This is a genomic window from Roseofilum sp. KMC-1, assembly GCF_057802075.1.
The window spans coordinates 2,932,535-2,990,205 of sequence record NZ_CM173605.1 but is presented as its reverse complement, the minus strand read 5'-3'; the positions used below and the strand labels follow the sequence as shown (position 1 = coordinate 2,990,205).

Sequence of the window (57,671 nt, the reverse complement as noted above, 5' to 3'; positions counted from 1 at the left end):
GCCTCTACGATCCGACGGCTGGTGCAATTCGCTTAGATGGGATCGATCTGCGAGATTTATCTCCCAGTGAAATCAGAAAAAATATTAGTATTGTCTTTCAAGATTATGCCCATTATCATTTAACGGCGCAAGAGAATATTGGTGTCGGAGATATTCAGCACTGGGATAATTTGGCCCCAATTCAGCAAGCGGCTCAATGGGCAAAAATTGAGCCGACAATTTTGAAACTTCCCCAAGGATATGATACCATTTTAGGGAAACAATTTATTAATGGAGAAGAACTAAGTATTGGGGAATGGCAAAAAGTGGCGATCGCCCGATCTTTTCTGCGCCAAAATCACCCCATTTTAATCTTAGATGAACCCACCAGTGCCTTAGATCCGCAAGCAGAAGCAGAAATCTTAGAACAGTTGAATCAACTGACGCAAAAGCGAACGTCTATCATCATTAGTCATCGTCTGTCAACGGTGAAATTTGCTGACCGAATTTTAGTTTTAAAAGAGGGTAAAATTGTAGAAACAGGAAATCACAGACAGTTAATGGAAAGATCGGGGATCTATGCTACACTCTTTAATACTCAAGCTCACTATTATCGATAAATATTATAACTCTTTTTCTCCTTACAGAGGTAGAGTGGGCAGTGCCTACCCTACTAGAATCACAAGCTTAAAAATAGGGAGAGGATATTAACAATGCGTCTTGAAAATGAACTGATTTTGAACTGCGCTCGCACGTACCATTCGGGTGAAAATAAAGACAAAATTCTAGAATTACTTTCCAGGGATATCGATTGGAATTATATCTTCGATTGGATTAACTATCATGGATTAATCCCCCTATTTTACTGGACAATCAAAGAATTTAAGGATTTCGTCGATCCCAATTTTTTTCAAGTCATCCATACCCAATTTAAACAAAATGCCTATCACAACTTATCCCTAACCCAAGAACTGATTAAAATCATTCAACTTTTTGAGGCAGAAACAATTCCAGTGTTGGCGTTTAAGGGGCCAGTTTTAGCTCAAGTGGCTTATCAAAATCTGGGATTGAGGCAGTTTATTGATTTAGATATTTTAATCCCTCAAAAGTCTGTGAGTCAAGCCTCAAAAATTTTAACTCAACAGGGTTATCTGCCTCAGTTTCAGTTTAAGGGATGGCAAGAAAATCGCTATACTCAAATTCGCCCGGAGCATAACTTTTATTCATCAGAAAAAGATCTCAGTATTGATTTGCATTGGTCATTAATTTCTTCGGCGCTCTCGTTTCACGAAAATCCCCAATTGATTTGGGAAGATGAAACCTATCAAGATCGAGTAAAATTAGCTAATCAAACGATTCTTACGTTATCGCCAGAAGCTTTGTTATTATTTTTATGTGTTCATGGAGCAAAACATGATTGGTCTCATTTATCTTGGGTGTGTGATATTGGGGAACTGTTGAATCGACATCAAGATTTAGATTGGCTATGGATTGAGGGGCAAGTGGGTCATTTAGGCACGCAAACCATGTTAGAATTGGGTTTAGGGTTAGCTCACACTTATTTAGATGCGCCGATTCCTGAAGATTGGCTGAAAAGATTAGAGCGTAATTCTAAAATTCAGGAGTTAGGAGAATTAATAGAAGCACAATGGTTTAACGGTCAATCTGATGAGAGTAGACTGAGATTAATGGGACAAATTTATGTACAAACGATGGATTCAGGGCGCGATCGCCTCTGGTACTGGTTAGACTATGTAGTAACACCAACACCTCTAGAGTGGGAAATACTGGACTTACCCTCCGGTTTATTCTTCCTCTATTATCCCTTACGACTGCTACGGTTACTCTGGAAGTATTGCCCCCCCTGGCTGAAACCTCAATCATTACTCGGTTCTACCGGTAATAATAACTGAAACATCACTTGCTCGTTCTCCAAAGAGTAAGTATTAAAATATCCCCCCAAACTCCGAATCAGGGATTGGCAAATGAGCAAATATAAGCCGGGGGGTTGATCCAGTAAAGAGGGACTCAATAAATCAGCAGATCGCCCCTGTTGCAACTCTGCAATTAACTCTGGTTCTAATACCGTAGGACAAACAATCGAGACATCAAATAATAAAACCGGTTTCAGTTGACTCGTGGAGTCTTGCCGCAAATGCTTCGCTATTCTCCCCTGAGCAGGGGGAAGTTCAGTCTGAGAAATGCCATTACACCAAATATCCACCTGTTCTTTAACCTTGGCCATTTTACAGGTAATCCCTAAGATTTCGTGAAAAATCAACTCAATTTTCATCACATCGCCGATTAAATTAAATGCTCCTGTTTGTCCCTGCACGCGAATAAATAGCTCTCGCTTTTTCACCAAAACATCTACCCGTTCGATCGCCCGTTTAATTAAACTCACTAAAGGCATGGCCATCTGATACCAATGCAATTCCCATTGCTCATCTTTGAGCATTTGCGCCAAATTCCCCAATGTGGCATTAATCGATCGCAATCCTTGCTGATAACGAGTAAGAGTCAGAGCATCCTTGGGAGTCCCCAAACTCGCCAGCTTTTTTAATTCCGTACTCAATTTACGATAGGTCAGCTCACTTCGCCGTTGCTTATACCAATTCAATTTTTGCGTTCGATCTTGCTGAACTTCAAAGTAAGTTTGTAGTTCTATGATCCGCCCAGACCAAGCCAATTGGTGTACCATAATTTCCAATGCCGTCAGATAGCGCTCTGACCACAAGCGACCGGGAGCATCTGCCAGTATAATAATCCCCGTAGGAGTAGCCTGTTTATCAGCTCGAAAGGCGATCGCCGCAATCTCCCCAATTCCCGATCCCGTCAACCACTGGTGAGTCACAGGAGAAAGAGCATCCGCAGAAACCTGATAAACCTCTGGACTGGCTAAAACCGCTCGCAACAAGGGATCGTGAGCCACATCGATCTTCCCTTTCGTCTGTATACTAAACTCGCTGCTCGTGACTTGAACGCTGGTAATACGGCCCAGATGAGGACTCTGCAAAGACCAACTGATTTTTAGCGCCAGGGGAACTTTAAACGCCTGGGCAATTTGCCGGATTGCCTCCCCCTCCAGGGTTTCCGAGCCATTGCCCCTAGACCCAATTGCCGTTTGTCCCCATTGAATCAAAGATTGTAGCTTTTCCTGTTGTTGTTGAAGACTATTTAATTGCCATTGATGGAGAATCAATCCCAACTGTTGGGCCACTACCCGCACCAATTCTAATTCTGCACTATCCCAAGTGCGAGCCACATCATGGGCCACCATCAATACCCCTTCCATCTCATGGCCGATCGCCGTATTACAGAGTAAAACACTCTTAATCCCCACCTGGGTAAACAGGGGTTGCCAAGTCATCAATTGCCCATCTTCCTCCCAATTCTCAATCGGGATCGCCGATCTCGACTTTTCGAGCTGCTCCCAGTCCTGGGGATCGGGAACTGCCAAAGGAGAAGGAACCGGGCGACGGTTAGCCGGTTGACTTTGACAAACAATATCAAAATAATTCTTATCGCGATCGTAGAGCAGCACTAAAAACCGCTCTACCCCCAGGCGATCGCACAATAAATGGGCACAATGATCCAGAGTCTGTCGCCAATCCTCCTCAGAAGAAATCGAACGCACCAATTCTGCTGTCAGTGCCTGGTCTTGTTTCGTGCGCTCCACTGCTGCTTCCATCGCCTCTAGGGGAGCCATCAGAGCGATCAACTGGGCTACCCCACGCACATAACTGCGTTCCGCCTCCTCCCAGATCCGAGGTTCATTGCCCTCGATCGCCAAAAATCCCAGTAACTCATTTTGATAGATAATGGGAGCTGCTAACAGGGAGCGAGCCTTAATTTGCTGCATTAACCGACTGGTCGTGTCTGCCTTTAGAGAACTCCTTGCTTCCCCCACAGAAACCACCTGATCGGCTACCAGAGCCTTATAAAACCCGATGACTTCTTGTACCGTAATCCCAGAAGCCACCTGATTTCCCACCCCTTGGCTGGGGGTTTTCTGAAGATTGGTCGTTCTGCGCCAAAAATAACGCCGTTCCCGCTCAAACCAATAAATATTGGTGCGATCCGGGGATAAAAACTCATGGGTTTTAGCCACCACCACATCTAACCGTTGACGAAAATCGGAGAGCGATCGCAACTGATCCAATAATTCTAATAAGGGTTTATCCGGCCGTTTCGCCAACTGCCTGCGCCAATTGGCTTCCATTTCATTTAACGTAGCTGCCAACTCCCCAAAAATCATGGATAAACGGGCCTTTTCATCGGAGCGCGGCGAAGTTCCCCACAGAGTCGATCCCAAAATCACCACCCCAAAACACAGGGCCCGATAGCGCAGGGGAAACACAATCGTCCCTTGAATATTCAATTTTTCCGCTAACTTCCGCCATTCTCCAGCCCGTCGTTCTTCCCGCAAATCCGGCACTCCGGCGGGTTTTTGCTGAATCACCACTTGCTCGAACAAGTCTCCAGGACTGAGGGCAAAGGTCTGTTTGAGAATAGCGCGATCGCCTCCTGATGGCAGAGTTCCCCCCTTACCAAACAAGCGATGCTCTCGCCGGTCATACAAACCAATCCAAATCAAATCATATTCAAATTCCGTTTCAATATAGTTGAGCGTCGTGTCAATCAAAACATCCAGATTTTCCTCTTCCCGTAAGGTTTGGAGAGTTCGACCTAGGGTAACGAGTTGTTTTTCGCTTTGTTTCGGTATGGACTGCTGAGGCATAGACCGAGGTTTCTAGGGATAGTGAATAAGGGCGAATGACAAATCAATAATGGACAAGGGATAGTCAATAGGGAACAATGGATAGGAAATAATGTGAATCCATCCTCAACAATGGCTTGCTTTGAATCAGTTGTACAAGCGAGTCACGCTACCCTCCTCTCCTCCATTATCCACACTTTAAATTGGCAGTGTTCACCATGCTTGAGCAATTTATCTTTGCAGGACTTAAAGTCGATCCCGAAGATCTTCATCACTTAGTTATCCATGCCTTAAGCTGGCTCAGTCACCGAAAAACGATCCATTATGCCAGCTTTATCGATCGAACATTGGGATTAACGGACGATCGCCTTGGGCAGACCCTCTGGGGATTAACTTTTCCTAACCCGGTCGGATTAGCCGCCGGTTATGATAAAGACGGCCTAGCGGTAGGCATTTGGGATCGTTTAGGTTTTGGATCGATGGAACTCGGCACAGTCACCTTCTATCCTCAACCCGGTAATCCCCGTCCCCGTTTGTTTCGCTTAACTCAAGACCGAGCCGTTTTAAACCGTATGGGATTTAATAACCAGGGCGCTGAGGCGATGGCAGAACGATTGAAAGATAGCCAGCATTGCCCTACCCCCCATCCTATTCCCATTGGAATTAATTTGGGTAAGTCTAAGATAACACCCCTAGAAAACGCGGCAGCCGATTATGGCCAGAGCTTTCGTTTACTCAAGGATTGGGGAGATTATTTTGTGGTCAATGTCTCATCTCCCAATACCCCTGGCTTGCGATCGCTCCAAGATGCCAGCCAACTGAGTCCTATTTTAGAGGTTATTCAATCCGAAAACCAAGAGGGTAAGCCTTTATTGGTGAAAATTGCCCCAGATCTTGAGGATGGGGCGATCGCCGAAATCGTCCACTTAGCCCAAACTTACCAGTTATCCGGCATCATTGCCACCAACACCACCATTGACAAGCGCCACCTGAAAACCCAGCTCAACCCCAAAACCGGTACTCCCATTCAGGAAGAGCAAGGAGGAATTAGCGGCCTGCCCTTGGGCGATCGCTCCACAGAAGTGATCCGTCTGATTTGGCAACAAACCCAAGGTCAGTTACCCATCATTGGCGTAGGGGGCATTTTTACCCCAGAAGACGCTTGGCAGAAAATTACTGCCGGAGCCAGCCTAATTCAAGTCTATACCGGTTGGGTCTATCAAGGCCCCTGGATGGTGAAGAGAATTTTACAGGGTTTGTTAGATCGGTTAGATCTCCAAGGCTTAGACACCCTAGCTGATGCAGTCGGAATCATGAATGAATGATGAATTAACGATCGCTAATCCTGGGCATACTCCCTACTCGGATTGTCCTATTCTTTAATCCAATGCTGAACCAGATGACCCCCTTCTTTAACCCAAACTGCCTTCAGGGTCTTTTTCTCCCTATTTTCTCTGGTGTTTACCCCACAGAGATGGGGACGAGCAGAAATGACTTCAGGTTTGTATACCAGCATAGAACGACCTCCAGAGGCAAAAATAGTTGCCGATCGCAGTATAGTTTAACGATTTCTTAAACGAATTCTTAACTGTACCTTAATCTTAGCTGTAGGCGAAGACAACTGCTGTGATCCCGATCAATCCTAGGATTGATATTACAGCGCTTCGCTTCTACCCATCCAAGCCATAAAAAAAAACCCTCTCCCATGGGAGAGGGGGGCGACTAACCCTTACAACGAAACGGGAATAAAGCGATTATTTAACGCTCCTGGAGTCGTGCGTTCCACCACACCCAGATATAAACCATTAAACAGAATCGCCGTATCCGAGCCAGTTTGGATCAACTGGAGATTCCCTTGAGTCAGACCATCTGTTAAACCAATCAAGTCAAACCCATTACCAAAATCCTTAATCCGGTCAGCTTGGAACACCGTAGTTACCGCGCCACTACTAGACAAAACAAATACATCATTGCCAGCACCACCATTGAGGGCATCTGTACCTGTACCGCCTTCCAGGTAATCGTTTCCGAAATCTCCATTCAGGTTGTCATTGCCACTACTGCCGCGCAGGGTGTCATTATCTTGACCGCCATAGAGGAAATCATTACCCGCCGCACCAAAGAGGGAATCATTACCCGCATTACCATTAATGAAATCATTAGCCGGGCTACCCGTAACCACATCATTGCCTTGCAGGGCAGAAATATTACTGAGATTAAGCGCCCCCATATCGATAATATCATTACCAGGAGTTGCGCGTCCGGTTCCCGTTCCCGATCCGGGGGCAGGGCTAGGACTGGGAGTCGGAGCTGGAGTCGGAGCTGGCGAAGGTGTACCCATTCCTGGGAACGTCGGGAAACTGGGGAAGGTGGGGAAGGTGGGGAAATTGGGAGACGGAGAAGGAGCCGGAGTTGGTGAAGGTGTGATACCGGGGCGACTGGTATCATTATCCAGAACCGTCAGCGTCACCGGGCTAATTGTTAAATTACCATAATCGGCATCTCCAGACGCAACCGAGAAATTAATCGTGCTGCTGTGGTTTCCTTCCACAATGCGGTCATCAAAGCCCGTAATCTTAACGGTTTGCACCTTATTGTAGTTCTCTGATGTAAACGTCAGCACTGGGGGAGTCACCAAGCTTTGTACATCTGGTCGAATAGTAATCACCACATCAGAACTGGGGCTACTTTGCAGAGAAACCGAATATTCCACCGATGCCCCATCCTCACTCACCGTCGTTGAGCCACTGCTAGGCGTAAAGTTCAAGCCAATCTTATCGACATCCTCATTAATCACCGCCACACTCTGCACCGGCACATTATTAAACCGCGTATCCGTGCTAGTCGTGGGGGTACTGAGAATTGTATAAGCTTGGTTGCCATCGACCACACCATCGGAAACCCCCTTAATCGTGATCGTCTGGCGAACATTAAAGTTTTGGGCATTGAAGACTAGGGACACATCCTCGGCAAAGTTTTGGCCATCAGTAGAAATTAAGCCTTCTTCTGCATTGGAGGTACTAAAGTCAATCTGGACATCGGATCGGGGCGCTTCACTACTCGACAATACCACATCAAACGTCTGAGTTGTGCCACTTTCAGAGGTTCGCAGACCCGTAACTGGAGTCACATTCACCCCAAACGTATCAATATCCAAGTTAAGGACATTAAATTCATTAGTTGCTGCTTGCCGTCCGCTATAGTTGGGGTCAGCACTTTGGGCTGGAGCAACAGTCACCACATAAGGTTGGTCTCCATCGATGATGTCATCGGGAACCCCCAGAATTTGCACCGTTTGCAGTTGAGTGGCATTTTGGGGAGTAAACGTCAGACTCGCAGGAACGGCATTTCCTTCTGTGGGGTCGCTGATGACAATGGGGATAACCACATTACTCGTCGGAATACTGCCCAATCTGGCCGATAGATTAAACCCGGTGCGGTCTTCACTGGTGATTAATTCCTCCGTGGGAACCGTTAAAAAGATGGCTGGTTGATCGTTATCTAGGATATTCGCTGTAAGGGTGCTGCGCTGATTCTCCTGTTGGGTGAGCGGCGTATCATTCACCAGAATGGCGTTGGTATTGTTAAACCTTGCATCTTGGCTAATCACCGAGAGTTGCAATTGTCCCGTATGGTTGCCTTCTTGCACCAGGTCATCCACCGCGCCTACAGTGACGGTTTGGGGCCGACTCCAGAGGGTACGAGGGTCACTGGGACTAAAGGTGAGGGTAAAGGGAGTATTGGCTAAAGAGTTAGCATTTGCACCCGCAGTCAGTTGGGCATTGGGAGAGGATACCACTTGCACCGTGGTGTTGAGAGCAGGTGGTTGGGCAAGTCGGATAGTGTAGGTATTGGTGTCTCCATTTTCAGACACCAGTAAACCCCTCGTGCCACCGGGCTGCTCGTTTTCGTCTACAAATACTCTGGTATCGTCATCGGTGACATTGGCGACAACTGGGGGAACAAAAATCTGGTTATAGCTGGAGTCAGCGCTAAAGGTTTGGAAACTGATGTTACTCTGGTGCGCTCCTTCCACATCTGCATCATTAACCGCAATGACTTGTACCACCTGGGGGCGATTCCAGTTAGCAGAGGTGAAGGTGACGGTATTGGGGGCAATGGTGGATTCGTTATCGGGGGCGAGGACAATGGTAACCGGGGCAGTTGGTGGCGTGGTGAGTTCTAAGGCAATAAAGTCAGTGACTCCCCCTTCGGTGATGTCTAACGTGCCGCCAAAGGGTGTGACAATTACCCCTTCAAAGGAGAGTTTGCTGACGAATGAATCTTTGAAGTTGGGCACAGATACAACATCAACTGTTGTTATAACATCAACAAAGGGGTGTTCTTCAATAGTATAGGGCCCCCATGCCGGACTTGGATCGGTGAACTCGTATCCTAATACAGTTGAAAAATCTATTCCTGCTCTCCTTCCAGGTAGAGGTGTACGGTTCTGATTCAGGTTACTCGAACCTGTTTGACCTGTGGTATAGGCAGCACCAAACTGGTTGACTGCTACGCCATAGCCATAATCATCGCCATTGCCACCATAAAAGGAGGAGTAAATTGCATCAGAACCATCTGCTTTCAGCTTAGTTAAGAAAGCGTCTGTTAGTCCGCCTCCAAAATTAGGCTGTTCTGCATTGGATGTAATCGGGAAGCTTGTGCTGGACGTGGTTGTACCAACAACATAAGCCTGTCCTGCTTGGTCTAAACCAATAGTGGAGGCCGTTAGGGGTAAGAATGCTACTCCTTCATCACCCGTACCCCCTAAAAATGTAGAATAGGCTAAGGATTGACCATTGGGATTAAACTTCGTGACAAAGGCATCAAAGGCTCCCCCTTGATACTCGGGTCGGAATGTGGGTTGGCTAAAATTGCGAATTTGTCCCGATGCTAGATTGCGCCCTGTGGGGAAGTCAGCCGAGGGCGTAATCCCAGTCACATAAGCGGCTCCGGTAGAGTCTACCGCAATACCCGCAGCTACATCACCCCCACCCCCACCGAGGTAGGAGAAATACAGTTGTTGGCTGGCATCGGCGTTAATTTTGGAGACAAATACATCACTAGGGCCAACTAAGTTCCTTTGATAGGTTCCAGAGGTGGCTAAACCGGAGGATTGGGTAGTACCAGAAATATAGGCGTTACCCGTTCCATCAATGTCAATACCAATCCCTTCTTCAAATCCAGGCCCCCCGATATAGGTGAAGTAAACCAACTGGTTGCCGGTGGCGTTGACTTTGGCAATAAAAGCATCACTGCCATTGGTGGGGTTAGTATTTTGTTGGAATACTCCAGCCGTTCCTAACCCGGTTGATGTAGTTTGTCCGGTAATATAGGCGGAACCATTACTATCTAGGACAATACCAGAGCCGCGCTCATACCCAGCACCACCGAGGTAAGAAGCATAGTCAATCTGGGTTCCCGTGGGGTTGAGCTTGAGAATAAAAGCATCCTGGGAACCGCCAGCAAACTCTTGGAAGGGAGGAGCTTGTGGAATTCCAGATGCTCCAGGGAAGTCTGTCGATTCGGTTTCCCCAACAATATAAGCATTCCCCGCACTGTCTACGGCAATATCATTGGCCCGGTCTTTATCTAATCCACCTATATAGGTAGAGTAGACCAGTTGTCCATTATTATCAATTTTGGTGATAAACGCTTCGCGAACATCATTTCCTGCTCCGGGGTCAGGTAAAGGCCGAGCAAAAGGATCTTCTGTATCTTCTTCTGGGCGTGTGGGAAATGTAACTGATCTAGTTTCCCCAGTAACGTAGGCGGCTCCAAATTTATCTACGGTAATCGCATAACCAGCATCTTCTGAAGGGACAGGAGCAGCTAAGTATTCGGCACTAGCAATATAATCACGCTCCTTATAGGTTTGTGTTACTGGTCGTTGAATGATAACAATTTGTGGTAGTCCTGTTATCGGATTAGTTACTACTTGTTGTTCTTCCACAAAAACGACCGTAGTCTTGATAAACGGTTGTAGATCAACTTCAACCAGCCCACCTCCATCTATAGGGCTTTCTCGAACGCTGCCGCCCAAGTAGTTGGAGTATTCCAGAATGGGGTCAATGACTAATTCATGATTGAAGTCATAGCTGCCAACTTCAAACCCAATCTGGTTCCCTTCTAAAATCTTGTAAGCAACTTCGACATCAACTTGCTGACCGTCAATAATTTGATAGGCAATGGGGGCTTTCTCCGTCAGCTCTCCTGTATCGGTAATTAGAGCTAAGGAACCATCTTCCCGAATTTGAATATCTTTGACATTTTCGTAGGCAATCTTAATCTTGTCAACACTTGCACCGGGAGCCACGTAGATATCCCGTTTAACTTGTCCGCTTTGCCCGGAGTATTTAACGTCAATGCCATCATAGACTTCTTCGTACCATACGCCCTCGAAGGTGGCAATGTTGGTGCGCCATTTAGAGGGGTCATTACCGATGAAGAAGTTGGCAATACCGGGGAGTTGCTCCCATCCTCTGACTTCGGCATTGGGGTTAGAACCAACAAAGTTCGCCCGAACGACATCATCACCATTAGCAACGACGATTTCTCGTTGAGTAAAGAAAACTTCGCCTACGTCTCCATCACGGACATGGAAGGATACGGAGTCATCGACTTGCCCGTTATTCTGAATGAAGCTGAGGGGCCGTTGGCCGGTGAATTGTGCCCTTGCTTCTGGAGAAACAGACGTAGATGTGGGCGCGTTGAACGCTTGTGATGCTAGAAGTACGTCGTCTTGTGGTGTTTGTGCGGTGCTTGATGGCAGTTGACTATTAATTCCCATGTTGTCCTCACCCCATACCTTTTGTACAGAACCAACTATAACAAAGCTTACCCATTGTTTTGACCTTTTTTGTCAATCCCGTGAGTTCGTTTCCATCATAGCCTGTGGGGGGTGGGAGGTGGGGAGATGGGAGGATGGGGGAATGGGGGGATGATAGGGACGCGGGGATAAGTCATTATTACTTATTTTTTCTTTTTTCTTTTTTCTTCTTTATTGTTCTAATGGACAGGAAACGGTAGATAATAAAATATTGATGGTTTAAAAGAATAGGGTATTATTGAGTTTAATTAAGTAAGTTTGAGTTGTTTTTGGGTGAGTTCTTGACTTTAGTTTTTCTTAAGATTTGGGCTTAAGAAGAGTCTGGAGTGAGTAATGGTTATTGAGTAGGGGAATTATGGGTTACAGTCCTTTCCGTAAGCGAATTCAGGTAAAATTTTGGGGTTTTCGAGGGTTTTGGCTTCTGTAGTCTAAGTTACAGAAAATTAAAAATTAGCCATTAGTGGGAAATTTTTGTTAGGCTTTTATGACTTGAAAGGGAATTTGCTTAGTATTAATTCAAGAAACTATAGAAACAGTAATTTTTCGACATAACTTTTATTAAAGACTGATGTAACATTCCTGGTGATTAACGGTAAAGTGTAAGTCAAATCTTCTAAATCGAATGAATTCAAGTGAGGGTTCATAAAGATTTACAAAGAACTAACGTTACATGAATCTAAGGAGATGAGATTATGGTTCAAACTCCAGTTAAGGCGATCGCCACCAACCTAGAAAGCAATAGCAAAGCGCCCCATCTATGTCCTCCCTACTACGGACTCGGCGAACTCGGTTTTCTCAATCTGCAAAAGGTCTATCGCAACCTAGCAGTTCCCAAACTGCTGGAACATGCCCTAGCCAGAAAAGAAGGGATTTTGGCCTCTAATGGGGCGCTGTGTGTAGAAACGGGCAAGTATACGGGGCGATCGCCCAACGATCGCTTTATCGTCGATGAACCCTTCATCCATGATGAAGTCCACTGGAACAAAGTCAACGTCGGCTTATCCCCGGAAAAATTCGACATCCTCCACAAACGAGTTCTTGCTTATATCCAAGGCAAAGACCTCTACATCTTCGATGGCTATATCGGCTCCGATCCCAACTACCGGATGAGCGTAAGAATCATCAACGAACTAGCCTATCAAAATCTGTTCGTGCATCAGATGTTCATTCGCCCCACCGCAGAAGAATTAGCCACCCATTATGCTGACTTCACGATCATTGCCGTCCCTGGCTTAAAAGGCGATCCCGGTATTGACGGTATTAACAGCGAAGCCTTCATCGTCGTTAGTTTCTCTAAAAAACTGATCCTTGTCGGCGGTTCCTTCTACGCAGGGGAAATCAAAAAATCCGCCTTCTCCTACATGAACTACTGCATGACCAAGCGGGATGTGCTACCCATGCACTGTAGTGCCAACATGGATGACGAAGGTAACACTGCCCTATTCTTCGGACTCTCCGGAACCGGAAAAACCACCCTCTCCGCCGACACCAGCCGTCGCCTCATTGGAGATGATGAACATGGATGGTCTTCTGATGGCATCTTCAACTTTGAGGGGGGATGCTACGCCAAAACCATTCGCCTCTCGAAAGAAAAAGAACCGGAAATTTGGGATGCTATCCGCTATGGCGCAATCTTAGAAAACGTCGTCCTTGATGAAGAAACCCGGACTCCAGACTATGACGATGGCCGGTTAACGGAAAACACCCGCGCTGCTTACCCCATCAACTATATTCCCAACTGTGTAATTCCGGGTATTGGCGGCCATCCTACGGCCGTCATCTTTTTGACTGCGGATGCCTTTGGCGTACTGCCTCCCATTTCTAAGTTGACAACTGAGCAAGCCATCTATCACTTTATGTCTGGCTATACCAGCAAACTGGCAGGCACAGAACGGGGTGTGACGGAACCTGAAGCCACCTTCTCCGCTTGTTTCGGTAAGCCCTTCCTGCCCCTTTCTGCCACGGTATATGGGGAGATGCTGTCCCAACGCCTAGAGGAGCATAAGGATACCACCTCAGTTTATTTGATCAATACCGGATGGACAGGTGGCCCCTATGGTGTGGGTCAACGCTTTGATATTCAAGATACCCGCTATATGGTTTGGGCAGCTTTGAATGGGAATCTCAAGGATGTAAACTTCTATCCTCACCCCATCTTTAAGGTGTTGATTCCAGAGAGCATCCCCAATGTCGATCCGAAGATTCTTAACCCCAAAAATACCTGGAGCGATCCAGAAGCTTACGATCTCCAAGCCAAAACCTTAGCCGAGAAGTTCATCCAGAACTTCAAACGCTTCAAAACTGCTACACCCGAAATTATCAACGCCGGGCCAAAGCTTGATTAGTAATGGTTAATGGGTAATGGGTAATGGGTAATGGGTGCGCCCATCTCCCCATTCCCCCATCTCCCCCTATGGCAGCGAGCAAGATGCTCGCACTCCCCATTCCCCCATTCCCCCTATGGCAGCGAGCAAGATGCTCGCACTCCCCATTCCCCCATTCCCCCTATGGCAGCGAGCAAGATGCTCGCACTCCCCATTCCCCCTATGGCAGCGAGCAAGATGCTCGCACTCCCCATTCCCCCATTCCCACCCGATCATTAAAACATTCTTGCCATAGCTAGGGTTCACAAAAGGAAGTGTCAAAGTAGATCGGGGAAAGGAATTTCCCTATTGCGATTACAGGAGTCATGTCAGTATGACAGTAAAAGTTGGTATTAATGGATTTGGTCGTATTGGGCGGCTAGTGTTTCGGATAGCCGTTGCCCATCCAGAAATTGAAGTTTGTGGAATTAATGACCTGGTTCCTCCAGAAAGTATTGCCTACTTACTCAAGTACGATTCTACCCACGGCCCATTTAAGGGCACAGTGGAAGCCAAAGAAGGGGCGATTGTGGTTAATGGTAAAGAAATCCCCTGTTACTCGGTGAAAAATCCAGCCGAACTGCCCTGGGGTGAGACTGGGGTGCAGTTCGTGGTTGAGTCCACTGGTTTATTTACCGATTATGAAAAAGCCTCTGCCCACCTGCAAGCGGGCGCTAAACGGGTGGTGATTTCTGCCCCCACTAAGGAAAAAGACCCAGATAAAGTCCCCACCCTCTTAATGGGAGTGAATCATAACAGCTACGACCCCAGCAAACATACGGTAGTGTCTAATGCCAGTTGCACCACCAATTGTTTGGCCCCCGTTGCTAAGGTGATTAATGATAACTTTGGCTTGGTAGAGGGTCTAATGACTACGGTTCACGCCATGACTGCTACCCAACCGACGGTTGATGGCCCCAGCCGTAAAGATTTACGCGGCGGACGCAGTGCCACCCAAAATATTATCCCTGCTTCTACTGGAGCGGCTAAAGCCGTAACTCTGGTGTTACCGGAACTCAAAGGTAAGCTTACGGGTATGGCTTTCCGGGTTCCCACTCCTGATGTTTCCGTTGTAGATTTAACGTTCAAGACCGAAAAAGCCACAAGCTACGCTGAAATCTGTGCAGCGATGCAGAAAGCGGCAGAAGGGGAAATGAAAGGTGTGTTAAGGTATACAGAAGATGAAGTTGTTTCGTCGGACTTCACCACCGATCCCCATTCGAGTATTTTTGATGCTGGCGCAGGCATTGAATTAAACTCTAATTTCTTCAAGATTGTCGCTTGGTATGACAATGAGTGGGGTTATTCTAACCGCATGGTAGATTTAATCTTAGCCATGGCAGCTAAGGAATAATTTATCTTTCTCCTTCTCTTTTTCTATTGATGCTGTATGGTATAGGGTGAGCGCGTCTCACCCTATTTTTTAATGGGTAATGGGTAATGGGTCATTGTTCAAACCCCTATTTTCTGAGGATTTAAAGGCAATGATACAGCGCTTTGCGCTGCTATGGGGGATATGGGTAAATGCTAAAAGCATGATCAATCAAACCAGACTTTTGCCTATGCCCTAGCGCGAAGCGGTATATCTAAAAGTTTCATCTCTCTCCTAAATCTACAGCGTTAGGATACAAAAAAGTCTCAACTTCAGAAAAATGTGCGGGATCTTTTTCTGGAAAATTAATGACGATATCTACAGAACCCCCCAGAGTGGAAATAATAGCTATAAGCTTATTGAATGTAATGTTTTCTTGTCCCTCCACTGGTGAAAGGTCAAGTGGCTTTATATTGAACCTTTCTGCCAGTTCATCTGGTGATATTCCGGCCATTTCTCCCACAGTTTCAAGTATTCTTAGCTCCTCCTTTATTTTCTGAGCGCCCGCAGCAATTCTTTGCTGAGACTCAGGAGAAAAGGTACTTCTTATTTCTTTATAAGTTTTATATTTTCTCATACTAATTCGCCTTCTTCTGTCTCTTCTAGATATTCTCGAAATCGTCGATCGGCTATGGGAATATTTATCTGATACCATCGTTTTTTTCCTGCTTTGTTACCCCCAAGGAGAAGAACGGCTTGGCGCTTGGGATCGAAAGCAAAAATGATTCGATAAGGTTCTCCAGCATGTTGAACTCTTAGTTCTTTCATATTCGGAAATTCAGAGCCTTTAAGTGTATCAACATAGGGTCTTCCCAATTGTGCCCCTTTTTCCTCAAGAACATCAATCGCTGTAGCAATTGAATCTTGTACAGCTTGTTCCTGTTCAAAGAACCATTTTTCAAACTCTGCATGAAGTATGATTTCCCATAACATAGTATGGAATAGGCTATATATACGATCGTGTCAATATTGTATCTCATCGCGAAACAACAGTATTGAGAAAGAGAAAATCCCTAAATTTTTTAATTTTTAATTGATATAATAAATTCTTTGTTGTTGAGATGGAGAGGAAAACAGGGTTATGAGCCAGAAGCGGATAGGGCTGTTGTTTGGGGGTTGTTCGGGGGAGCATGAGGTTTCGATGGTTTCGGCAAAGGCGATCGCCGCAGCGCTGCAAATGGGAGAAAATGGCGATCGCTACCAAGTCATTCCCTTCTATATCCGTAAAGATGGTTACTGGTATGAACCAGAAACCGCCGCCCAAGTTCTGGAATCGGGTATACCCTTATCTACAGAGATCCCACCGGTAGGGAGTTTGTGGGAGTTTCCCCAGCAAGTGAACGAGATTGATATATGGTTTCCGATTTTACATGGGCCGAATGGTGAAGATGGCTCAATTCAAGGCTTGCTGCAACTGATGCAAGTGCCCTATGTGGGTTCTGGAATTGTGGGATCGGCGGTGGGGATGGATAAAATTACGATGAAAATGGTATTTGCCCAAGCGGGTTTAGCCCAAGTTAACTATAAGGCAGTGACTCGCGCTCAAGTATGGTCTAATCCTTGTGTGTTTCCGAAACTCTGCGATGAGATAGAAGAGGCGCTGGGTTATCCCTGTTTTGTGAAACCGGCTAACCTGGGATCGTCGGTGGGTATTGCTAAAGTGGGATCGCGCCAAGAATTGGAAACCGCCCTCGATAATGCCGCCAGTTATGACCGTAGGATTATCATTGAAGCGGGTGTCACTGCCAGAGAAGTGGAATGTGCGGTACTCGGCAATGACTATCCTAAAGCCTCAGTCGTTGGTGAAATTACTTATGAGAGCGACTTCTACGACTACGAAACCAAATATACACCCGGCAAAGCCGATCTATTCATTCCTGCTAATTTACCATCCGAAGTAAGCGATCGCATTCAAGAGATGGCGATTCAAGCCTTCCAAGCTGTCGATGCCTCCGGATTAGCCAGAGTAGATTTCTTCTATATTGAGTCTACAGGAGAAGTCCTCATTAACGAAATCAACACCCTACCCGGCTTTACCTCCACCAGCATGTACCCCCAACTCTGGGCGAATACCAGTATTCCCTTCCCCAAATTGGTACATCAGTTGATTGAATTTGCCCTAGAGAGGTAACCGATTAGACCCATTTTAATCAGTGAGTAAGCCAAACCGATAGCCTTTTCCATAAACGCTATGAATTAAGGGAGACTCTCCGGGTAACTCGATTTTTCGCCGCAGTAAACGGACTTGAGCGGCTAAAACATTGCTATTGGGGGATTCATCATCATTCCAGGTGGCTCGATAAATTTGGTCATGGGTGAGGAGTTGACCGGGATGTTGCATGAAATAGGCAAGCAGACGACATTCTTTTTCCGAGAGTGGAATTAAGCGTCCTTGGCGATCGCCCATTTGATTATCCAAATCTAACCGTAAATCTTCCACCTGCAATACAGAACGGTTAGGCACAGCAAAACGACGCAATAAAGCACGAACTCTAGCCAAAAATTCCCGCAACTCAAAGGGCTTAATCATATAATCATCTGCGCCACTATCAAGTCCCATCACGCGATCATCTAAGGTATCTTTAGCCGTGAGAAATAGCACCGGAGTGGATAATTGACTATCGCGCAGCGCCTGACAAATATCTAACCCGGAGCGATGGGGTAACATCCAATCGAGAATGAGTAAATTATAGTCTCCTCTGACGGCTAATTGCTCTCCCTGCTCTCCATCAGTGGCAATATCTACTTCATATCCTTCCCGTCTGAGAACTTGACTGAGAGACTCGGTTAAAGCAACTTCATCATCAACTAACAGAATTTTCATATGAATGAACAATGAACAATGAACAATTAACAATGAACAATTATTGGGCTACTTCCGACTCCCCCATCTCCCCATCTCCCCATCTCCCCATCTCCCCATCTCCCCATCCCCCCATCCCCCATCTCCCCATCTCCCCATTCCCCCATTCCCCAAGACCCACTAAACTAGATCCAGCCATGGACTCAGTTTAGGAGGGTAACCTGTGACTGAAGAAACAACCACCTCCCTGCCCTCTCGTCGTGAGTTACGAGAATTGGTGCGTAAACAACTCCAAGTTCTCCTGGAAGCCCAAGATTATCAGGGGGCTAAAGCTATTTTAGTGCCTGTACAACCGGCTGATATTGCCGAAGCGATTGAAGGGTTACCAGAGGGGATGCAGGCGATCGCCTTTCGTTTACTCTCGAAAGCAGAGGCGATCGATGTCTACGAAAATCTTGAGTCTTCGGTGCAACAGTCCCTGTTAGAGAAATTTCAGCGCCAAGAAGTGATCGATATTGTTGATAAAATGTCTCCCGATGACCGAGCGAGACTGTTTGACGAACTCCCTGCCAAAATTGTCAGACGGGTACTCGATCATATGAGTCCTTCAGAACGGGCGACAACTAACTTACTGCTGGGGTATGAACCGGATACTGCTGGTCGGATGATGACCCCAGAATATATCTCTTTGAAAGAGGATTATACGGTTAGTGAGAGTATCGAACGCATTCGCAATTTATCCCATGTCAGTGAAACGGTTTTTTATCTGTATGTGACTGATAACGCCCGTCGTTTAACCGGAATTGTATCTCTACGGGATTTAATCATCGCCCAACCCCATCAGAAGATTGGTGATGTGATGACCCGCGAAACGGTATTTGTGCAAACGAATACGGATCAAGAAGAAGTGGCTCGGCTGATCCAGCGTTATGATTTTTTAGCGGTTCCGGTGGTAGACCGAGAAGAGCGTTTAGTGGGCATCATTACCGTTGATGATGTCATTGATATCATTGAACGGGAGGCGACAGAAGATATTTATGCCTTTGGGGGGGTTCAGTCCGATGGTGATAATTATTTCCAGATGAGCTTATGGAGGGTGGCCCAGCGACGGGTGATGTGGCTGCTGATTTTATTGGGAACTAATGCGGTTACGGGGTTTATTATTCGATCGCAGGAAGACTTAATTGTTAAATACGCTGTCCTTTCCGCCTTTATTCCCCTGCTGACGGGAACTGGGGGGAATGTGGGGTCTCAGTCTTCAACGGTGGTGATTCGAGGGTTGAATACCGACGAAATTCGCTCTCTAGGCATGTTTCAAGTGGTGATTCGGGAAGCGATCGCTGGTTCCATGTTAGGGGCAACCCTGGGCATTCTAGCCACTCTAGGAGGACTATTTTTACTCAAGGTCAACCTCGCCGTTGCTATAGCTGTGGGAATTTCTCTGTTGGGGATTTCGATTTTAGCCTCTGTGGCGGGTTCCGGGCTACCCTTCGTCTTCCGTTCATTCGGTCTCGATCCTGCCCTCATGTCTGCCCCCTTTATTACCACGGCTGTTGATGTTATTGGGGTATTGATTTATTTCAATATTGCCCGGTTGATCTTGAGTTGGGGAGCTTCGGGGGTTCTTTGAGTTAGGGAGATGGGGGAATGGGGGAATGGGGGAATGGGGGAATGGGGGAATGGGGAGTGGGGAGTGGGGAGTGGGGAGTGGGGAGATGGGGGAGTGGGGGAGTGGGGGAGTGGGGGAATGGGGAGTGGGGAGATGGGGGAATGGGGGAATGGGGAAAAGAGAAGCGGGCAAGATGCCCGCACTGCTGGAATGGGTTGATATTAGTGGAGTGGGAGCGTCTCGCTCCCTAAATTTTTAATCCGGGTAACCGGAAATTTTTAATCCGGGTAACCGGAATTGGTATTACCCACTACTTATTAACAGGGCACAGCGCTCTTAAAATTCCCGTACTGAAGGTTGACCGTTTTTGACTTCTCCAACTAGGATCAGGTCAGCTACGCCGACAAAAAGTCCATTTTCGAGGACTCCAGGAATATTATTAATGGTTTTTTCCAGTTCAGCCGGGTTATCAATGGAGTCGAACTTGACATCAATAACCATATTGCCTTGGTCAGTGATCACGGGCCCTGCTTTTTTGATTCCCATCCGTAGTTGGGGTTTACCACCCAGTTTTTCTAAGGCTTTCATCACCGTAGTCATAGCCATGGGCATTACTTCGACGGGGAGGAGAAAGGTAGAACCCAGGCGATCGACGAGCTTACCGGAGTCTACCACCACAATGAACTGATCGGCCAAGGTATCCACAATTTTCTCACGGGTATGGGCAGCTCCTCCGCCTTTGATCAAGTTTTTGTTAGGATCGACTTCATCAGCACCATCAATGGCCAGATCCATGCGATCGATCACATCTAGGGTGGTTAAGGGGATACCATATTGTCTAGCCAGAACTTCCGCCTGAAAGGAGGTGGGGATACCAAGAATATTTTCAATTTCACCCGATTTTAGGCGATCGCCGATATATTCAATAGCATAGGCAGTAGTTGAGCCGGTTCCTAGGCCAACAATCATCCCCGATTTTACCTTGGATGCTGCGGCTTTACCCACCTCTTGTTTCATCAATTTTACTGGATCGGTTGTGGTCATAGGTTTAAGTGTGCTTCTGAATTCGATATTTTTACGACTACCTCTGGCTCTACAATGGGGTCAAGCCTAGGTACTGTTTAGTCTACTATCTGGGGGTTACGCTGTGAGCATCAGATGATCGAGAGATTGATAATGGGGAGGCGATCGTTAATATGGAGGTCTGGCCTCATCTGGCGATCGGCCACTCTAACCAACATTTCGCTTAAACCTTCTTTTTGACTTTACCCTTAGTTCTTAACTCCCATGAATTCCCAGCCATCTTCACCTAATAAACCCGATATTTTAGTTGTTGATGATACCCCAGAAAATCTTAGACTTCTGGTGAAAATTCTACGGGAAAAATCCTATAAAGTTCGACCCGTTCCTAGTGGAAACTTAGCCCTCTCTGCCATTGAAGCCAGCCCCCCTGATTTGATTTTACTCGACATCATGATGCCCGGTATGAGTGGATATGAAGTGTGTGAAACTCTTAAAAAAAATCCCCAGACTCAATCCATACCCATAATTTTTATTACCGCCATGAATGAAGTTTTAGATAAAGTCAAAGGGTTTCATCTAGGAGCCGTTGACTATATTACTAAACCCTTTGAGATTGAAGAGGTTTTAGTGCGAGTAAATACCCATCTAGAAAATTGCTTTTTACAAAAAAAGCTGCAAGAAAAAAACCAAGAATTAGAATCAACTTTACAGCAACTAAAATCAACACAATCTCAGTTAATTCAGTCTGAAAAAATGGCGGCTTTAGGGCAGTTAATCGCTGGAGTTGCTCATGAAATTAATACTCCTTTAGGAGCCATTCGTGCCTCCGTTGATAACTTAACAGAATTCCTACATCAGACCTTGGAAAATCTGCCTGGATTTTTTCAAGACATCAGTTCAGATCAAAAACATTTCTTTTATCAGTTAAGTCATCAAATTGATCGATCCAATGAACATATCTCTAGTCGAGAAAAACGGCAATATAGAAGGCAACTTATGGGTCAACTGCAAGCCCATGAAGTTTCACAAGCAGAAGCGATCGCCGATACCTTAGTTGATATTGGCATTTATAATAATATCGCTAACCTTATGAATCAACTGGCGAATCCAGAAAATGACAAAATCATTAGTATGGTCTATCAAATCTCTAGTATTCAAAAAAGCGTGAAAACCATTTCTACTGCCACAGACCAAGCGGCAAAAGTCGTCTTTGCTCTCAAATGTTATGCCAGACATGACTTACAAAATAGCAAAGAGCTGACCCAAATTACCCCTGGGCTAGAAACTGTACTTACATTGTACCAAAACAAACTAAAAAGAGGGATTGATGTAATTAGAAATTATCAAGACACACCTCCAATTTGGTGTTATCCTGATGAACTCAATCAAGTCTGGACAAACTTAATTCATAATGCCTTACAAGCCATGAATTACCAAGGGACTTTAATCATTGAGGTTGGCCCTAACAAGGATCATATCCAAGTTAAAATTACAGATACAGGACAGGGGATATTGCCGGAAATTAAACCTCGTATATTTGATGCGTTTTTTACAACAAAGTCTCCTGGAGAAGGAAGTGGGCTAGGATTAGATATTGTCAAAAAAATAATTGATAAACATCAAGGTAAAATAGAAGTCAATTCTGTTCCTGGAAAAACAGAATTTATCGTTTCCTTACCCTTATTGAATACCAGAGGTTAACTGCTATGTCTAAACCCATGATTTTATGTGTAGATGATGAAAGCGTAGTTCTCAATAGTCTAAAAATACAACTCAAGAATGCTTTCTTAGACAACTATCTTTATGAACTAGCAGAAAGTGCAGATGAAGCCTGGGAAATTATTGAAGAGATCAAAGACAGTGATAACCAGTTGATTGTAATTGTATCAGATTGGTTAATGCCCGGTGTAAAAGGAGATGAATTTTTAATAAATGTTCATCAAAAATTCCCAAAAGTTATTAAAGTGATGTTGACAGGGCAAGCCGATTATTCAGCAATTGAAAGAGCAAGAAAACATGCTAACCTTTATCAATATATATCTAAACCTTGGACTCAAGATGAATTAATAGAAACGATTAAATCTGGACTTGAGAAAGTAAAAATGCATAATCCAGATCGAGGAGATAAAGCTTAGGCTGTTTAGCATAATACCAACTTAATTTTAATTTTTATGACAATATTTTCGTTATGAATAAACCGGTAATTTTATGTGTCGATGATGAGCATTTTATTTTAGATAGCCTCAAGAGGATGCTGAGGCGAGAATTTGGTAAAAGCTATCAAGTAGAATTAGCAGAAAGCGGTCATTCTGCCCTAGACATTATTGATCATTGTCTGAGGGAAAGTAATGAAGTTGTACTGGTTATTTCTGACTATATGATGCCCAGGATGAAAGGAGATGAATTACTCCAAAAAATTCATGATATTTGTCCTAAAACTATTAAAATCATGCTCACGGGGCAAGCCGATATCGAAGGTATTCGTAATGTCGTTAATTATGCTAACTTATATCGATACTTAACTAAGCCTTGGCAAATTGAAGATTTAAGGTTAACCATTCGAGAAGCTCTCAATAGCTATGCCCAAGAGCAAATGTTAGTTGAAACGAATATTCAACTGCAAAAAGTCAATGATGATTTGGAAAAGTTGAATCAAGAGCAAGCCCATTTAATTGACTCTTTAAAGCAAGCAGAAGATAAATATCGGAGAATTTTTGAAAGTGCCTTAGAAGGTATTTTTCAATCGACTCCAAATGGTAAGTATATTAGTGCTAATCCTGCTTTAGCAAGAATCTATGGTTATGATTCTCCAGAAGATCTGATGGATAGTGTAATCAATATAGAAGAACAACTCTATGTAGATCAAGAACGGCGACAAGAATTTCTAGAACTAATGACTCAAAATCATGAAGTAGCTGGATTTGAGTCTCAGGTTTATCGGAAAGATGGTACAGTAATTTGGATTTCTGAGAATGCCCGTAGCGTTCATGATGAACAAGGTAATCTTATTTTTTATCAAGGGTTTATTGAGGACATTACAGAACGGAAATCTGCTGAAGCGGAGCGACAACAGTTTATCGAAGATATGTTTGAGGTGAATACCAATCTTGAAATTGCCTTAAGTGATTTAGAAAATGCCTTAAATCTAGAAAAAGAACTGAAAAATGCTTATGGTAGATTTGTCCCTCAAGAATTTATTCAGCTCTTGCATAAAGATAGTATATTAGATGTTGATATAGGCAACCATGTTCAGCAAGAAATGTCAATTTTATTTTCTGATATTCGCGACTTTACCAGCTTATCAGAAGCCATGAGTCCGGAAGATAATTTTAAGTTTATTAATGCTTATTTATCCCGAATGGAACCTCGAATTGTCGAAAATAATGGATTTATCGACAAATATATTGGAGATGCTATTATGGCCATCTTTGATGGGAGTGCTGATGATGCTCTGCAAGCAGCCATTGCGATGCTTAATGAACTGCATGATTATAATGAAACACGCGGTCGTCCTGGACGACCAAAACTGAGGATTGGCATTGGCATTAATACAGGTTTAATGATGATTGGAACCGTAGGAGGAAAAAACCGTATGGATAGTACGGTGATTAGTGATGCTGTCAATCTGGCCTCTCGGTTAGAAGGTTTGACCAAAAATTATAAAGTTCCTTTGTTGATTTCCGAACATACCTTTTTACGTTTGCAACATAACTATGACTATCAGATCAGAATCATTGATAAAGTGAGAGTTAAAGGTAAATCAGAACGGGTTTCGGTCTTTGAAGTCTTTAATGCTGATCCTGAACCAATGAGAGTCGCTAAACTGCAAACAAAAACTTTGTTTGAACAAGGGTTAACCTCTTACTATCTGCAACAATTTCACCAAGCGGCGGCACATTTTGAAGAATGTTTACGAAACTGTCCAGAGGATAAAGTGGCAGAAATTTATTTTAACCAAGTAATTGAATATCTTTATGGGAAGGAATGACTATGCGTCTACTGCAATTTAGTACCTCTCATTACTGTCGTAAAGCTCGCTTAATACTAGGCTATAAAAAGATAGCGTATGAAGTGGAGAACTTAACGCCTGGACTTCATGTTCTGCGAGTAAAACCCCTAACTGGGGGGCAAACTTTGCCCGTACTGCTCTCGGAGGGTGGAGCCATTGGAGATTCGACTGAAATTTGGCGCTATTTGGAAAAAGAGTATCCTGAGCCAAGTTTAATTTTAGGCGATCGCCACCAACAGCAGCAAGCCGAACTCCTCGAAGACTGGCTCGACGAAAGTCTAGGAGTCGCCACCCGCTTCATCTACTATCACTATCGCTCTAGAGAAGGCAAAGCCATCGACCCCTCCTGGTTTAGCCAAGCCGTCATTCAAATCGTCAAAACCCAATACAACATCAATCCCCGTGCCGTCACCCTCGCCACCCAACGTCTAGAATTGGGACTGAAAATCCTAGGCGACTCTTGGCAAAATCAACCCCATCTCATCGGAGAAAAAATCAGTATAGCCGATATCACTGCTGCTGCTCTCTTGAGTCCCCTAGCCCTCATTCCCCACTACAGAACCCAATATCCCTGGTTATTCCAGAGAATTCGAGAAATCCATCAACACTGTAGAGAAACCTTACCTCCAGGGTTAGGGGAATAAAGGGAATCGGGAGATAGGGGACATATTTCCTGTGGCTGTGACCTCCTTTAAAGGTAATGTGATACAGTCCCCAGGATCGTTCCCCATGTTCAATCCCCAAATTTGTTCCTATTGGTATAGGATCTATGGTCAAATATAAAGAAAATGTAATCATCCTGACCCAGTTGGGGACACCCACCAAACCGAATCAAATTTCTTAAACTTAAGGAAGGATAATTAAATGTCAATGACCATTGCCACCGACCAAATCGATCGCATTGTATGGAACCAACATCACGATCCCTTTGAAGTTCTTGGCCCCCACCAAATAGAAAACAATGGTAAATCTACCTGGGTCGTGCGAGCCTATCAACCCAACGCCGAAGCTGTATCGGTCGTCCTGCCGGAAAAACGCCAAGAATACCCCATGCAGTCGGTACACAACCCCCACTTCTTCGAGTGCAGCATTGACATTCCCGAACTAAGTAACTACCAACTGCGAGTCAAAGAAGGCGACCACGAGCGCATCATCTATGACCCCTACGCCTTCAGGTCTCCCAAACTCACCGAATTTGACATTCATCTATTTGCCGAAGGGAACCATCACCGCATCTACGAAAAACTCGGCGCTCACCTAATGACCGTTGATGGCGTAAAAGGGGTTTATTTTGCTGTCTGGGCCCCCAATGCTCGTAACGTCTCCGTCCTGGGAACCTTCAACAACTGGGATGGTCGCCAGCACCAAATGCGACGCACCGGTAACGGAGTATGGGAACTCTTCATTCCCGACCTAGGCGTAAATACCATCTACAAATACGAAATCAAAAATCCAGCCGGACACATCTACGAAAAATCAGACCCCTATGGCTTCCAACAAGAAGTCCGACCCAAAACTGGCTCCATCGTCACTGACCTAGATGATTATACCTGGAATGATGGGGACTGGATGGAAGAAAGACGCAATAGCGACCCCTTAAGCAAGCCAGTTTCTGTCTATGAACTCCATTTAGGCTCATGGCTCCATGCGTCTTCAGAAGAGCCGGCCAAACTGCCTAACGGCGAAACTGAACCGGTTGTGATTACGTCGGAACTTAACCCTGGCGGTCGTTTCCTGACTTATCGCGAACTGGCTCATAAACTGGTTCCCTATGTTAAAGAACTCGGTTTCACCCATATTGAACTGCTCCCCATTGCTGAACATCCCTTTGATGGCAGTTGGGGTTACCAAGTGACCGGTTATTATGCGGCGACTTCCCGGTTTGGAACGCCCCAAGATTTCATGTATTTTGTCGATCAATGTCACCAAAATGGCATTGGGGTTTTAGTAGACTGGGTTCCGGGACATTTCCCCAAAGATGGTCATGGGTTGGCCTTCTTTGATGGAACCCATCTCTATGAACATGCTGACCCTCGGAAAGGGGAACATAAGGAATGGGGAACCTTGGTGTTTAATTATGGCCGCAATGAAGTCCGCAACTTTTTAGTGGCAAATGCTCTATTCTGGTTTGATAAATTCCATATTGATGGAATGCGGGTGGATGCGGTGGCTTCTATGCTCTATCTGAATTATTTGCGGAAAGATGGGGAATGGGTAGCGAACCAATATGGGGGCCATGAACATATTGAAGCGGCTGATTTTCTGCGCCAAGTTAATCATTGTTTGTTTAGTTATTTCCCTGGAACGATTTCGGTGGCGGAAGAATCAACTTCTTGGCCGATGGTTTCTTGGCCTACCTATGTGGGGGGTTTAGGCTTCAATTTGAAGTGGAATATGGGCTGGATGCATGATATGTTGGACTATTTCAGCCTTGACCCTTGGTTCCGCCAATTCCATCAAAATAATGTGACGTTCAGCATTATGTATCACTATAGTGAGAACTTTATGCTGGCCCTTTCCCATGATGAGGTGGTGCATTGTAAGAGTAGCATTATTGGTAAGATGCCTGGGCCGACGAACGATCCAACCCATTGGCAAAAGTTTGCTAGTGTGCGTGCCTTGTTTAGTTATATGTATGCTCACCCTGGTAAGAAAACTTTGTTTATGGGGATGGAGTTTGGTCAGTGGAATGAGTGGAATGTGTGGAGCGATTTAGATTGGTATTTGTTGCAGTATGAACAGCATCAAAAATTGAAGCGGTTTATGAGCGGGATTAATGCTTTGTATCGCAGTGAACCGGCTCTTTATACTCAGGATTTTAGTCAAGAAGGGTTTAGTTGGATTGATTGTAATGACAATAACCATAGTGTGGTTTCTTTTATCCGTCGGGATAAGGAATCTGAGAACTTTTTGGTGATTGTTTGTAACTTTACGCCCCAACCCCATTCTCACTATCGGATTGGGGTTCCTGAGCCGGGATTCTATACGGAGTTGTTTAATAGCGATTCCTATGAATATGGCGGTAGCAATATGGGGAATTTGGGGGGTAAATGGACGGATGAGTGGTGGTTCCATAATTATCCCTATTCGATTGAGTTGTGTTTGCCTCCGTTAGGGGTGTTGTATTTGAAGTTGGATCGCCAGAAAACTCAGGCTGCGTTTCAAGTGGATGCGGTTGAGGTGAATGAGGCTGAAGCCGTGTAAATGCTAAGGTATCCTCTAATTTATGGGTAAAATTTTACTCATATAAAGGCTCGGTTACCCTGATTTAGGGAACCGAGTTTTTTCTGGGAGTTACGGTTGGGCAACTATAATAGAGTATCGGGATCGATATTTAATTGTCGGAGTTTCTCCCGTAGCTGTTGTAACTCGGATTCGGCGCGATCGGCTCTCTGTTGTTGGCGATCGCATCTTTCCTCTGGAGTCAGATAGCGTTTTCCCTCTTCATCGTACCAATAGAGCCATTCTCTCTCTATTCCTTGATACGTCCCTCGCTCTCTACCTATACCTAAATTAAGTTCCGGTAACCACACGGGTTCCCCCGATAATAATTGATATTCACCTCCCTTAAGTTGATGCACTTCTAATCTGGGTTGTTGTATCCGCAGGGGATTATAAATGACAGAGTAGAGAACTCCCAGTTGTGCATATTGTTGTTTTTTCTGGCTATATTCTCCTCTTCTCGTTTGCGAAACTACTTCTAACACTAAAGTGGGAACTTGTTGCTCTTCCCAAAGAACATAGGATAAGCGCAAACCTTCACCAATAATTCTAGGAACACCGATACTCAAAAAACCATCGGGGACAATGGCTGGTTGATTAGGATCGGTGTAAATTCCCATATCCACGCCAAAAAACCAATCCATGCGCTCCGCCCAAATGGAAGCCAGCATCGCTTTGAGGAGAGTGGGAATTAGATCTTGCAGTTCGTTATCCACGGGTGTCTCATCCGAGTCAGGTAAATCTTTTGCTGAGGGGTAGTAATCTCTGGGGTGGTATTCGAGTTGCATAGGTTGAGGAGGAGTTTTTCTTTACTTTATCACAGGGTTTCTGGGAGATGTACAGCCGGAAAGACTGCACCAAATGCTACCCCATGAGACTAAACGCTACTTTTTGCTACTAAAATGTTAACCAATTCTGTTTTTTAAAGAAGTTTAAAATAACTTAATCAACAAAAAATCAAAACTTTGATACGATTGAAGCGCTATCGAAATTGATACAACTCAATAGAATTAAACAGCTAATAACCTTGATTTATTGCTTAAAGGAGCAGCGATATCATGGATAATCTGAATCAGGATGTAAGCAATGCTTTGTGGTGGAAAGCCTCTAACAATCGCTCTGGCATTTCTCACCACTTGTTGAATCTAGCTAATGAGTATCAGGTTCATACTCAAAACGCTGCCACACAACCCTTCACCAGCCAGAATAGTCTGCTCTCCTTAAGTAATGGCGGCAATAGCGCTCTGATTCGCATCACCACAAGCAATGTAGTTGGCTTGCTCCCTCACTTACAACAGCTTGGCTTTCAAGTCATGGGACGAGCCGACAATCTCAACTTTGTGGAAGGATTAATTCCCATTTCTGCGATTCCTAGCTTAAATACTTTAGAACCACAAGACTTCCTGGGAGCAATTCCTGTCAATCGTTTGAGCAAGGGTGCTGGAAACTTGAATGAACCAGCGCTAGAGCTTAATACACTGGTTCCATTAGCTCTTGACTATGCCAAACAACAACTTCAGCAATCTGCGAATAGAGTTGATTTTATCGACAATATGGAGTTGGCGTTTGATGGCACGTTTCCTCTTGAGCTTCAGCAGGCTTGGGCTAATGGGAATTTCGATCGTTTACCGTCAGTGGCGATCGTGCCATCAACTGTTATTAATGGAGCCAAAGGTGCATTTGCTTCAGAAAGCAATACGATTTATTTGTCTGAAGACTATCTATCTGAACAAGCTCTCAAGGGTAGCTTAAAGAGTGTTGAAACAGTCGGTGATGTTGTATTGGAAGAAATTGGTCATTTTGTTGATTCTTTTATCAATGAAGTTGACTCTCCAGGAGATGAGGGTGCAATTTTTGCTCGTTTGATTCAAGGACAACCCTTCAAGGGAGAAGAATTGAGCCAGTTGCGAACTGAAGATGATATTGCCCTGGCAATGATTGATGGACAGTTGACTGAAATTGAGCAAGCAACAGTTTCAGATAGTGGTGGATTTGAAGGAAGCCAAAAAACACTTCAGCTTGATAGTGAGGAAAGAAATGGAGAAGGGATAGCTAGATATACCTTTGATTTTTTTGATATCGCCGATCAATTTATCATTCGATATGAAGGTCAAAACTTGCTTGATACTGGTTTTGTTAGTGGAGTTCAGTCTGGAGAAGTACAGATTCCTGAAGGTGAGTCAGATCAATTAGAAGTTATTGTTGCAACCAATGATCGGCAAACAGGATGGAATTATAGAGTGACCACTGAGGATTGTGCCGATACAACTCCATTCTTGCTTGAATTAGAAGGTGGTGAATTCGAGGATACAGATGGAAATGGAACTTGTGAAGGAGAAGGTCGAATATATATTGGACGTACTGGTCAGGGAAGTATCTCTCGAATGCTTCAAGTTGATGGTGAGGTTGAATATGATAAAGAGAAGATCAAGGTTAATGGAACGATCAGTTCCTTAATTGGTGCTGGTAGTATCCTTACAGATCCGTTGTTTGAAGGATCTTTTGAAATCAATACTGAAACAGGAACAATTAGTTCATTTGTAGACAACAAATTAAATTCACCAACTGAATATAAAGTTGGTGGTTTAGATATTGATTTTAGCAGCTTGACCATCAATCCAAATGGTTTAGCATTAGGTGCTAGTTTTGAGATTGAAGAAGCTTTGGGACTAGGGTTCTCTGATATATTTTCTAGTGACTCAGATGCACTTTTAATTAGTCAAAATGATGTTCAATTTGGGCAAAGTTTAAAATTTTCTGCGCCCAATATTGAATTTACAAATCCTTTATTGGGAATTTTGCCAATTGAAGAATTTTCTGATTTCTCAATTGAGTATATTGCTCCAGAAGATGCAATCAAAATTCAAGGTAAGTTGGTTGTTGATCTTCTATCTAAGCCCAGAAGTGGAAAAGTAGAAGCAAACCTTGCTGGTGATAATTACATTCGGATTCGCCCTAATCAAGATCCTGATATTAAAGGTGAAATCAAAGTAGAAACTGGCTTGAAATTCCCTCCAAAAGGATGGGGATTAAAAGAACTTAGACTCAACGTTGACACAATTAACAAAGATGTTGGAGGTGGCGCTCAATTAACGCTTCCTGTTGGTAGAACTGTAAAAGTTGATGGGGATATAGGATTTAAATTTCCAATACCTCCTCTAGAACTCAATCAGTTGGCACTTGGTGTTGATAATTTAAATTTACCAATTCCTCAATTTCCTTCAGTATTTTTTCAAGGTTTTCGAGGATCAGCGGAGAATTTTGCAGAATCTGATCCCGATCCCATTCAATTTAGTGGAGGGGTTAGTGCTACTCTTGGCCCTCAAATTTTGGGTACATCTTTAGTGCGATTTGATGCAGATGGAACTCTAAATTCCGATCAATTTACTGGAACTGGAACAGCTACTATTATAAATGATAATATTGCTCAAGCCCAAGCCTCATCAACCTTAAACTGGAATCAGAAGTTTTACTCAGCCACTGGTACTTTTAATATACTAGATGGACTGATACAAACAAATAGTGCTTTTAAAGCAGATTCAAGTTTTAACGTCAATATGGCAGGAAGAGCTAGTGTAGGTGTGCCTAGCTCTATCCCTTTGTTTGGAGGATCGCAAATAGGTTCAGGTAATTTCTTGTTAGATTTTAGCAACAATGGAAACCTCTCTGATGACTTTGCCGCAGGGTGGGGAACTTTGAATATTCAAAAAAGGGGTTTTGAAGCTAATATAGTTGGAGGATTTAAAAGATTTTTTGATGGTAGATTAGAACGAATTGGGGCTAAAAACATTCCGGCTACTGGTAGCTTTGAAGTCAGACCTGGCACTCCATGGGTTTTACTAGGATCGGACTGGGAAAACCCAACCAACAGAGATGTTGCTGTTGAAGTAGAACTGCCTAATGGTTCGATCCTAAGTGAGGCAGAATTTGAAGCTAATAATATTTTTATCGTTGATGAGTTAAAAGATTCTACAACCAAAGTAGTAGTTGCTTTTAATCCTTCACCTGGTATCTGGGATATTCAAGTTGCAGATAATACGGGTTTAGGGCAAGTAGAATATACGGCTGCTACTGACTCTGAAGCACCGACCATCGAAATTATTGACCCAAGTACGGATGTTAGTGGTGGAGAAGTCAACATTAGCTACAATGCTTTTGATTCTGACTCTAATGCAGAAGTTAAACTTTTTTACGACACAGATTCTGAAGGGTTCGATGGAATTCTAATTGCCGATGGATTACAAGAAAACGATGGTACAGGTAATTTTGTGTGGAATACCGAAGGCGTACCTACGGGAGAATATTTTATTTACGCAATGGTTATTGATGAAAATAACCCACCTGCTTTTGGTTATTCCCCTGGTCGGGTATTGATTACTGAAGAAGCTGACTTATCAGTCACTCAAACGGTTAATCAGTTGGTTAATCCTGGAAATGAATTCACTTACACGATTACAGTAACCAACAATGGTTTCCTGGAATCTAAAGAGGTTATTCTTTCAGAAACTTTGCCTGAAGAAGTTACCTTTGTATCTTCTACTATGAATCCATCGAGTCAGTTAGATAATCTTCTGACGTTCAATTTAGGTGATCTTCAAGCTGGTGAAAGCACAACGCTTGATCTTATAGTTATTGCTCCTGAAGCACCGGGAACCATTAGTAGCACTGCTGATATTATCAGCAGGACTTTTGATCCAGATGCCACAAATGATGCAGATATTCTGACTACTGTCGTGGAGGCAGTTGAATCAGAGCCTGTTGAACTTGAAGTAACGCGAAGTCAGGCTGTGGAAGAAGTTAACCTTGGTGATAATTTTACTTTTACCTTGACCGTCACTAATAATGGAACTGGAGTGGCAACAGACGTTACACTGACCGAAACTTTGCCTTCAGGTGTGAATTTTGTTGATTCGGATTCGAGTCAAGGGAGAACTTTCCAAAGTTTTAACCGTAATGTTATTGCTGAGTTGGGAGATTTAGCAAGTGGTGAATCAGCTACAGTAGAGATTACGGTTAATGCATTTACTGCGGGTAATTTGGTTGGCACCACTGCTGTTACCAGCAATGAAACAGATCTGAATGTCATTAATAATTTCCTCATTGGCACTCAAACTGTTAATCCTGTGACTCCTGCTGAAGCTGACTTAGAACTGACGCAGACGGTTGATAATTTAAATCCAGGAGTTGGAGATGAAGTTACTCTGACCTTGACTCTCAATAATACAGGGCCGGGAACAGCAACAGGAATTCAGGTCAAAAACTTGTTACCTAGTGGTTTGTCTTTTGTATTTGCTAATCCCGAACAGGGTACTTATGATGAAACAACAGGGATCTGGGATGTGGGTAACATGCGAGATAACCTGGAGCGTACCCTCAATATTGTTGCTCGTGTAGATGTTGCCAGTTCCCTGAATGTAGCTGCTGAACTTATTGCAGTAAATGAAGGCGATCCTGACTCTACTCCTAACAATAACAATCCTAGTGAGGACGATCAGACTTCTCCGATTATTATTCTTGCTTCTGGTGGTTCACCTACTCCACCACCTGCTCCACCACCCAGTCCAGGGCCATCACCTTCTCCATCACCTTCTAATCCTACTCCACCATCTGCTCCTCCGTCTCCTAGTCCTGCTCCCAATGAACCCATACTCGCTAATGTGGGAACTCCTGGAAATGACATCTTACTGGGAACTCCGAACAATGACAGGATGGAAGGTTTAGGGGGTAATGATGAGGTCTATGGTTTAGGGGCTGATGACTTTATCAATGGTAATACTGGAGATGATTTAGTCAGTGGCAATACTGGTAATGATAATGTCTTTGGCGGCCAAGGTAACGATCGCGCCTTCGGAGGTCAAGGTAACGATAACGTCTATGGAAATCGGGGTAACGACTTCCTGAACGGTAATCTTGGTAATGACTTAGTAAGTGGTAATACCGGCGATGACAATGTATTTGGTGGACAAGGCGATGATAACGTCTTTGGCGGCCAAGGTAATGATAATGTGTTTGGCGATCGCGGTGATGATGGCGTTTTCGGCGATCGCGATAATGATATCCTCAGTGGAGGCGATGGTAACGACCTGCTCCATGGAGGACAAGGTAATGACTTTATCAGTGGTGGACTAGGAAACGACTTCCTAGTTGGCGACTTTGGCGCAGATATCTTAAATGGTGGCAGTGGTGCGGATGCCTTTGTTTTACGACTGGGAACAGCAAACACCACATTCAACGAAGCCGATACCATTCAAGATTTTGAGATTGGTTTGGATCAGATTGTTCTAACTCAAAATGCCAATTTTGCTAACTTGTCTATCTTCTCCGATGGCAATAACAATACCATCATTACCACCAATGGTAATACACAAGTCCTCGCTGTTGTCAATGGAATTAACCCAGCCGCCTTTAATGCTTCCTCATTTATCAGCGTGCCTTCATTTAATGGCTTTAGTTAGCCAGGGTTTGAGTCAATCGCGATTTGATAGGGTCTAAATTTCCTAATCTGCCCTATCTGAGATCGCCTTGCGATATCATAAAATCCAGAAGACTCAGTAACCGTTGATTCCATGCCTGCAAAGGATCTCTACCACGATCTCGTCGTCCAACTTCTCATTGATGATAGCCATGGTAGTCCTGTATCTGCTGTTGACCAAAGACCAATTTTTAATTTTTAATTTTTAATTGAATGGATACCCTAGAAAACTATCGCGAACTGGTGCGTAATCTGATCCTCAAATATGGGAAATATAAACCCTCTAATGGGGAAATTGAACCGGAGGTTATCCTGGATTTAGAGCGCGATCGCTATGAATTAATGCATGTAGGTTGGGATAACCAACGGCGCGTCCATGGTTCCGTGATTCATATTGATATTATTGACGGCAAAATCTGGATTCAACACGACGGAACCAATATTTCTGTAGCCGAAGAGTTAGTCGAGCAAGGCGTTCCCGCAGAGGATATTATTTTAGGCTTCCATCCTCCCTATGTGCGTCAATACACAGATTTTGGCGTGGCTTGAAGAAATAAAGGATCAATTCGATGACAGCCCCCCGCGATCGCAATCCATCTGGGCAGGACGATCGCGGGGTACATTGTGGCTTATTGTTTCATTCAGGAAGGGGCTATGGTAGGGCGTGGGGACTTAGGGGCACAAAATCTCCGTGATAGGTGAGGCCGAGGAGCATGGGTTGATTGGGGTGTATGGGGTTGCCAGTGATGGCACAGCGTTCTTCTTGATGGGCGATCGCCTCTACAGTAGAGCGAATGTCTTCCGGATGATATTGACATTGATAGTCATCCGATCGCTGTTGCACATAACTCCAGAGAATATCTCGCACCATAGCTTGATAGCCCTGATTGCCAGCCAGCCTCTTAAGCTGCTGTTTGAGTTCTTTTTCTAAGCGAATGCTGGTGACTTCCATGTCGGTTGTTGATGTTCTTGGGAGGGTGTACATAATTTTTTCCTCAATGGGTGGACAACTCTGTAATATCAGTGTAGTATTTAAAAGTCAATCCTTACACCTTACAGCTAAAAATTCCCGTGATTCCTAATTTTTCCCCATCGACCCACTCTAGCCCTAACCGTCATGCATACGGTTTAAGTGGCTTAAGTCTCTATGGAGAGACGGGGAATGGGGGTAAAAAAATGGGAGCGATCGAGATATCTGAAGGTTTTAGAGTCGATTCTGAACCCTCAAATTGCATCATCCCGGATATGCTACAGGCTATTATCCGAACCAATCAACGAAGCCAACGGTACAAATTTCAGAGTGTACCTGGGTAAAACTCAAAACCTTCTCCTGTTGTGTTTACCCCCGCTTCGTTCCTAACCGGAAGCGGGGGTAATTTTATGAGGAACTTAGTCGTGACCAGTGCAACCCATGTTTTAAGTCAATCGGTAGTGGTATTTTCCAAGAACTACCTGCCCGTCAGTCGCATCGATCTCAAACGGGCGATCGCCCTTTTGGTGACTGGCAAAGCCGAACCTCTCGATCTGGTCAAAGGAGAACAGTGGATGATTCACTCTCCTAATTTAGTGCTGATGGTTCCCGAACATATCCGATTGACTTTTGCAGGAACAGAGGGCATTTGGAAAACGCCTCCCGTTAACCGTAAAGAGCTGTTGCGGCGAGATAAACATATGTGCCAATACTGTGGCAGTAAGAAGAATTTGACGATCGATCATGTGATCCCTCGGTCAAAAGGAGGTCAACACACTTGGGATAATGTGGTGATTGCTTGTGGATCTTGTAATTCTCGCAAAGGCGATCGCACCCCAGAACAATCGGGCCTCAAACTACGAACTGAACCCAGAGCGCCCATCCACCCGGCTGTGGCGTTTGCGGAACAGTTCTGGCGAGAACATCAAAGAGACCTGGATGCGTAAGGAGGCAAAGCCAGCATGTTAAAGTTAACCTATTTAGACAATGATTTTCATCTAGAGCGCTTTGCCACATCCCTGGAAGATTGGGTTACGGCTCGCTTAACCTTCCTGTTGCGCGTCGGCGAACCCATCTCCCTAGACAAAACCACAGCCTCTTTCCTACTGCCTGCTGATTTACCGGAAATGCGCTTATTGGAGAATCAAGTCCGCCACCAGGTGGATGACCGGATTGCCCTAGATCGGGTAGATGGCGATGATATGGAAGTGAGCTTGCAAGGCACTTGGTTGACCTCGAATCCCCAAGCTGAAGAAGGGATTTTCTTAGTTGAATTGGGCGATCGCACGGAGTTCTTACTGTTCCATCTCTGGATGGCCTCTAAAACGCAAACGGCGATGAAAAATTAAGAAAAAAAGGTCTGTGGCGATCGCCACAGACCTTTTTCTCTATCTACCCCTTCATCAATCAATCAAGCGATGCTGCATAGCATAATGAACCAGCTCCGCCCGGTTATTGGTTAGGGTTTTACGCAATAAACTACTCACATATTTTTCAATTGTGCGGGGACTCAGATGTAAACGCTGGCCAATTTGACCATTCGATAAGCCACTGGTGAGTAAATGCAATACCTCCCATTCTCGGTCTGTCAGCTCCAACACCGGAGAAATCACTTTACTCCTTACCCGTTCTAAAGGCTCAGAAATCACCGGAGTAGGGGCTTTAGAGGTTGCCTGCATCATTAACGAATAGCGTTCGATCAAATTCCGCACCACTGCCCCTAACTCCTGAAGTTCAAAGGGCTTAGGTAAATAAACATCACAGCCCAACTGATAGCCCCGAATGCGGTCTTCCATCGCCGTCTTAGCCGTCAAAAAAACAACAGGCAAAAGACGAAATTCAGGCTTTTTACGGATTTGGCGCACCAGCTCATAGCCATCCATCAAAGGCATCGCAATATCCGTAACGATCAGATAGGGATGATATTGTTCAACCTGTTGCAGAGCTTCCTGTCCATGTTCCGCCACGATCGCCGTATAACCCCCCTGTTCCAAATAGTCTTGAATCGCAAGACGGGTTCCGAGATCATCTTCAACAACCAGAATCACCAGTGACATGGCAATAGAAGATTAGCCCTTCTGCTTTTGGGTTTTAAGTCGCTCAATTTCTCGCTGCAACTCTTCAAGTTGATGGCGCAATTCCTCAGCTTCAGTTTGGGTAGACTTCGGTTCTTCTGATGAATCCACATTGACAGAGCCTTCTGCGGTTTGTCGAGCATAATTTCCTTGACGAATTTGGGCATACTCTGGAGAATCATACCAAGATTGTAGATACTGGAGCCGGTCAACGGGAAAAGGATGACTTAAGAGCATTCCTTGACCTCCATTGTAGAGAAGAAATTTATAAACCTGATTCAAATTATCCCGATCCAAGTCTTGATAAGTTTGAGATTGGCGCAGAAATTCTTGCAGGTTGACTTCATGGCCATATTTACTCGATCCTCCTGCCATTTTCATCATTGTACTCATTACCAGGGGCAAATTATCTGTCACTAGCAAAGCTGCCCGATCTGCGGATAATTCAGCTTTCCGTCGCCACTCATAGAAGGCATAGATCAGACCACTACTGACCACATTTCCTAAACCAAAGGTCATTTCGCCAATGGCTGCCGCCGTATTCATCGCCCAGATCGCCATCTGAATTAGAATAGTATGACCGCACTTAATATGACCGAGTTCATGGGCTAAAACGGTTTTAATTTCCGCTTCAGTCATCAAATCTAATAAGCCTGTATTCAGGACAATAAACGGCTTATCTTTACCTAAAGCATAGCTATTGACTTGGGAATTTTGGGAGACAAATAGCCCCGGTTCTGGGGAAACATCGAGATCGCGAACCGATTCCCGAAACAGTTGGTAAATGCTAGAATATTGGCGCGGCCCTACTTCAATACTGTTACCCATCAGATAAATATACTGGGGGCGTTCGTAAACAAATTCTACAAATTTGCGAGCCACTAAATCAAATCCGGGGAAACTGCGTAAAGTCTGTTCGGCTTCCCAGTCTAGAGGATGACGGAAGGCTTCGCTAGAGATTCCGGTATAGGTGGGCATAAGGGTTGATGATATAGAGGAGTTGGCTGGCTAGAATGATGATGGATACTTTCTACACTAACATCAATATACAGTGGGAAGCGCTGTAAGGGGTTCGGAAATTTTGGTCTGAGAGCGGGTAATCCTCACCTAGTGCGATCGCCAAAAAATGATTAGGATCGAGGGCGGTATCTTAATCCTGTAGAATTTCTTATGGTAAAGCCAGTGGAAAAAATCTCGAAATCTGAAGCCGAATGGAAAGCGCAACTCACCCCAGAGCAATTTAAGGTCACGCGCAAACACGGGACAGAACCCGCATTTACTGGGGCTTACCACGACAATAAAAAACCGGGAATCTATCAGTGTATTTGTTGTGGGGCAGAATTATTTACCTCAGAAGCCAAGTATGATTCAGGTACGGGTTGGCCCAGTTTTTGGGCCCCTAGTCAGGAAGAACACATTGCCACCAAAGATGATTGGAGCTTTTTCATGAAGCGTACGGAAGTTCTTTGTGCGGTTTGTGATGCTCATCTGGGCCATGTCTTCCCCGATGGCCCCGCACCGACTGGGTTACGCTATTGCATGAATTCGGCTGCCTTAAACTTTATTCCCCAGGAAGACTGAGGATAAAATACCCTCTTGTGGCAGGGTATATCGGTAGGGGTGGGTTTCGCTGCGCGAGATGAACAGGATACAGCAGTTTTCGCTGCTATGCGGTACATTTCGATCCCCCTAAATCCCCCTTAAAAAGGGGGACTTTTACTGCCCCCCTTAAAAAGGGGGGGTTGGGGGGATCTTTTCCGACTGTATCTCATTACCGCGCGAAGCGCTGTATCGCTCGCTTGGTGTCCTAGAGGTTGGATAAACCCGCCCCTACAAAATCCATTTTTAATTTTTTCGGCTGTCGCCGACATGAAAATTTTTAATTGCCTTGACTTTCCCCCCATTCTCTGCTAACCTAGGATCTATAGTCAGGAAATGTGTCCGCATATATATTAAGAATAGACCCCGATTTTTCCCAAAAAATTTTCCGCCTTCGGCGGAAGAAGCAGAGGGCAAAAGAGCAAAAAGGGCAAAGGGCAATTAAGTCCTGGGGGGGAGACGGACAACCCGCAGACCAATGTCGTTGTACTGATGGCCGGGAATGTTGTTGAGCCGAATCGCAGAGCGACAGAACCTAGGAAAGTTGAACCAAGAACCAGCGCGAACTACTCTTGATTTTGATTCATCGCTAGATAGCCATATACTCCCATCAGTAGGAGCGTTATTATAATTATCATGCCAATGGTCAGCACACCACTCCCACAGGTTGCCATGCATATCATACAAGCCAAACCCATTGGGGGGAAAACTGCCTACTGGGGTGGTTTTCTGGCGATATTCACCTTTCGGCTCATCGGCGTAGGTGAAACTCGACCCATTAAAATTAGCGAGATTCGTAGTCAGGGTTTCGCCAAAATGAAATGGGGTCGTCGTTCCGGCGCGACAGCCATATTCCCACTCTGCCTCTGAGGGCAAGCGATAGGAATTTCCCGTATATTGGGACAGCCTAGCGCAGAATTCCTCGCAATCATACCATGAAACCTGTTCTACAGGCAAGTTTTCTCCCTTGAAATAAGAAGGATTCGACTCTAGGGCACGCTTCACCTGGGGAAACGACGCTACCCTGCGCCATTGCGCCTGGGTGACTTCAAATTTTCCCATATAAAACGGCTGCACCGTCACTGAATGTTGGGGACTTTCACTATCATATCGTCCCTTTTCCTCCGGTGGCGAACCCATGAGGAATGTTCCCCCCGGAATCGCCACCATATCTAAAAAGACACCTTCTCCCAAATTCTCCTGGAAATACTGCGCTTCCCGGTTTTCTCGTTTCACCACTGCTCCCCGTCGGTTGACTGTCAGCACTTCAAACCGGAAGATGGGTGGTGGCGGTGGTGGTGGCGGTGGCGGTTTCTCCCACCACCGACGCACATCCTGCGCTCTCTCTGTTGGCTCCATCGGCAGCGCACTCTTCAACAACCCCAACCAAGGCTCCGGGATATTTTTGGGTTGCCAAGCCTTCTGCACCAGCAACCGGGAAATAGCAGATGGGGGCAACTCTCCCGTCACCATCTCATGCAAAATCATCCCCAACTCAAAAATATCGCTAAACGCCCCAATCTCCCCATCCCCCATCACTTCCGGTGCAGTGTAGCCTTCCGTAAACAGCCGGGTACTTTTGTGCGTCACCGTCGCCAACACCTGTTTCGCTGCGCCAAAATCAATGATCTTCACCACTCCCTCAGCCGTCACCATCAGATTATCGGGCTTCAAGTCCAGATGATAGACCTTTTTTTCATGCACTGCCCCTAACCCTGCCACCACCTGCGCCATCACCCGCTCGATTTCATCGGTGGATAACCGCTTTTGCCCTAAAATTTGCTTCAGGCTATTTCCTTGAATCAGCTCCATCACCAAATACGCCGTATCTCCCTCCTCAAAGAAGTCATCAATTCTCACCACATTGGCATGATTGATTTGGGCGAGGGTTTTTGCTTCCTTGAAAAATCGCGCTTTTCCTCGCTGAAACTCCTCCTCCTGCGCCCGCGGAACCGTAATTTTCCCCGTCGCTCCATGACGCACCACCTGTTCTTGGGGAAAATATTCTTTAATCGCCACAATTTTCTCCAACCGAGTATGAATTCCCCGGTAGGTGATGCCAAACCCCCCTTGTCCGAGTCCATAATCTATCTCATATTCTCCTCCCTTCAACTTTGTCCTCGGCTTTAACAAGTTCCGGTGCAGGGAGGGAATATGCACGCCACATCCAGGGGTGGGACAAATTTCAGTATTCAGGGGCAGTCCATCGGTATGACATTTCAAGCAGCGCATGAGTCAATTAAAAATTAAAAATTAAAAATTTTCATGTCGGCGACAGCCGAAAAAATTAACAATGATTGGCTTGTGGGTGGGTGACCCCAGTTTCAGTATAACCTGCCCCGTGGCAAGAAACCAAATGTCCGTAGGGGCAGGTTTGTCCATATCCTCCAATTCCCACCCATAACTTTTGTAAACCTGCCCCCAACCGTTTGCGGGGGTGGGGCGGGTTTACAAAATCGATTGTTTGGTGTCCTAAATATTCGATTAACCCGCCCCTACAGAATTAATTTTTAATTGTTCATTGATTACTCTCTTATTCTCTCCTGAAGCATTCGATGAATCATTGGTCTCAAAATCGGCAGATCATCTTGCACCGTATCCCATAAAACCTGAGCATCAACCCCAAAGTATTCATGAATTACTTTATCGCGCATTCCCGCAATACTCCGCCAGGGAACCGCAGCATATTGATCTCGAACAGCTTGCGGAATACTTTTCGTTGCTTCACCAATAATTTCTAGAGCGCGTGTCACCGCGTAAATCGTCCGTCGATCTTCTCGAAATTGCGAGTAACTTAAATCAGCGACAAATTCTTGTGCCATATCAATATTCTGTAAGATATCCTCTAAATAATCAACAATATCCCGACTCATAGATAACACACCTCAGCTAATATTCGTTCGCCAATACGGGGCTTCAATCCACTTTTCATCACCAAATCTACCTTCACCCCCAAATAATCGGTCAACTTATTCTCCAATTCACAAAACGTCAACAACCCCAAACGATAATCCGGGTCAAATGCTACCAACACATCTAGATCGCTTTGAGCCGTTTGCTCCCCGCGAACATAGGAACCAAATACCCCAATTTCCCGAATGTTATACTGTTTCTTCAAATCTGGTAAAGTTGCCTGCAATCGTTTTACAAGAGTATCCAGCACAGGTAAAGAAGTGTGATTCTCCATCCTATCCCCTCCATCTATTTTTAATTGCTTCATATCAAATAACCGTAGGGGCAGGTTTGTCCATATCCTCCAATTCCCACCCATAACTTTTGTAAACCTGCCCCCAACCATTTGCGGGGGTGGGGCGGGTTGAGGAAGTCGCTCGGTTTGTGTTCTAGAGGTTGGATAAACTCGCCCCTACAGAATCAATTTTTAATTGTTCATTGATAATTCATCTCCAGGGAGGGGTTCCGCGTTAGGAATTTTATCTAAAATTTGGTCAAAACGGCTATAATCAGCTTGTTTGGCATACCTCTCCAGCAGGTGAACCGTCCTGTGGGCTTCTATTTTTTCAGTGATAGCACTTAATAGCCAGCGATCGAGTGAAACTTGGTTTTCTTCAGCCAAATGTTTAATTTCCTTCAATAATTCGTCGGGTAACTGTAGAAGATAACTATTCATTCGCCAACTTCCTCCTGTAATTTTAGGGACTGAACTAAACTTCCAGGTTTTACCACTTCTATTCCAAATAATTGGGCAGCAGGCAAAAAATCCTGAGTGTTAAATGTCACGATTGCTTGAGCTTGGGCATTAATCGCACATTCTAAAACCATTTCATCATCTGGGTCTGATAACTGCGGCCGCCACTGAAAATAAATGGGAACCGGTTGACAGACATCAGCAATTACATTGAGAACAACGTCAACCTCTTCTGAAGAAATCCAAAAGTTCTGTAGATTTTCATCTCGCTTCAAGACTTCAGTATACTCTAAAAACAAGGCTTCCAAAACGGCAGGTATAACTAATCTTTGACGAAGGGCTTTAAGGACTAGAAAACTAGCGCCTCTACGCGATCTTAATGCAGCAACCCAAATATTGGTGTCAAAGACATATATCATTACCATACCATTCAATTGGATATATCGGAAAAACCGTCGCAGGGGTGGGGCGGGTTTAGAAAATCAATCGTTGGGTATCCTAAATATTGGATAAACCCGCCCCTACAGAATTAATTGTTAATTGTTAATTGTTAATTGTTAATTGTTAATTGTTAATTGTTAATTGTTAATTGTTCATTGTTCATTAAACTGTCTCCGAAATCGTCTTACCCAACGCCCGCAACGTGCGCTTAAAATTCTCCGCACGCTTGCGGAAATCATCCCCTTCTCCTAACTCAAACGCCATCCCCCGCACGCCTTCTAATAATTTCAAATAAACTTGACTTTGGGGATCTTGGGTACGAATCACCAAATAACATTGTTGTATCCCCACTGCTTGAATCTTCGCCACCACTTGCTCCATACTCTGGGTTTCCAAATCAGGAATATGGGGCGGCGCATCGGTGATTAACACAATCACCTTATTTCCTACTGTGTCAAAGGGTTGATTCAGGGCTAACATCAGCGCATCTAAACTACTTTCCGGTGCATCTCCCCCTCCAGTTGCGCTCAGTTTAGACACTTGTTCGCGGAACAGTTTTGGATTCTGGGTAAACACCTCTCCCTCAAACGTCAACACCTGATGATCTTCCCGAATCAGTCTATCTCGAAATGCCACCAATCCCACGCGCACCCGCACCCCTTCCGATGCAATTAAATCGGCAAATTCACTAATCGTTTCTTTAATCGCTTCAATCTCCCCACCCATGCTCCCGGTGCAGTCGAGAACAAATAGAATATCGGCTTTGCGTTTTTGGTCGAGTTGCTGCGCTCTCGTCATTAAACTTGCTGCTAAATTGAGGGTAGCACCCGTAGTTTTTGCAGGAGCAGATTCTACAGTTTTGCTAACTGTGGCGCTAGGAGAAGATGCTCCTGCAAATGCTCGGCCACATTCCTGACAAAATTTGGCTTTATCTTCATTGGATGCCCCACATCCATCGCATCGTTTCATGAGTTGATCCTCGCAGCAAGACGTTATTTTATTGTAGCATAAGCCCTCTCCCTAAATCCCTCTCCCACGGGAGAGGGACTTCCGCTCCCCTTCTCCCAGGGGAGAAGGGGTTGGGGGATGAGGGCAAATATTCACGACACCCAGAAACCGGGTTTCTTAATTGCTAAAACAGAAATGTAGAAAAACATCGCCGACTTTCAACCGATCGCCATGGCGCAATTGTTGGCGAACTTCTCCCAATTGTTTCCCCCGCAAAAGCGTCCCATTCTTACTACCCTTATCCCGGACAAAATAGGTATTACTTTGGCGGGAAAACTCTAAATGTTGGCGGCTGATACTGCTATCAGCTCCGGCAATTTCCGCTCGCCCTAAAACTAGTGTCTTTCCTGGCTCAATATTGACAAATGTCCGCGCATCCCGATTACTAATCGACTCGACAATTAACAAGGGATACTCAAAGTTGAGTCCCGAAGGCAATTCTGGAATTTCCACTGAATAGCCCCAATCTTCTAAAATGCTATCTACCGATTGATAGCGCTGTTCGGGGTCGATTTTAATCATTTTGGCTAAAATGTTCTTCGCTTCGGGATGAAAGGCACAGCCAAAATCATGTAACTCAATCCCATCAACCAGACCTGGATGCTTGTTCACATAATCGACAAAATGCTCTAATTTATTCCAGCCCTTATGCTGCCAAAAATGTTCCCCCATGGATAACTCATATAATAAATGGCCCAGGGCATAAATATCTACACGAGCATCGGCTACATTGGAGCCATAGACTAATAATTCTGGAGCGGCATAGTGGGGGGTTCCTAAAAATTCCCCAGTGACGGTAATATCCTTACCCCGAAACTTAGAAATTCCGAAGTCAATAATCTTGACTTTGCCATCGGATTCGATTAAAATATTAGCAGGCTTCAAATCTCGATGGATAATATTATGGTTGTGAGCGGCGCTCACGCCTTTGAGAATATCGGCAAAGATCGTTCCTTTTTGTCGGGCGGTTAGTCCTGCCTCGGTAATGAATTGATCTAAGGATTTCCCTGGAGAATAGGCAAACAAAATTAAAAAGGTATGACTATCCCACTCTCGCAACCCCACCACTGGCACAATATGGGGCGAAGGGATTTTTACTGAGGCTTCTAACCGCACCCGTTCCACCATAATACTGCCTTCTTTCAACCCCATAATAATCTTGAGAACATAGAGGGTATTACTGGCACAATCTTTAACTTTCCAAACGGAACCAAAGCCCCCTACCCCTAACAATTCTAGCAACTCAACTTTCTGAATTTCACTAATATCAACAGGAATAATTCCACCCACTGTCACGGCTAAAGTATCCGCCATAATTCACCTCTTTTTTAATTTTTAATTGACCTGTTGTACGGTTGCTTGACTCATTGCCGAATCCCCAGATTGCCAGATAATCAGCGTCTGATTATCCGTCGATCCTGCTTTTTGTGCGGTATCAATTAAGGCTTGAGCAGATTCAGGAAGGGAGGCAATGGTTAAACAAGAGAGCAATTGTAAGCTGTCAATAGGGCTACTAATGCCATCCGTGCAAAGGAGGAGGCGATCGCCGGGTTCCAAGGCAATCTCTATCAGTGGATCTCCCGGCAGTGTCTCCCGACCGAGATAAAATTCTAACTGATTGCGTCCCTCATGATACCGGCCCATTTCCGGCGTAATCATGCCCCCGCGCACCAAAGCAGCCGCCACGGTATGATCGAGGCTGAGTTGCTTTACAGTGCGATCGCCCCGGCGATAATGAAACAAGGGACTATCGCCGATCGCTGTGGCTACCGCTCGATGTCTCCAAATTAACACCGCTACTACCGTAGTTCCCGCTTTCCCCCACCGGTTTGCCTTCGCCATCCGGCGCACAAAATCATTGGCTTGCTCTAGGGCTTCCTGAAGCGCCAGACCCAGAGTTTCCATCCGCAGACTATCCATTTTCTCCTGATTCAGAGCTGGAGTCAGACAGAGCTGTTCAAATAGAGACACTCCCAACCTGCGTAGAGCTTCCCGACTGACATCCTCTCCCCTGGCATGGCCTCCCATGCCATCAGCCACCGCTAGAACCCACAGGGGATAAGGGCTATTGGGGGGGTTCAACTCCAGAGCTAAAAAACTATCTTCATTATTGGGTCGTTGATTGACTTCCGAGCGAATGGTATAAAACTCGTTCATAATGGGTAATCAGTGATGAGTAATGACCCCATAGTAACAAGGTAGAGTTGATAGGGAGTAGATGGTTTCCTAGAGGCCGAACGCGATACGATGGGCTGTAGTCAAAAAATTAGAAAACCGATGGATTGGCAATTATTGGGTTTAAGTTTCGCGGCCGTCTTCCTGTCCGAATTGGGAGATAAAAGTCAGGTAGCGGCGATCGCCATCAGTGGCACATCCCGCTCCCCCCGCGCTGTCTTCCTGGGAACAGCAGCAGCGCTACTATTAGCCAGTTTTCTAGGGGTAATTGTAGGTGAAGGAACCGCAGCCATTTTACCCACAAAGCTGCTAAAGGCGATCGCCGCCCTAGGATTCGCCATTATGGCCGTACTATTACTCTGGCCAGAAAAAGACATCCCCCAAGACTTCGATCCCGATTAGATCCTCCCCTTAAACAATCAAACAATCATCTGTAACGACGGATTCGGCTGATGTTCCACCCGGAACACATTGGCATACAAATTCGCAATCACCTGTTTCCCTTCTTGGGTTAACTCCAAATAACTCAAACCCTCCTTAATATAAGGAAAAACCCCATGCCAATAAAACTTAGGATAATTATTGCGTAAATCTTCAGGATGGCGATAATTGAGAGCCTTTGCCGCTCCCGTTTCCACAAACTCATAATACAGAGCGCTAATTTTCTGCAAATATCGAGGATCGCTCAATTGCCCAATCAAATCGGCCGCTCGAATCAATCCCGGATAATCACTCGTAGTTTGATGATCGCTATCCTTGGGAACTGGAAAACGAGTCAGTTCAATATTGCGCTTAATCACATCTGCATCAATTAACTTATGGCCTCCAAACCGTTCCTCAATAAACAACTTGCCCCGGTCTACATGGTAGGGAGTCATCCCCGCATCTGAAGCCCCTGGAGGTAAAGACACCATTGCCCCATCCTTACCCGTAGCATAAAGACCTTCTCGATCTTGGCGACAAACCCCCCTCACATAGCCAATATCATGACAGAGCAAGGAAATAATAAAATGGAGCCAATCTTCGCAGGATACGCCCCCTTCGCGGATATGTCGTCCTCGGATCACCTCTTGGCCCACTAAGGTGACTAAAATCGTATGTTCTACATTATGGTAGAGGGCATCACTATTAGCGATATTTTCCAAAGCCATGTTAGCGGCCCAGCCAATAATATCTTCATAGTCATGTTTCCAGCCGCCGTAGGTACGGCGATACCCTTCTTTGACTTGCTCAACAAAATGGTTAATCAGAATTTCTGTGGTGTTTAACATGATGTCCCTGGTTAGACCCTACTGGAACTTCGATCGATAGAATTGTTGATGGTTTTTTTATTTTAGACCCTAACTGCTCAGATGCCCTCTAGACGAATTTGGCCGTTTAGCCATTGCTAGGGTTATAATTGGGTTAAGTGTTCAAAATCAGTGATTGCGATCGCGCTTGGGGCTGTAATGGTTTCGACGGGATAGTGAAAGCTGTTCTGTGATACAAGCCGAGAGTGAGTCCCCTCTCGTAAATCAAGGCTCAAAACAAATGTAACTGCGAACAACATCGTTCCTTTTGCTCGTAAGGCTGCTGCTGTAGCCTAAATCTAGCCTCAAACAGGCGCGAGCCATCATAGTCTGACTCCGTTAAAGGCTGTGGTGAAACCCCAACGGATGCTCCCTGAAACCGTTTCTAGTCAGTTGAAGGGTTAAGACTTTACTAGAAATCCCCGCCATTCGGGGTCAAGAATGGTTCCTTCCCAGAGGATTAAGATGGGATAAGCTTGTGAATGAGCAGAGAGTAATAACTATTGCGGACGGCAGTTCGATTCTGCCCAGCTCCATTTTTAATCCATGTTCCCCCCTCCCCCTGAATTTTGTATTCAGGGTTGCTCTGTATGAGGGGAGACAGTGGTATGGTGTGGGCGAACCGCTTAGTTTGAACATTTATGAATGAAGAGCAAGAACACCCTCAGTCTCCTTCCTTGTCTTTCCTAGAAAGAATGGCTGAGTTTTTCCAATGGGATGTTTTGAATACCAGTTGGCAGACGGAAGTTCTGGCTGGAGCGACGACATTTATTACCATGGCTTATATTTTGGTCGTCAACCCCGATATTTTGTCGAATGCTATTTTTTTACGAGAAAGTCGTGATTTATTCGGAGAGTTGGTGATCGCTACGGCCTTGTCATCGGCGATCGCCTCTTTAGTGATGGGATGTTATGCCAAATACCCCTTTGCCCTGGCTCCCGGCATGGGATTAAACGCCTACTTTACCTTTTCCATTGTCCTCAGATTAGAGATTGATTGGCGGGTGGCCTTAACAGCTGTTTTGCTTGAAGGTCTAATTTTTATCGGCTTAACTCTCTCCAGTATTCGCGCTCAAATTATCACCGCAATTCCCGCTTGTATTAAGCACTCTACCTCCGCCGGGATTGGTTTATTTATTACCTATATTGGTCTCAAAAATGGGGGCTTGATTGTGGCTAATGAGGTCACTACAACGGCTTTAGGAGAGTTAAGTAACCCCGTGGCATTAATGGCGATTTTTGGTATCTTGATTACGGCTGCATTTCTGGCTCGGCGGATTCGTGGGGCCCTGTTGTTAGGAATTTTAGCTACAGCAGTTTTGGCCTGGATTTTGGGTATTGCCCCCCTACCCAGTGGAGTTTTGGCCTTTCCTCAATGGCCCGGCGATTTGTTCGGCCAAGCGTTTGTGGGATTAACCCAACTGAATCAAGTCCCCTTTTGGGATCTGTTAGCCATTGTGTTTGTGTTGCTGTTTGTAGATCTATTTGATACGGTAGGAACCTTAGCCGGGATTGGCATGAAAGCCGGTTTGATTAATGACCGGGGCGAGCTACCCCGTGCCAGTGAAGCGTTTATGGCAGATGCAGTGGGAACAACAGTCGGAGCAATTTTAGGCACATCCACAGTAACCACTTATATTGAGTCGGCTGCGGGAATTTCTGAGGGGGGGCGATCGGGGTTTACAGCCGTGGTTACAGCCCTGTTCTTTGCCCTGTCAATCTTCTTTATTCCCCTAATTTCCGGTATTCCTCCCTTTGCCACTGCCCCCGCATTAGTCATTATTGGGGTGCTGATGATGGGGAGTGTACGGTCAATTCATTGGGACGATCCGGCGGAGTCTATTCCTTCGTTTTTAACGTTAGTGTTTATACCTTTGAGTTTCTCAATTGCTGAAGGATTGGCGATCGGATTTATTACTTATCCCTTGCTCAAATCCTTTCAAGGGAAAATGCATGAAGTTCGTCCTGCGGTATGGGTGATTGCAGCAATCTTTACCTTGCGGTTTGTGCTAATGGCTCTAGAGATTGGGGGCTAGGTATGGTATCTCCCAGCATTTAAGGAGACATCAATGAATTGTGGTGATTTCCCAGAGGTACAACACCATGAATAACGGATATAATTGACTCGTTAATCCATAAAATGCAACGAGAGAACAATCTCCTATTGATGTCAGAGATCGCCAATATTTTGGCGATCGTTTCCCTCCCTTGGTCATAACCCATTCTTAATCAAATTTTCAAGTAGCTCATATAGTCAATCTATGTCTAATTTACCTCCACTTACTGATGAAACCATTTGGGCGATCGTAGATGAAAGCCTAGACAATAGCCTAGAAGATCGAATCGCTAATGAATTAGTCTGGCATTATTTAGGCTATCGCTACAATCAGGAAAGCCAAACCTGGAATATCAGCCAAGTCATTGATGATTGGGGCGAAGTATATCCTGAACCTCCCGATTTTATTGCTTCCCGTCCAGCAACCCTTAAGCTGACTCGCTCTATTCCTCCAGAAAACAAACAGCTTCTCAAACAGGAATTAGGATTTAAAGGATATAAAATTGGCGAATTTGGGCCGCGACAAACTCGACGAGCAACGATGGCTAATTGGTTGCTCAGTTATCGTAAAATTCATCAGTCAAGAGAATTCTAGGAGATCTTCAAGATTTGTTTAATTTTTTGATAAATTAAATTCCTGAACTGTTTTAAATTATTCCTATATTCCTATTGATGTAAGGTTAACTTAATCCTGATTTTTGATCTACATAGTCGATCGATAAAACTAGATACTTAATTATGCAAAATAGGAGAAATGATTCATGAATAGCTCAGGAAGTTTAAGCCATCCTCTAACCGAATACTCTGATGTTGATTTTGGGAATCTACAGAACATTTCCTGTATGCATCAGATGGGCGAGCGTCTCGCTTGTGTGAAGATGGAATTACAGCAAATCAGGGCAGAAAACCAAAGATTAAGACATTCACTTAATCAAATTGAAGAACGGTATACTCTAGCGATTTCCAGCAGTCAGGTGGGAGTTTGGGATTGGAATTTAGAGACTAATGAAATTTATATTTCTCCTAACTTAAAAGGCATTTTAGGATATGGAGATGAGGAAATCCCTAATTTTATCGAACCCTGGTCAGAATTAGTTTATCCCGAAGATCGAGAGATGACCCTGAAGTTAGCCCAAGAACATTTACAGGGGTTAAGTTCTCTATATGAAGTTGAGCATCGGATGGTGCATAAGGATGGGAGCATTCGCTGGATTTTAGCTAGGGGAATTGCTTTCCGTGATGGGGAAGGTAAGCCTTATCGTATGGCAGGTACAGATACGGATATTACCGCTCAAAAGCAGAGTTCTAATTTAATCAAGGGGTTACTCGATCGCCTATTAATGGTGATTAAGACAGTGGGAGAAGGAATCACCCTCAGTGATGAACGGGGATATTTTAGTATTTTTAATCCCAAGATGGAAACTCTGACTGGATATACTCAAGAAGAAGTCAATAAAATGGATAATTTTTTAAGTTTACTTTATCCTAATCCAGAAGATTTAAGAAAAGCCACCGCTCAGATTCTGCAAGTACGAAAATGCGGCAAAATAGAGGATCTAGAAACTGTAATTCGGACTAAAGATGGAGAAGAGAAAACCTTGTTGGTTTCTACCTCTATAATTTGGGAAGAAGATCGATGTTGGTATTTGAGTATTTATCGAGATATTACGGATCGCAAACGGACAGAGGAAGAATTACGCCAAAGTAAACGATTTATTGAACAACTGACGGATGCTTCCCCGGAGTTGCTGTATTTGTATGATTTACAAAGGGAGAAAAATATTTATGTTAATCGATCTCTAGAAAGTATGTTAGGTTATGCTCCTGAAGATATTTATTCCCAAGGAGCTTATTTTTTTAGGAATATTTATCATCCGGGTGAAGTGGAGTTAATTGAAAATCTTAAACAGGACTGGTTAAGGTTGGCAGATGGGGAAATTCAGGAAGTCGAATATCGGATGCGTCATCAGAATGGGTCTTGGGTTTGGTTGCGATCGCGCAATATGGTCTTTAAGCGCAATCAAGAAGGGGTTCCGATCGAAATTTTAGGGACAGCCATTGATATTACCACCCATAAATTGAGTGAATTGCAACTGTGGGAAAGTGAAGCACGACTGCATACGATTATTAATAGTGCTTCAGATGGGTTACTGATTGTGGATCTTCAGGGTGTGATTCAATTTGTGAATCCCTCAGCCGCTCAGTTGTTTAATCGTCCGATCGCCAGTTTAGTGCATCATGAATTTGGTCAACCCCTGACGGTGGGGAAGGTGACGGAAATTGATTTACTTCAAGGGAATAATATAATCGGTGTGGGAGAAATGAGTGTTTCTCAAACCTATTGGTTGGGTGAACCGGTTTATGTGGTCAGTATTCGCGATATTACAGAACGAAGGCAAGCAGAAGAGGCACTCAGGGAAAGCGAACAACGGTTTCGCCAGTTAGCAGATAATATTCAAGATGTATTTTGGTTAGCTTCGACCCATCCTTATCAGATAGAATATATCAGTCCTGCCTATGAAGAAGTTTGGGGGCGATCGCTCTCATCCGTCTACGATCCTCATTTTTCCAGGTTAGATACCATTGATCCCCAAGATCGCGATCGTGTCCAAGCCACCTTAGAGCAACAAATGCAGGGCGAACATACCTTTTGTGAATATCGAATTCGCACTCCCCATGGCCAAACCCGGTGGATTTGGGATCGGGCATTTCCCATCCAAGATCAATGGGGAAATATTGAACGAGTGGCAGGAATTGCAGAAGATATTACCGATCGCAAACAAGCCGAAGAAGCCTTAAAATATCGCCTTAAACTAGAAACGGCCCTATCAGAAGTCTCGAAATGGTTAACCCGCCATGATACCCTCAACTTTGACGATCTCTTGGGAATTCCGGGTAAAGCCATGGGAGCCAGTCGAGCCTATTTAATTCGCTTGAACCCAGAAGAAACCCAGTTCAGTTTAACCGATGAATGGTGCGATCCTCAGAGTGTATCATTGCGGTATCGGTTTCAAAATCTGGATATTGCTCCTTTTAGCTGGTGGTTTGAGACTCTGCGCCAAGAGGATATTTTGATTATTAATCATCTCGATGATTTGCCAGCGATCGCCCAGTTAGAGAAAACCTATTTAGAATCATTGCAGATTGGCTCCCTCTTAGCCGTTCCCATTTGGACAGCATCAGGAAAACTCTGGGGACAGATTAAATGTGAGTCCAATGGTGAAAACCCTAAACAATGGTCAGTCGAAGATGGCAGAATTTTACAGGTCGTGGGAGAAATGCTCTATACCCATACTGCCCGTCAAGAGGCGATCGCCCAACAAATTCGTCAACAGCAAGAATTAGCCCGTTCTAATGCTGAATTACAGCAATTTGCCTATATTGCCTCCCATGATTTACAGGAACCCCTACGAGGAGTCGTCAGCTTCAGTCAACTCTTGAAAGAAGATTATGGCACTCTTCTCGATGATGAAGGACAAAATTATCTGCACTTCATCCTCAGTGAAGGAGAGCGGATGCAAGGCTTAATTCGGGATTTACTAACCTTTTCGCGGGTAGGAACTCGCGCTCAAGAAATGATCCCCACCCATCTTGAGGAAGTCATAGAGCAGGTATTCATGAACTTAAATGTGGCGATCCAAGAAAGTTCTGCCACCATTACCCGCGATCCCTTGCCCACCATTTCCGCCGATCGCTCCCAGATGCTGCAACTGTGGCAAAATTTATGCAGTAATGCCATTAAATTTCGCGGCGATCGCCCCCTAGAAATTCACCTCGGAGCCAAACGTCAAGATTCCCACTGGCTCTTTTGGGTACAAGACAATGGCATTGGTATTGATCCTCGCTATGCCGAGCGCATCTTTGTTCTATTTCAAAGGCTCCATTCCCAAAGCAGCTTTCCAGGTACAGGCATTGGGTTAGCCATTTGTCATAAGATTATTATGCGCCACGGCGGAAAGATTTGGGTAGAGTCCCACCTGAACCAGGGAGCAACCTTTTATTTTACAATTGCCGATCGCACCCGATGACGATTTTGTATTTTGAATTACAGTTCTGAACCCGTTCATATTTTGTTAGTCGAAGACTCTCCGAGCCAAGCTGCCTTAACCATACGCGCATTTCGAGAAGGTTCCATGAAGCATCAGATTCATGGGGTAGACAATGGAGAAAAGGCGATCGCCTTTTTGCATCAGCAGCCCCCCTACGAGCAAAGTCCGCGCCCCCATATCATTCTGTTAGACTTTAAGCTACCCACTAAAACCAGCTTAGAAGTCTTAGCTGAAATCAAAGCCGATCCTTCTTTACAAGTCATTCCTGTAATTATGTTAAGCAACTCAGAGAACGAAGCCGATATTCTGGCAAGTTATCAAAATCAGGCCAATTGTTATCTGAATAAACCCTCTTCTTTTTATCAGTTCCAACACTTAGTTCATCTGATCGAAAAATTTTGGTTAACTTCTGTTAAGCTTCCCCCCATACCGGGCAAAATATTCTAACCTGATAATGAAATCATTATGATACTAATAATTACATCAAAAATACGGTAATTTAAGCATCAGAGCAAATTAAACTCAAGGTCATGTATAATTCTTTATCAATCAGCCTGTTGCATTGAAGATAGTCAAGGGATTAAGGCACGTGGATCAAATTACCCTAAATGTACTCTTGATTGAAGATAATCCTGCCGATGTTCATCTGATTCAAACCTTACTCAGGCGAACACAAGAATTTTATTACCAAATCGATCATGTGGAAACCCTAGCCCAAGCCATAGAATGGGTGGTCAAAAATTCCTATGCCGTCATTTTATTAGATTTATCTTTACCCGATGCCAGAGGCTTAGAAACTTGTCAGGTTATGTATCAACGAGCGCCTCATATTCCCTTAATTGTCCTCACCGGTTTAGAAGATGAAATGACCGCAATCTCAGCACTCAAAGCGGGGGCACAAGATTATATTTTCAAGAATGAATTACGTCCCAACATGCTCACCCGCGCTATTCATTATGCTATCAAACGCAAAGAAACTCTAGAAAAATTACGGCAAAGTGAAGCTCGCTACCGAGGCATTATTGAAGATCAAACAGAATTGATTTGCCGATTTTTAACCGATGGAACCCTGACCTTTATTAACCGAGCTTTTAGTTCATTTTGCTATCAGTCCCCAGAAGCCTTAGTGGGTGAGTGTCTCTCCTCTGGGCTATTTGCCCAAGACTGGCATCAACTTCAGGATCAGTTAAACCAAATCACTCCAAAAAGTCCAACCATTACCCTAGAATTACCGATTGATTCCCATACTCCCCATGTCATTTGGCAATCTTGGACAATTCGAGGAATTTTCACTTCCCAGAATACTCTAGCTGAGTATCAAGCAGTGGGTCGAGATATTACGGATAGCAAACAAGTAGAATTGATTTTAAGAAAACAAGCCCAACAGGAAAAAACCTTTAGTGCAATTGCTCAAAAAATCCGCCAATCCCTAAATTTACAAGATATCTTAAAAACAACAGTTGAGGAAATACAGAAACTGCTACAAGTGGATCGAGTGTTAATTTATCGTTTGCACCCAGAACAGAACTTAACCGTTTTGGTAGAATCAGTAGCGCCGGGTTGTGTCTCCATTATGGGGGAAACCATTGAGAAAGTGAACCTCGAAGAAGTGCTAGATTATAGACCAGAATCAGAGTTAAAATTGGGAGTGATTGAAGAAACTCAAGGGGGTTCTGCATTTCAAGAAAAATTGCAGCAATGGTATGTAAAATCCCAATTGGTGATTCAAATTAAATGCTTTGAGTTACCCCTACCGGATGGAGAGTTTGGGCTAGAATATCCAGAAGAATTATTACAAAAAAAACCAGAATCTTTATGGGGACTTTTAGCCTTACAGGATTGCCAGTCCCCTCGTTCTTGGGGGGAGGATCAACTGGAACTGTTGCAAAAAATTACAGCTCAAGTGGCGATCGCCATCCGTCAAGGACAACTCTATCAACAATTGGCCCAAACCAATCGCGTACTCCAACAAATGGCAACCCAAGACGGCTTAACGGGTATTGCCAATCGGCGACGCTTCGATCAATACTTAGTCCTGGAATGGGGCAGACTGGCTCGTGAGGGCGCTCCCCTATCGATTATTCTCTGCGATGTCGATCATTTCAAGCTCTATAATGATACCTATGGGCATCAAGCCGGAGATGACTGCTTGCGGCAAGTCGCCGAGGCGATCGCCTCCTCCGCTCAACGTCCAGCCGATTTAGTCGCTCGGTATGGTGGAGAAGAATTTGTAGTGGTTCTCCCTAACACTCCCCTTGAAGGCGCTCTACAAGTCGCCAATAAAATCCAGGAGCAGATTAATCACCTCAAAATCAAGCATTTGGGTTCCCCGATCCACTCTTATATTACCTTATCCCTAGGAGTCGCTTGCCAAACCCCTAAACTAGATAGGGAACCCTACCAATTACTGATCGATGCGGATGAAGCCCTCTATCAATCTAAAGCTCAGGGACGGAATATGATTCAAACCCATGGATTCAGCTTAGATAGTTATTCGAGTTTTGCTTAGGCTTTCAACAATTTATGTCAATTAGGGTTATGATGCCCTTGAAGGTGCATCTAGACTGGGGTAGCGTAAAATCATTCATTGTTTTAAGATTGAATCACTTTTAAGTAAATTTTCTATGCTCACCCTCTGGTCTTAAATCTTAGATCCCTAATCTGAGATGATAGATGTACCCTCTAAGCCCTATACCCACTCTCTGATGTCTTCGTTGATTCTCATTGTTGAGGAAGATCCTCCGTTAGCTCAAGAGTTAAGTTTATCTGTCCATCCGCCTTTAGGTGAGGCGATCGCCCCCCATCAGTATGTGACTCAGGCAGTCAGCGAGATCGCAGAACTGACTGGGGGACAACCCCATCTGATTATTGTTGATGTTCACTGTGAGAACCTAAAACCGCTCATAGAGGTGATCGCCTATCAAAAGGATTGCCAACCTTACCCTCCGGCCATTTTAGCCATCAGTGACTGCCGCCAAACGGATTTTATTAGCCAAATTTTAGACCTGGGGGCTGATGACTATTTACCCAAACCCATCCATCCTCAACTACTCAACAAGAGGATTGCCAGCTTATTGTGCATCTCTAATCCGCAAGATCGCTGCCTCATTGACCCTTATTTGAATCAAGCCTTAAATCACCTGCAAGCCCTCAATGAGCTAAAATCCCGGATTATTACCACCATTTCCCATGAATATCGAACCCCCCTCACCACTATTGGCTTATCCGTCGGGATGCTAGAGCGATATCGAGATAAATGGGATAAAGAAAAGCAGGATAAGCATTTTGACCGCATTCATAAAGCCATTAACCATATGACTAGCCTCTTAGAGGATATCCTGTTTATCAAGGATGCAGATTTTGGCCTGCTCGAATTTAACCCCACAGTCGTAGAGGTAATTCCCCTATTTGAACAAGTCATCGCTAGGATGAAGGCGATCGCCGGTTCCCAATATTCCCTAGAATTTCTCCCCCAAGACTGCGTATCCTCCTGGAAGCTTGATAGCAGCTTAATCGAACAAATGCTCGTTCATTTACTCTCCAATGCCATTAAATATTCTCCCCAGGGGGGTAAAGTATTTATTCGTGTACGCTGTTTCAACAATACCATTGAATTTCAGATCCAAGATCAAGGCATTGGTATTCCCGAATCCGAACAACAGCACCTCTTTGAATCCTTTCATCGCGGCAGCAATATCGGCAATATTGGCGGAACCGGTCTAGGTCTTTCCATTGTCAAAAAGTGCGTTGATTTACACAACGGAACCATTCATATTGATAGCCAAGTCAATCAAGGAACCACTTTTACCATTACCTTACCCGCTCGCTCCTAATCCTCAATTCCTAAGATTATCTCCCCATAGCGAATCAGAGCCTGAGTATAATTACTGATTTTCTTTTTTCTCTGCTCTTTCGCCAATTTCTGGTGACTAATTTGGTAAAATGTAATCTCAGTTACCAAT

General features: G+C 44.6%; 45 protein-coding genes and 1 other RNA gene (2 of these 46 running past the window's edge). 25 read left to right on the top strand and 21 right to left on the bottom strand.

Annotated elements, in window-relative coordinates; all coding sequences use genetic code 11:
• Together AC3FZD_RS13935 and AC3FZD_RS13930 are read left to right on the top strand one after the other, a co-directional pair.
• A protein-coding gene (locus AC3FZD_RS13935) for an ABC transporter ATP-binding protein (protein WP_488740345.1) crosses the window boundary here: on the top strand, window positions 1-599 show its final stretch. Its footprint begins 1,210 nt before the window's first position; 599 of the gene's 1,809 nt are visible here — the last part of the coding sequence; its start codon lies off the left edge, out of view; it ends in the stop codon at window positions 597-599.
• A gap of 93 nt (window positions 600-692) precedes the next feature.
• Window positions 693-1,892 carry a nucleotidyltransferase domain-containing protein gene (locus tag AC3FZD_RS13930; protein WP_488736616.1) on the top strand — a complete coding sequence of 400 codons (1,200 nt, stop codon included), beginning with the start codon at window positions 693-695 and terminating at the stop codon, window positions 1,890-1,892.
• On the opposite strand, the gene AC3FZD_RS13925 is transcribed toward AC3FZD_RS13930, so the two are convergent.
• Window positions 1,856-4,720, bottom strand: coding sequence for a GAF domain-containing protein (locus tag AC3FZD_RS13925; protein WP_488736615.1), 2,865 nt, complete (start codon window positions 4,718-4,720; stop codon window positions 1,856-1,858). The genes AC3FZD_RS13930 and AC3FZD_RS13925 overlap by 37 nt on opposite strands.
• 197 nt (window positions 4,721-4,917) lie before the next feature.
• On the opposite strand from AC3FZD_RS13925, the gene AC3FZD_RS13920 reads away from it, so the two are divergent.
• A complete protein-coding gene (locus AC3FZD_RS13920; RefSeq protein WP_488736614.1) occupies window positions 4,918-6,024 on the top strand; it encodes a quinone-dependent dihydroorotate dehydrogenase in 1,107 nt (368 codons plus the stop codon).
• Window positions 6,025-6,071: 47 nt separating this feature from the next.
• On the opposite strand, the gene AC3FZD_RS13915 is transcribed toward AC3FZD_RS13920, so the two are convergent.
• Together AC3FZD_RS13915 and AC3FZD_RS13910 are read right to left on the bottom strand one after the other, a co-directional pair.
• Entirely contained in the window at window positions 6,072-6,215 is a 144-nt protein-coding gene (locus AC3FZD_RS13915; RefSeq protein WP_488736613.1) for a hypothetical protein, read from the bottom strand.
• 213 nt (window positions 6,216-6,428) lie between these two features.
• Window positions 6,429-11,489: a DUF7948 domain-containing protein gene (locus tag AC3FZD_RS13910; RefSeq protein WP_488736612.1), complete on the bottom strand. Its 5,061-nt coding sequence runs from the start codon at window positions 11,487-11,489 to the stop codon at window positions 6,429-6,431.
• 731 nt (window positions 11,490-12,220) lie between these two features.
• Here AC3FZD_RS13910 and pckA point away from each other — a divergent pair.
• Window positions 12,221-13,873 carry a phosphoenolpyruvate carboxykinase (ATP) gene (gene pckA, locus AC3FZD_RS13905; protein ID WP_488736611.1) on the top strand — a complete coding sequence of 551 codons (1,653 nt, stop codon included), beginning with the start codon at window positions 12,221-12,223 and terminating at the stop codon, window positions 13,871-13,873.
• A gap of 352 nt (window positions 13,874-14,225) precedes the next feature.
• A complete protein-coding gene (gap, locus tag AC3FZD_RS13900) occupies window positions 14,226-15,245 on the top strand; it encodes a type I glyceraldehyde-3-phosphate dehydrogenase (protein WP_488736610.1) in 1,020 nt (339 codons plus the stop codon).
• A 241-nt stretch (window positions 15,246-15,486) separates the two neighbouring features.
• Here gap and AC3FZD_RS13895 read toward each other — a convergent pair whose 3' ends face one another.
• Both AC3FZD_RS13895 and AC3FZD_RS13890 read right to left on the bottom strand, forming a co-directional pair.
• On the bottom strand, window positions 15,487-15,840 hold the full coding sequence (locus AC3FZD_RS13895; protein ID WP_488736609.1) for a helix-turn-helix domain-containing protein: 354 nt from the start codon (window positions 15,838-15,840) through the stop codon (window positions 15,487-15,489).
• Window positions 15,837-16,196, bottom strand: a complete 360-nt coding sequence (locus AC3FZD_RS13890; protein ID WP_283767541.1) for a type II toxin-antitoxin system RelE/ParE family toxin — start codon at window positions 16,194-16,196, stop codon at window positions 15,837-15,839. Before AC3FZD_RS13890 ends, AC3FZD_RS13895 begins: the two co-directional genes overlap by 4 nt.
• Window positions 16,197-16,344: 148 nt before the next feature.
• Here AC3FZD_RS13890 and AC3FZD_RS13885 point away from each other — a divergent pair, with 148 nt between their 5' ends.
• Entirely contained in the window at window positions 16,345-17,394 is a 1,050-nt protein-coding gene (locus AC3FZD_RS13885) for a D-alanine--D-alanine ligase family protein (protein ID WP_488736608.1), read from the top strand.
• A gap of 15 nt (window positions 17,395-17,409) precedes the next feature.
• Here the strand turns inward: AC3FZD_RS13885 and rppA are convergent, their stop codons facing one another.
• Window positions 17,410-18,087 (bottom strand): two-component system response regulator RppA, encoded by a 678-nt coding sequence (gene rppA, locus AC3FZD_RS13880; protein WP_488736607.1) that lies wholly within the window; start codon window positions 18,085-18,087, stop codon window positions 17,410-17,412.
• Window positions 18,088-18,289: 202 nt separating this feature from the next.
• On the opposite strand from rppA, the gene mgtE reads away from it, so the two are divergent.
• Window positions 18,290-19,696, top strand: coding sequence for a magnesium transporter (gene mgtE / locus AC3FZD_RS13875; RefSeq protein WP_488736606.1), 1,407 nt, complete (start codon window positions 18,290-18,292; stop codon window positions 19,694-19,696).
• Between the two features lie 315 nt (window positions 19,697-20,011).
• Here the strand turns inward: mgtE and rpiA are convergent, their stop codons facing one another.
• Window positions 20,012-20,719 carry a ribose-5-phosphate isomerase RpiA gene (rpiA, locus tag AC3FZD_RS13870; RefSeq protein ID WP_488736605.1) on the bottom strand — a complete coding sequence of 236 codons (708 nt, stop codon included), beginning with the start codon at window positions 20,717-20,719 and terminating at the stop codon, window positions 20,012-20,014.
• A gap of 243 nt (window positions 20,720-20,962) precedes the next feature.
• On the opposite strand from rpiA, the gene AC3FZD_RS13865 reads away from it, so the two are divergent.
• The 5 genes from AC3FZD_RS13865 (at window position 20,963) to glgB (ending at window position 27,911) form a co-directional block, all read left to right on the top strand.
• A complete protein-coding gene (locus tag AC3FZD_RS13865) occupies window positions 20,963-22,399 on the top strand; it encodes a hybrid sensor histidine kinase/response regulator (RefSeq protein ID WP_488736604.1) in 1,437 nt (478 codons plus the stop codon).
• 5 nt (window positions 22,400-22,404) lie between these two features.
• Complete coding sequence (locus tag AC3FZD_RS13860) at window positions 22,405-22,833, top strand: response regulator (protein WP_488736603.1); 429 nt, start codon at window positions 22,405-22,407, stop codon at window positions 22,831-22,833.
• Between the two features lie 53 nt (window positions 22,834-22,886).
• On the top strand, window positions 22,887-24,686 hold the full coding sequence (locus AC3FZD_RS13855; RefSeq protein ID WP_488736602.1) for a PAS domain S-box protein: 1,800 nt from the start codon (window positions 22,887-22,889) through the stop codon (window positions 24,684-24,686).
• Between the two features lie 2 nt (window positions 24,687-24,688).
• On the top strand, window positions 24,689-25,351 hold the full coding sequence (locus tag AC3FZD_RS13850; protein ID WP_488740344.1) for a glutathione S-transferase family protein: 663 nt from the start codon (window positions 24,689-24,691) through the stop codon (window positions 25,349-25,351).
• 220 nt (window positions 25,352-25,571) lie between these two features.
• Window positions 25,572-27,911, top strand: a complete 2,340-nt coding sequence (gene glgB / locus AC3FZD_RS13845; protein WP_488736601.1) for a 1,4-alpha-glucan branching enzyme — start codon at window positions 25,572-25,574, stop codon at window positions 27,909-27,911.
• 104 nt (window positions 27,912-28,015) lie between these two features.
• On the opposite strand, the gene AC3FZD_RS13840 is transcribed toward glgB, so the two are convergent.
• A complete protein-coding gene (locus AC3FZD_RS13840; protein WP_488736600.1) occupies window positions 28,016-28,717 on the bottom strand; it encodes a Uma2 family endonuclease in 702 nt (233 codons plus the stop codon).
• Window positions 28,718-28,987: 270 nt separating this feature from the next.
• Here AC3FZD_RS13840 and AC3FZD_RS13835 point away from each other — a divergent pair, with 270 nt between their 5' ends.
• On the top strand, window positions 28,988-34,384 hold the full coding sequence (locus AC3FZD_RS13835) for a hypothetical protein (RefSeq protein ID WP_488736599.1): 5,397 nt from the start codon (window positions 28,988-28,990) through the stop codon (window positions 34,382-34,384).
• Window positions 34,385-34,614: 230 nt separating this feature from the next.
• Window positions 34,615-34,950, top strand: coding sequence for a XisI protein (locus AC3FZD_RS13830; RefSeq protein ID WP_488736598.1), 336 nt, complete (start codon window positions 34,615-34,617; stop codon window positions 34,948-34,950).
• 103 nt (window positions 34,951-35,053) lie between these two features.
• Here the strand turns inward: AC3FZD_RS13830 and AC3FZD_RS13825 are convergent, their stop codons facing one another.
• The gene (locus AC3FZD_RS13825) at window positions 35,054-35,386 is read right to left on the bottom strand and encodes a ribbon-helix-helix domain-containing protein (protein WP_488736597.1); all 333 of its coding nucleotides are present in this window, start codon (window positions 35,384-35,386) and stop codon (window positions 35,054-35,056) included.
• A 410-nt stretch (window positions 35,387-35,796) separates the two neighbouring features.
• Between AC3FZD_RS13825 and AC3FZD_RS13820 the strand changes: the two genes are divergently transcribed.
• Window positions 35,797-36,318, top strand: coding sequence for an HNH endonuclease (locus tag AC3FZD_RS13820; RefSeq protein ID WP_488740343.1), 522 nt, complete (start codon window positions 35,797-35,799; stop codon window positions 36,316-36,318).
• A gap of 15 nt (window positions 36,319-36,333) precedes the next feature.
• On the top strand, window positions 36,334-36,720 hold the full coding sequence (locus AC3FZD_RS13815; RefSeq protein WP_488736596.1) for an alr0857 family protein: 387 nt from the start codon (window positions 36,334-36,336) through the stop codon (window positions 36,718-36,720).
• 54 nt (window positions 36,721-36,774) lie between these two features.
• On the opposite strand, the gene AC3FZD_RS13810 is transcribed toward AC3FZD_RS13815, so the two are convergent.
• Window positions 36,775-37,428: a response regulator transcription factor gene (locus tag AC3FZD_RS13810; RefSeq protein ID WP_488736595.1), complete on the bottom strand. Its 654-nt coding sequence runs from the start codon at window positions 37,426-37,428 to the stop codon at window positions 36,775-36,777.
• A gap of 12 nt (window positions 37,429-37,440) precedes the next feature.
• Complete coding sequence (locus AC3FZD_RS13805; protein WP_488736594.1) at window positions 37,441-38,424, bottom strand: M48 family metallopeptidase; 984 nt, start codon at window positions 38,422-38,424, stop codon at window positions 37,441-37,443.
• Window positions 38,425-38,616: 192 nt separating this feature from the next.
• Here AC3FZD_RS13805 and msrB point away from each other — a divergent pair, with 192 nt between their 5' ends.
• Complete coding sequence (gene msrB, locus AC3FZD_RS13800) at window positions 38,617-39,027, top strand: peptide-methionine (R)-S-oxide reductase MsrB (RefSeq protein WP_488736593.1); 411 nt, start codon at window positions 38,617-38,619, stop codon at window positions 39,025-39,027.
• Between the two features lie 459 nt (window positions 39,028-39,486).
• On the opposite strand, the gene AC3FZD_RS13795 is transcribed toward msrB, so the two are convergent.
• The 8 genes from AC3FZD_RS13795 to AC3FZD_RS13760 all read right to left on the bottom strand — a co-directional run bounded on the left by AC3FZD_RS13795 (window position 39,487) and on the right by AC3FZD_RS13760 (window position 46,297).
• Window positions 39,487-41,277 carry an SUMF1/EgtB/PvdO family nonheme iron enzyme gene (locus AC3FZD_RS13795; protein WP_488736592.1) on the bottom strand — a complete coding sequence of 597 codons (1,791 nt, stop codon included), beginning with the start codon at window positions 41,275-41,277 and terminating at the stop codon, window positions 39,487-39,489.
• Window positions 41,278-41,570: 293 nt separating this feature from the next.
• Window positions 41,571-41,918, bottom strand: coding sequence for a HepT-like ribonuclease domain-containing protein (locus tag AC3FZD_RS13790; protein ID WP_488736591.1), 348 nt, complete (start codon window positions 41,916-41,918; stop codon window positions 41,571-41,573).
• Window positions 41,915-42,232, bottom strand: coding sequence for a nucleotidyltransferase family protein (locus tag AC3FZD_RS13785; protein ID WP_488736590.1), 318 nt, complete (start codon window positions 42,230-42,232; stop codon window positions 41,915-41,917). The genes AC3FZD_RS13790 and AC3FZD_RS13785 overlap by 4 nt, the downstream gene beginning before the upstream one ends.
• A gap of 192 nt (window positions 42,233-42,424) precedes the next feature.
• Complete coding sequence (locus AC3FZD_RS13780; RefSeq protein ID WP_488736589.1) at window positions 42,425-42,673, bottom strand: CopG family transcriptional regulator; 249 nt, start codon at window positions 42,671-42,673, stop codon at window positions 42,425-42,427.
• Window positions 42,670-43,116, bottom strand: a complete 447-nt coding sequence (locus AC3FZD_RS13775; protein WP_488736588.1) for a putative toxin-antitoxin system toxin component, PIN family — start codon at window positions 43,114-43,116, stop codon at window positions 42,670-42,672. Before AC3FZD_RS13775 ends, AC3FZD_RS13780 begins: the two co-directional genes overlap by 4 nt.
• A 178-nt stretch (window positions 43,117-43,294) precedes the next feature.
• Window positions 43,295-44,101, bottom strand: a complete 807-nt coding sequence (locus tag AC3FZD_RS13770; protein WP_488736587.1) for a VWA domain-containing protein — start codon at window positions 44,099-44,101, stop codon at window positions 43,295-43,297.
• A 156-nt stretch (window positions 44,102-44,257) separates the two neighbouring features.
• On the bottom strand, window positions 44,258-45,454 hold the full coding sequence (locus AC3FZD_RS13765) for a protein kinase domain-containing protein (RefSeq protein ID WP_488736586.1): 1,197 nt from the start codon (window positions 45,452-45,454) through the stop codon (window positions 44,258-44,260).
• A 21-nt stretch (window positions 45,455-45,475) separates the two neighbouring features.
• Complete coding sequence (locus AC3FZD_RS13760) at window positions 45,476-46,297, bottom strand: PP2C family protein-serine/threonine phosphatase (protein ID WP_488736585.1); 822 nt, start codon at window positions 46,295-46,297, stop codon at window positions 45,476-45,478.
• Window positions 46,298-46,417: 120 nt separating this feature from the next.
• Here AC3FZD_RS13760 and AC3FZD_RS13755 point away from each other — a divergent pair, with 120 nt between their 5' ends.
• On the top strand, window positions 46,418-46,717 hold the full coding sequence (locus AC3FZD_RS13755) for a TMEM165/GDT1 family protein (RefSeq protein WP_488736584.1): 300 nt from the start codon (window positions 46,418-46,420) through the stop codon (window positions 46,715-46,717).
• Window positions 46,718-46,734: 17 nt separating this feature from the next.
• Here AC3FZD_RS13755 and AC3FZD_RS13750 read toward each other — a convergent pair whose 3' ends face one another.
• A complete protein-coding gene (locus AC3FZD_RS13750) occupies window positions 46,735-47,586 on the bottom strand; it encodes an Npun_R2479 family HD domain-containing metalloprotein (protein ID WP_488736583.1) in 852 nt (283 codons plus the stop codon).
• A gap of 168 nt (window positions 47,587-47,754) precedes the next feature.
• On the opposite strand from AC3FZD_RS13750, the gene ssrA reads away from it, so the two are divergent.
• From ssrA to AC3FZD_RS13715, 7 genes are all read left to right on the top strand, one after another.
• Window positions 47,755-48,143: a transfer-messenger RNA gene (gene ssrA / locus AC3FZD_RS13745) on the top strand.
• 102 nt (window positions 48,144-48,245) lie between these two features.
• Window positions 48,246-49,640 (top strand): NCS2 family permease, encoded by a 1,395-nt coding sequence (locus AC3FZD_RS13740; RefSeq protein WP_488736582.1) that lies wholly within the window; start codon window positions 48,246-48,248, stop codon window positions 49,638-49,640.
• Between the two features lie 225 nt (window positions 49,641-49,865).
• A complete protein-coding gene (locus AC3FZD_RS13735; RefSeq protein ID WP_488736581.1) occupies window positions 49,866-50,255 on the top strand; it encodes a DUF1823 family protein in 390 nt (129 codons plus the stop codon).
• A 166-nt stretch (window positions 50,256-50,421) separates the two neighbouring features.
• Window positions 50,422-53,688 (top strand): PAS domain-containing sensor histidine kinase, encoded by a 3,267-nt coding sequence (locus tag AC3FZD_RS13730; RefSeq protein ID WP_488736580.1) that lies wholly within the window; start codon window positions 50,422-50,424, stop codon window positions 53,686-53,688.
• Between the two features lie 12 nt (window positions 53,689-53,700).
• Complete coding sequence (locus AC3FZD_RS13725) at window positions 53,701-54,156, top strand: response regulator (protein WP_488736579.1); 456 nt, start codon at window positions 53,701-53,703, stop codon at window positions 54,154-54,156.
• A 142-nt stretch (window positions 54,157-54,298) separates the two neighbouring features.
• Complete coding sequence (locus AC3FZD_RS13720) at window positions 54,299-56,218, top strand: diguanylate cyclase (protein WP_488736578.1); 1,920 nt, start codon at window positions 54,299-54,301, stop codon at window positions 56,216-56,218.
• A gap of 196 nt (window positions 56,219-56,414) precedes the next feature.
• Window positions 56,415-57,542: an ATP-binding response regulator gene (locus AC3FZD_RS13715; protein WP_488736577.1), complete on the top strand. Its 1,128-nt coding sequence runs from the start codon at window positions 56,415-56,417 to the stop codon at window positions 57,540-57,542.
• On the opposite strand, the gene patD is transcribed toward AC3FZD_RS13715, so the two are convergent.
• Window positions 57,539-57,671: the 3' end of a heterocyst frequency control protein PatD gene (patD, locus tag AC3FZD_RS13710; RefSeq protein WP_488736576.1), read on the bottom strand. Its footprint extends 230 nt past the window's final position; the window shows 133 of its 363 coding nt (coding positions 231-363); its start codon lies off the right edge, out of view; its stop codon occupies window positions 57,539-57,541. The genes AC3FZD_RS13715 and patD overlap by 4 nt on opposite strands.

Bases quoted from the DNA above. Each gene is read 5' to 3' on its own strand.
- AC3FZD_RS13765 (WP_488736586.1), bottom strand. From the start codon at position 45,454: ATGGCGGATACTTTAGCCGTGACAGTGGGTGGAATTATTCCTGTTGAT.
- gap (WP_488736610.1), top strand. From the start codon at position 14,226: ATGACAGTAAAAGTTGGTATTAATGGATTTGGTCGTATTGGGCGGCTA.
- AC3FZD_RS13895 (WP_488736609.1), bottom strand. From the start codon at position 15,840: ATGAGAAAATATAAAACTTATAAAGAAATAAGAAGTACCTTTTCTCCT.
- pckA (WP_488736611.1), top strand. From the start codon at position 12,221: ATGGTTCAAACTCCAGTTAAGGCGATCGCCACCAACCTAGAAAGCAAT.
- AC3FZD_RS13810 (WP_488736595.1), bottom strand. From the start codon at position 37,428: ATGTCACTGGTGATTCTGGTTGTTGAAGATGATCTCGGAACCCGTCTT.
- AC3FZD_RS13855 (WP_488736602.1), top strand. From the start codon at position 22,887: ATGAATAAACCGGTAATTTTATGTGTCGATGATGAGCATTTTATTTTA.
- AC3FZD_RS13915 (WP_488736613.1), bottom strand. From the start codon at position 6,215: ATGCTGGTATACAAACCTGAAGTCATTTCTGCTCGTCCCCATCTCTGT.
- AC3FZD_RS13795 (WP_488736592.1), bottom strand. From the start codon at position 41,277: ATGCGCTGCTTGAAATGTCATACCGATGGACTGCCCCTGAATACTGAA.
- AC3FZD_RS13755 (WP_488736584.1), top strand. From the start codon at position 46,418: ATGGATTGGCAATTATTGGGTTTAAGTTTCGCGGCCGTCTTCCTGTCC.
- AC3FZD_RS13825 (WP_488736597.1), bottom strand. From the start codon at position 35,386: ATGTACACCCTCCCAAGAACATCAACAACCGACATGGAAGTCACCAGC.
- AC3FZD_RS13890 (WP_283767541.1), bottom strand. From the start codon at position 16,196: ATGTTATGGGAAATCATACTTCATGCAGAGTTTGAAAAATGGTTCTTT.
- AC3FZD_RS13760 (WP_488736585.1), bottom strand. From the start codon at position 46,297: ATGAACGAGTTTTATACCATTCGCTCGGAAGTCAATCAACGACCCAAT.
- AC3FZD_RS13790 (WP_488736591.1), bottom strand. From the start codon at position 41,918: ATGAGTCGGGATATTGTTGATTATTTAGAGGATATCTTACAGAATATT.
- AC3FZD_RS13805 (WP_488736594.1), bottom strand. From the start codon at position 38,424: ATGCCCACCTATACCGGAATCTCTAGCGAAGCCTTCCGTCATCCTCTA.
- msrB (WP_488736593.1), top strand. From the start codon at position 38,617: ATGGTAAAGCCAGTGGAAAAAATCTCGAAATCTGAAGCCGAATGGAAA.
- AC3FZD_RS13750 (WP_488736583.1), bottom strand. From the start codon at position 47,586: ATGTTAAACACCACAGAAATTCTGATTAACCATTTTGTTGAGCAAGTC.
- AC3FZD_RS13785 (WP_488736590.1), bottom strand. From the start codon at position 42,232: ATGGAGAATCACACTTCTTTACCTGTGCTGGATACTCTTGTAAAACGA.
- AC3FZD_RS13735 (WP_488736581.1), top strand. From the start codon at position 49,866: ATGTCTAATTTACCTCCACTTACTGATGAAACCATTTGGGCGATCGTA.
- rppA (WP_488736607.1), bottom strand. From the start codon at position 18,087: ATGAAAATTCTGTTAGTTGATGATGAAGTTGCTTTAACCGAGTCTCTC.
- AC3FZD_RS13920 (WP_488736614.1), top strand. From the start codon at position 4,918: ATGCTTGAGCAATTTATCTTTGCAGGACTTAAAGTCGATCCCGAAGAT.
- AC3FZD_RS13740 (WP_488736582.1), top strand. From the start codon at position 48,246: ATGAATGAAGAGCAAGAACACCCTCAGTCTCCTTCCTTGTCTTTCCTA.
- AC3FZD_RS13815 (WP_488736596.1), top strand. From the start codon at position 36,334: ATGTTAAAGTTAACCTATTTAGACAATGATTTTCATCTAGAGCGCTTT.
- AC3FZD_RS13770 (WP_488736587.1), bottom strand. From the start codon at position 44,101: ATGAAACGATGCGATGGATGTGGGGCATCCAATGAAGATAAAGCCAAA.
- AC3FZD_RS13885 (WP_488736608.1), top strand. From the start codon at position 16,345: ATGAGCCAGAAGCGGATAGGGCTGTTGTTTGGGGGTTGTTCGGGGGAG.
- AC3FZD_RS13780 (WP_488736589.1), bottom strand. From the start codon at position 42,673: ATGAATAGTTATCTTCTACAGTTACCCGACGAATTATTGAAGGAAATT.
- rpiA (WP_488736605.1), bottom strand. From the start codon at position 20,719: ATGACCACAACCGATCCAGTAAAATTGATGAAACAAGAGGTGGGTAAA.
- AC3FZD_RS13775 (WP_488736588.1), bottom strand. From the start codon at position 43,116: ATGGTAATGATATATGTCTTTGACACCAATATTTGGGTTGCTGCATTA.
- glgB (WP_488736601.1), top strand. From the start codon at position 25,572: ATGTCAATGACCATTGCCACCGACCAAATCGATCGCATTGTATGGAAC.
- AC3FZD_RS13865 (WP_488736604.1), top strand. From the start codon at position 20,963: ATGAATTCCCAGCCATCTTCACCTAATAAACCCGATATTTTAGTTGTT.
- AC3FZD_RS13850 (WP_488740344.1), top strand. From the start codon at position 24,689: ATGCGTCTACTGCAATTTAGTACCTCTCATTACTGTCGTAAAGCTCGC.
- AC3FZD_RS13925 (WP_488736615.1), bottom strand. From the start codon at position 4,720: ATGCCTCAGCAGTCCATACCGAAACAAAGCGAAAAACAACTCGTTACC.
- AC3FZD_RS13715 (WP_488736577.1), top strand. From the start codon at position 56,415: ATGTCTTCGTTGATTCTCATTGTTGAGGAAGATCCTCCGTTAGCTCAA.
- AC3FZD_RS13930 (WP_488736616.1), top strand. From the start codon at position 693: ATGCGTCTTGAAAATGAACTGATTTTGAACTGCGCTCGCACGTACCAT.
- AC3FZD_RS13840 (WP_488736600.1), bottom strand. From the start codon at position 28,717: ATGCAACTCGAATACCACCCCAGAGATTACTACCCCTCAGCAAAAGAT.
- AC3FZD_RS13830 (WP_488736598.1), top strand. From the start codon at position 34,615: ATGGATACCCTAGAAAACTATCGCGAACTGGTGCGTAATCTGATCCTC.
- AC3FZD_RS13730 (WP_488736580.1), top strand. From the start codon at position 50,422: ATGAATAGCTCAGGAAGTTTAAGCCATCCTCTAACCGAATACTCTGAT.
- AC3FZD_RS13835 (WP_488736599.1), top strand. From the start codon at position 28,988: ATGGATAATCTGAATCAGGATGTAAGCAATGCTTTGTGGTGGAAAGCC.
- AC3FZD_RS13910 (WP_488736612.1), bottom strand. From the start codon at position 11,489: ATGGGAATTAATAGTCAACTGCCATCAAGCACCGCACAAACACCACAA.
- AC3FZD_RS13860 (WP_488736603.1), top strand. From the start codon at position 22,405: ATGTCTAAACCCATGATTTTATGTGTAGATGATGAAAGCGTAGTTCTC.